At 55.9% G+C, this 52962-nt stretch carries 50 protein-coding genes and 1 pseudogene; 17 read left to right on the top strand and 34 right to left on the bottom strand.

Features of this window, described 5'->3' with window-relative positions; translation table 11 throughout:
* Together RBA40_RS30455 and RBA40_RS30450 are read left to right on the top strand one after the other, a co-directional pair.
* A partial coding sequence (locus RBA40_RS30455) for an RHS repeat-associated core domain-containing protein (RefSeq protein WP_306652379.1) occupies positions 1-2089 on the top strand: 2089 nt, incomplete at its 5' end.
* Positions 2090-2558: 469 nt separating this feature from the next.
* A pseudogene (locus RBA40_RS30450) lies at positions 2559-2711 on the top strand (RHS repeat-associated core domain-containing protein); the annotation flags it as partial.
* A gap of 336 nt (positions 2712-3047) precedes the next feature.
* Here the strand turns inward: RBA40_RS30450 and RBA40_RS30445 are convergent.
* The 8 genes from RBA40_RS30445 to RBA40_RS30410 all read right to left on the bottom strand — a co-directional run bounded on the left by RBA40_RS30445 (position 3048) and on the right by RBA40_RS30410 (position 11981).
* Positions 3048-4280 (bottom strand): hypothetical protein, encoded by a 1233-nt coding sequence (locus RBA40_RS30445; protein ID WP_306652377.1) that lies wholly within the window; start codon positions 4278-4280, stop codon positions 3048-3050.
* A 298-nt stretch (positions 4281-4578) separates the two neighbouring features.
* Positions 4579-5670, bottom strand: coding sequence for a PIN domain-containing protein (locus RBA40_RS30440; RefSeq protein ID WP_306652376.1), 1092 nt, complete (start codon positions 5668-5670; stop codon positions 4579-4581).
* 392 nt (positions 5671-6062) lie between these two features.
* On the bottom strand, positions 6063-6779 hold the full coding sequence (locus tag RBA40_RS30435) for a PEP-CTERM sorting domain-containing protein (protein ID WP_306652375.1): 717 nt from the start codon (positions 6777-6779) through the stop codon (positions 6063-6065).
* Positions 6780-7821: 1042 nt separating this feature from the next.
* Entirely contained in the window at positions 7822-8289 is a 468-nt protein-coding gene (locus tag RBA40_RS33635; RefSeq protein WP_510184490.1) for a hypothetical protein, read from the bottom strand.
* Between the two features lie 231 nt (positions 8290-8520).
* Positions 8521-8967, bottom strand: a complete 447-nt coding sequence (locus RBA40_RS30425) for a hypothetical protein (protein WP_306652372.1) — start codon at positions 8965-8967, stop codon at positions 8521-8523.
* Positions 8968-9048: 81 nt separating this feature from the next.
* A complete protein-coding gene (locus RBA40_RS30420) occupies positions 9049-9501 on the bottom strand; it encodes a hypothetical protein (protein WP_306652371.1) in 453 nt (150 codons plus the stop codon).
* A gap of 50 nt (positions 9502-9551) precedes the next feature.
* Positions 9552-10175: a hypothetical protein gene (locus tag RBA40_RS30415; protein WP_306652370.1), complete on the bottom strand. Its 624-nt coding sequence runs from the start codon at positions 10173-10175 to the stop codon at positions 9552-9554.
* 657 nt (positions 10176-10832) lie between these two features.
* On the bottom strand, positions 10833-11981 hold the full coding sequence (locus RBA40_RS30410) for a sensor histidine kinase (RefSeq protein WP_306652368.1): 1149 nt from the start codon (positions 11979-11981) through the stop codon (positions 10833-10835).
* 186 nt (positions 11982-12167) lie between these two features.
* On the opposite strand from RBA40_RS30410, the gene RBA40_RS30405 reads away from it, so the two are divergent.
* Positions 12168-19466, top strand: a complete 7299-nt coding sequence (locus RBA40_RS30405; RefSeq protein WP_306652367.1) for a PLxRFG domain-containing protein — start codon at positions 12168-12170, stop codon at positions 19464-19466.
* 108 nt (positions 19467-19574) lie between these two features.
* On the opposite strand, the gene RBA40_RS30400 is transcribed toward RBA40_RS30405, so the two are convergent.
* From RBA40_RS30400 to RBA40_RS30350, 11 genes are all read right to left on the bottom strand, one after another.
* Complete coding sequence (locus RBA40_RS30400) at positions 19575-19883, bottom strand: H-NS histone family protein (protein WP_306652366.1); 309 nt, start codon at positions 19881-19883, stop codon at positions 19575-19577.
* Positions 19884-20152: 269 nt separating this feature from the next.
* Positions 20153-20614: a hypothetical protein gene (locus RBA40_RS30395; protein WP_306652365.1), complete on the bottom strand. Its 462-nt coding sequence runs from the start codon at positions 20612-20614 to the stop codon at positions 20153-20155.
* A gap of 9 nt (positions 20615-20623) precedes the next feature.
* A complete protein-coding gene (locus RBA40_RS30390; protein WP_306652363.1) occupies positions 20624-21394 on the bottom strand; it encodes a hypothetical protein in 771 nt (256 codons plus the stop codon).
* 3 nt (positions 21395-21397) lie between these two features.
* A complete protein-coding gene (locus tag RBA40_RS30385; protein ID WP_167093050.1) occupies positions 21398-21787 on the bottom strand; it encodes a DUF4150 domain-containing protein in 390 nt (129 codons plus the stop codon).
* The gene (locus RBA40_RS30380) at positions 21777-22874 is read right to left on the bottom strand and encodes a hypothetical protein (RefSeq protein ID WP_306652362.1); all 1098 of its coding nucleotides are present in this window, start codon (positions 22872-22874) and stop codon (positions 21777-21779) included. Before RBA40_RS30380 ends, RBA40_RS30385 begins: the two co-directional genes overlap by 11 nt.
* The gene (locus RBA40_RS30375) at positions 22871-23950 is read right to left on the bottom strand and encodes a DUF2169 family type VI secretion system accessory protein (RefSeq protein ID WP_306652360.1); all 1080 of its coding nucleotides are present in this window, start codon (positions 23948-23950) and stop codon (positions 22871-22873) included. The genes RBA40_RS30380 and RBA40_RS30375 overlap by 4 nt, the downstream gene beginning before the upstream one ends.
* A 10-nt stretch (positions 23951-23960) precedes the next feature.
* The gene (locus RBA40_RS30370; RefSeq protein WP_054264758.1) at positions 23961-24506 is read right to left on the bottom strand and encodes a DUF6484 domain-containing protein; all 546 of its coding nucleotides are present in this window, start codon (positions 24504-24506) and stop codon (positions 23961-23963) included.
* The gene (locus tag RBA40_RS30365) at positions 24503-25792 is read right to left on the bottom strand and encodes a hypothetical protein (protein WP_306652359.1); all 1290 of its coding nucleotides are present in this window, start codon (positions 25790-25792) and stop codon (positions 24503-24505) included. The genes RBA40_RS30370 and RBA40_RS30365 overlap by 4 nt, the downstream gene beginning before the upstream one ends.
* Positions 25793-25802: 10 nt before the next feature.
* On the bottom strand, positions 25803-28064 hold the full coding sequence (locus RBA40_RS30360) for a type VI secretion system Vgr family protein (RefSeq protein WP_306652357.1): 2262 nt from the start codon (positions 28062-28064) through the stop codon (positions 25803-25805).
* Positions 28065-28275: 211 nt separating this feature from the next.
* Positions 28276-28563, bottom strand: a complete 288-nt coding sequence (locus RBA40_RS30355) for a type II toxin-antitoxin system RelE/ParE family toxin (protein WP_166898595.1) — start codon at positions 28561-28563, stop codon at positions 28276-28278.
* 9 nt (positions 28564-28572) lie between these two features.
* Positions 28573-29001, bottom strand: coding sequence for an antitoxin PaaA2 family protein (locus RBA40_RS30350; RefSeq protein ID WP_054264820.1), 429 nt, complete (start codon positions 28999-29001; stop codon positions 28573-28575).
* Positions 29002-30504: 1503 nt separating this feature from the next.
* On the opposite strand from RBA40_RS30350, the gene RBA40_RS30345 reads away from it, so the two are divergent.
* The 3 genes from RBA40_RS30345 (at position 30505) to RBA40_RS30335 (ending at position 33348) form a co-directional block, all read left to right on the top strand.
* Entirely contained in the window at positions 30505-30972 is a 468-nt protein-coding gene (locus RBA40_RS30345) for a hypothetical protein (protein ID WP_306652355.1), read from the top strand.
* A gap of 219 nt (positions 30973-31191) precedes the next feature.
* A complete protein-coding gene (locus RBA40_RS30340) occupies positions 31192-32163 on the top strand; it encodes a DNA-binding protein (RefSeq protein WP_306652354.1) in 972 nt (323 codons plus the stop codon).
* Between the two features lie 228 nt (positions 32164-32391).
* On the top strand, positions 32392-33348 hold the full coding sequence (locus RBA40_RS30335) for a tyrosine-type recombinase/integrase (RefSeq protein ID WP_306652352.1): 957 nt from the start codon (positions 32392-32394) through the stop codon (positions 33346-33348).
* 51 nt (positions 33349-33399) lie between these two features.
* Here the strand turns inward: RBA40_RS30335 and RBA40_RS30330 are convergent, their stop codons facing one another.
* The 7 genes from RBA40_RS30330 to RBA40_RS30300 all read right to left on the bottom strand — a co-directional run bounded on the left by RBA40_RS30330 (position 33400) and on the right by RBA40_RS30300 (position 38695).
* Positions 33400-34152: a hypothetical protein gene (locus RBA40_RS30330; protein WP_306627771.1), complete on the bottom strand. Its 753-nt coding sequence runs from the start codon at positions 34150-34152 to the stop codon at positions 33400-33402.
* Positions 34153-34599: 447 nt separating this feature from the next.
* Positions 34600-35667, bottom strand: a complete 1068-nt coding sequence (locus tag RBA40_RS30325; RefSeq protein ID WP_167093070.1) for a ParB/RepB/Spo0J family partition protein — start codon at positions 35665-35667, stop codon at positions 34600-34602.
* A gap of 2 nt (positions 35668-35669) precedes the next feature.
* Complete coding sequence (locus RBA40_RS30320) at positions 35670-36878, bottom strand: ParA family protein (protein WP_167093072.1); 1209 nt, start codon at positions 36876-36878, stop codon at positions 35670-35672.
* 135 nt (positions 36879-37013) lie between these two features.
* Positions 37014-37385, bottom strand: coding sequence for a hypothetical protein (locus tag RBA40_RS30315; protein WP_306627770.1), 372 nt, complete (start codon positions 37383-37385; stop codon positions 37014-37016).
* Between the two features lie 85 nt (positions 37386-37470).
* On the bottom strand, positions 37471-37953 hold the full coding sequence (locus RBA40_RS30310; RefSeq protein WP_306652350.1) for a hypothetical protein: 483 nt from the start codon (positions 37951-37953) through the stop codon (positions 37471-37473).
* A complete protein-coding gene (locus RBA40_RS30305; protein ID WP_306652349.1) occupies positions 37916-38230 on the bottom strand; it encodes a hypothetical protein in 315 nt (104 codons plus the stop codon). The genes RBA40_RS30310 and RBA40_RS30305 overlap by 38 nt, the downstream gene beginning before the upstream one ends.
* 279 nt (positions 38231-38509) lie before the next feature.
* Positions 38510-38695: a hypothetical protein gene (locus tag RBA40_RS30300; RefSeq protein WP_099883110.1), complete on the bottom strand. Its 186-nt coding sequence runs from the start codon at positions 38693-38695 to the stop codon at positions 38510-38512.
* A gap of 201 nt (positions 38696-38896) precedes the next feature.
* Here RBA40_RS30300 and RBA40_RS30295 point away from each other — a divergent pair, with 201 nt between their 5' ends.
* On the top strand, positions 38897-39898 hold the full coding sequence (locus RBA40_RS30295; RefSeq protein WP_306652348.1) for a response regulator: 1002 nt from the start codon (positions 38897-38899) through the stop codon (positions 39896-39898).
* On the opposite strand, the gene RBA40_RS30290 is transcribed toward RBA40_RS30295, so the two are convergent.
* The 3 genes from RBA40_RS30290 to RBA40_RS30280 all read right to left on the bottom strand — a co-directional run bounded on the left by RBA40_RS30290 (position 39899) and on the right by RBA40_RS30280 (position 42095).
* On the bottom strand, positions 39899-41035 hold the full coding sequence (locus RBA40_RS30290; RefSeq protein ID WP_306652346.1) for a DUF4902 domain-containing protein: 1137 nt from the start codon (positions 41033-41035) through the stop codon (positions 39899-39901).
* A 415-nt stretch (positions 41036-41450) separates the two neighbouring features.
* The gene (locus RBA40_RS30285; RefSeq protein WP_306627765.1) at positions 41451-41624 is read right to left on the bottom strand and encodes a hypothetical protein; all 174 of its coding nucleotides are present in this window, start codon (positions 41622-41624) and stop codon (positions 41451-41453) included.
* A gap of 24 nt (positions 41625-41648) precedes the next feature.
* Positions 41649-42095: a helix-turn-helix domain-containing protein gene (locus RBA40_RS30280; RefSeq protein ID WP_306627824.1), complete on the bottom strand. Its 447-nt coding sequence runs from the start codon at positions 42093-42095 to the stop codon at positions 41649-41651.
* A 252-nt stretch (positions 42096-42347) separates the two neighbouring features.
* Here RBA40_RS30280 and RBA40_RS30275 point away from each other — a divergent pair, with 252 nt between their 5' ends.
* The 8 genes from RBA40_RS30275 to RBA40_RS30240 all read left to right on the top strand — a co-directional run bounded on the left by RBA40_RS30275 (position 42348) and on the right by RBA40_RS30240 (position 45892).
* Complete coding sequence (locus RBA40_RS30275) at positions 42348-42659, top strand: hypothetical protein (RefSeq protein ID WP_306652344.1); 312 nt, start codon at positions 42348-42350, stop codon at positions 42657-42659.
* Positions 42660-42777: 118 nt separating this feature from the next.
* Positions 42778-43080, top strand: a complete 303-nt coding sequence (locus tag RBA40_RS30270; RefSeq protein WP_306652342.1) for a hypothetical protein — start codon at positions 42778-42780, stop codon at positions 43078-43080.
* A gap of 319 nt (positions 43081-43399) precedes the next feature.
* Positions 43400-43783, top strand: a complete 384-nt coding sequence (locus tag RBA40_RS30265) for a helix-turn-helix domain-containing protein (protein ID WP_306652341.1) — start codon at positions 43400-43402, stop codon at positions 43781-43783.
* A 59-nt stretch (positions 43784-43842) separates the two neighbouring features.
* The gene (locus tag RBA40_RS30260) at positions 43843-44364 is read left to right on the top strand and encodes a hypothetical protein (protein ID WP_306652340.1); all 522 of its coding nucleotides are present in this window, start codon (positions 43843-43845) and stop codon (positions 44362-44364) included.
* Positions 44361-44639: a helix-turn-helix domain-containing protein gene (locus RBA40_RS30255; RefSeq protein WP_306628636.1), complete on the top strand. Its 279-nt coding sequence runs from the start codon at positions 44361-44363 to the stop codon at positions 44637-44639. The genes RBA40_RS30260 and RBA40_RS30255 overlap by 4 nt, the downstream gene beginning before the upstream one ends.
* 89 nt (positions 44640-44728) lie before the next feature.
* On the top strand, positions 44729-44992 hold the full coding sequence (locus tag RBA40_RS30250; RefSeq protein ID WP_306652339.1) for a hypothetical protein: 264 nt from the start codon (positions 44729-44731) through the stop codon (positions 44990-44992).
* Positions 44992-45552 (top strand): hypothetical protein, encoded by a 561-nt coding sequence (locus RBA40_RS30245; protein WP_306652337.1) that lies wholly within the window; start codon positions 44992-44994, stop codon positions 45550-45552. The genes RBA40_RS30250 and RBA40_RS30245 overlap by 1 nt, the downstream gene beginning before the upstream one ends.
* Entirely contained in the window at positions 45539-45892 is a 354-nt protein-coding gene (locus tag RBA40_RS30240) for a hypothetical protein (protein WP_306652335.1), read from the top strand. Before RBA40_RS30245 ends, RBA40_RS30240 begins: the two co-directional genes overlap by 14 nt.
* Before the next feature lie 165 nt (positions 45893-46057).
* Here the strand turns inward: RBA40_RS30240 and RBA40_RS30235 are convergent, their stop codons facing one another.
* From RBA40_RS30235 to RBA40_RS30215, 5 genes are all read right to left on the bottom strand, one after another.
* On the bottom strand, positions 46058-46525 hold the full coding sequence (locus tag RBA40_RS30235) for a hypothetical protein (protein WP_306652334.1): 468 nt from the start codon (positions 46523-46525) through the stop codon (positions 46058-46060).
* A gap of 1242 nt (positions 46526-47767) precedes the next feature.
* On the bottom strand, positions 47768-48274 hold the full coding sequence (locus tag RBA40_RS30230) for an SMI1/KNR4 family protein (RefSeq protein WP_306652332.1): 507 nt from the start codon (positions 48272-48274) through the stop codon (positions 47768-47770).
* Positions 48275-48378: 104 nt separating this feature from the next.
* Positions 48379-48696 carry an H-NS histone family protein gene (locus RBA40_RS30225; protein WP_306652330.1) on the bottom strand — a complete coding sequence of 106 codons (318 nt, stop codon included), beginning with the start codon at positions 48694-48696 and terminating at the stop codon, positions 48379-48381.
* 83 nt (positions 48697-48779) lie between these two features.
* Entirely contained in the window at positions 48780-49205 is a 426-nt protein-coding gene (locus RBA40_RS30220) for a DUF4265 domain-containing protein (RefSeq protein WP_306652328.1), read from the bottom strand.
* Positions 49206-49314: 109 nt separating this feature from the next.
* Positions 49315-49728, bottom strand: coding sequence for a hypothetical protein (locus RBA40_RS30215; RefSeq protein WP_306652327.1), 414 nt, complete (start codon positions 49726-49728; stop codon positions 49315-49317).
* Positions 49729-50203: 475 nt separating this feature from the next.
* Here RBA40_RS30215 and RBA40_RS30210 point away from each other — a divergent pair, with 475 nt between their 5' ends.
* Together RBA40_RS30210 and RBA40_RS30205 are read left to right on the top strand one after the other, a co-directional pair.
* On the top strand, positions 50204-50503 hold the full coding sequence (locus RBA40_RS30210; protein ID WP_233294975.1) for a hypothetical protein: 300 nt from the start codon (positions 50204-50206) through the stop codon (positions 50501-50503).
* A gap of 11 nt (positions 50504-50514) precedes the next feature.
* On the top strand, positions 50515-51579 hold the full coding sequence (locus RBA40_RS30205) for a tyrosine-type recombinase/integrase (RefSeq protein ID WP_306652325.1): 1065 nt from the start codon (positions 50515-50517) through the stop codon (positions 51577-51579).
* The last annotated feature ends 1383 nt before the right edge of the window (positions 51580-52962 follow it).

Raw genomic sequence — 52962 nt, 5'->3', positions numbered from 1 at the left:
GACCATCAAGTATGGTTACGACGGCATCGACCAAGTGGCGACGGTGACGGATCCACGCAACCTGGAGACGCGTTATGGCGTTGACGGACTGGGTAACCGCAACGAGCTGGGAAGCCCCGATACGGGCCTGACCAAGTCGACCTACGATGCCGCCGGCAACCTGAAAACGCGCATCGACGGCCGCGGTAAGACGAATACCTATTTTTATGATGCGCTCAACCGCCTGACCCGGATCGACTATACGGGCACCGTCGGGACCACGTTCGAGTACGACGGTGACGCAAAGCTGACGCCGACTGCGGCTGGCAAAATAACGCGGATGACGGATGAATCGGGTTATACGACGTATACCTATGACGCATTCGGGCGGCTCGCGACCAAAGCCCAGACCACGACCGGCTTGGGGAGCTACACCAACACGCATACGCTTGCCTATGAGTACGATGCGGCCGGCCGGCTGGCGAGCGTGACCTACCCGAGCGGGAACCGTGTTAACTATGGCTACAACCCTGCGGGCCAGGTCGCCAGCATCACGCTGAACCCAGTGGCAGCCAACGGTACCGGCACCAACAGCAACAGCAGTATTGTTTTGCTGAACAATATCACCTACTCACCGTTTGGCGGCACCACCGGCTGGACATGGGGCAATAGCGTTCCAGCAAACCAGTACGCGCATGTGCGCACCTACGACCTTGATGGCCGGATCAGCAGCTATACGATGGGAAGCCCTTCGGCGAACGGCGTTGTACGCACGATCAATTACGATGCCGCCAGCCGCGTCAAGGGATACACCCATACCGGCACAGGAACGGCGCCCGTCCCTGCCAGTCTGAACCAGACGTTTGGCTATGACGAGTTGAATCGCCTGACCAGCTACAACGGCAACGGCACCAGCCAGACCTACGCCTACGATGCCAGCGGTAACCGCATCAAGGCTGGGTTCGGAGCGAACAGCTATACGAACACCATCGACCCGCTCAGCAACAAGCTGAGCGCGTCCACCGGCCCGGGGCCGGCAAAGACAAATCTCTATAACGGCGCGGGTGATCTGATGACGGGTGGCACCCACGTCGTCACTTATAGCGGCCGGGGCCGCCCGTACAGGAACGAGAATGGTGCCGTCACCACCCACCAGCTGTTCAACGGCCTGGATCAGCGTGTATTCCAGACTTACGGTGGTGGTATATTCGTCTATGACGAACAAGGACAGTTGGTAGGTGAGTACAGCTATCTCAACGGCAAGGCGACGCGCGAGACGGTGTACCTGGGCAATCTGCCGGTGGCAGTGCTGACGCAGACAGTGACAGGAACGGCACCTGCCCAAAGCACGGCGATTAACGTGTTCCATATTCATCCGGATCATTTGGGAACGCCACGGACGATCACGCGCCAGCTCGACAACAAGATTGTCTGGCGCTGGGACAACGGTGATCCGTTCGGGCTGACACCGCCGACCGAATATTTCAACGGATCAGGTACCTTTACATTCAACTTGCGCATGCCAGGCCAGTACTACGACCGAAGCACGAATCTGTTTCACAACTACCACAGGGACTACGATCCGCAGACGGGACGGTACCTCCAATCTGACCCGATCGGCCTCAACGGTGGTATCAACACATACGGTTATGTAGGCGGTAATCCTCTATCAAGAATTGATCCGTTGGGCCTCGAAACCATCCTTATTACGACTTATGACAAGGATTTCGGAATCAATTATGGATCACATTCTGCTTTATACATTAGCGGTAAGAATCCATATCTCTACGATCCTGCCGGCTCATACAATCCCAATAACCATCGTGGAACAGGTGGCGTCTTTTGGGGTGAAGATGCGGATTTAAACAAATATATCGCGTATCAGAAGTCGTTGGGAAGTGAAGTTCATCTTGTGAGAATTCCAACGACCAAAGCGCAGGAAGAGGAAATCCAGAATCGTGCCGATAACATCAGCGATCCCCGCGGATTTAGCTGCGCTGCATCAGTGTCGCAGTCTCTTGGAGGGGTTTGCAAGATAGGATCGAGTCGGTTCCCAGGCCGATTACATGACAAAGCGAAGGATGCGAATTGTGAAAAACCAAAGAAATAATCTACTTCAATACATAACCCTATTAGGCCTAATAATAGGAATGATGGGCGTTGCCATTTTTTTTGAATGGAAGCTCATTACGTCGTTGCTAAAACTTCGCGAAATGCGAGTTCCCTATATAACATTCTATCTAACATTAGTGTCCTTCGCGCTCGCAATTCACATCTTGCGAGGCCCGGGGCCGCTATGGAAATTCTTTGTATATGGAGCTCTCATTGGTCAGTTAGCAGCCACTGTCTCGCTTCTACTGGCAAATTTGTTTATTAAAAATGGGGTTGATCGCAATCTTCAAAGTCTTAAGCGAGACGGATTGTTCGAATTGCTTCTAATGGATTCGACTGTAGCTTTCGTGCTGGGCGGCTGGTTGATTGCCGGTGTAGCATTCGTAGCGCACGAGATATTGTCGCGACGCTACGTTCGGGCTGAAGAGTAGTAAAGATAGCGATCCTTTTAGCTCAGTGGAAAGCACCACAACTACCACAGGGATTATGATCCGCAGACTGGGCGGTATGTTCAGAGCGATCCGATTGGAATGAATGCGGGGATCAATACATATGGCTATGTTGGCGGAAATCCACTGACATATATTGATCCGTTTGGATTAAAAGGCACTAATAGATAAGGATTGCACTAGTGATGCAGCGGGTATAGAGGCCGTAAGTGAAATCAATGCTCAATCAATAAAAGTAGGATATGAATATGCAGGCAGAATATACAAAAAAGAGCGGCGGGACGTATGGCTATACAAAAGCAAAAACTGATGGCCTTATAGATGGATCGTTTCCGGGATGATGGCCATAAGGTACCAGCGCGCGATTAGCTTCCTAGCCACGCGCCCTTCGCCTTATCGAGGGTATTTAGCTTCAATAAATGCGCCAACTTCCTGCCGCGTTAGGACTCAGTCAGCTAATCCAGCTGTTGTTAGCTGGAATTTTGCGAATGTGTAAGCGAAAATCCTCTACTTGTCTTCATCATCCTTCTTTTTTTTGAAGATATCAAATTTACTCGCTACCTCAAGCACGCTGGTAACGTCCGACAGGTTAAACGGCGCGACAACAGTGTGTTCCTGAATCCCGTTTCCGAAATATTTTTTTATCAGTTCTTCGCGAATTGCATCTTTTTTGCTTTTTTCCATAAGCTCAATAAATGGTCCCAACGATGCAAGTTCCATTTCTGTTTGACGGGCGCGGTCGGCAGTAGATCTATGCCGTGCCGATTCCCGTGCAAGATACCATCCCGGTAAGGTGATCGTAATAGCAGTGCCTACCCGAACGAGCATGGAAAGCACAGTTTCTGTCGTATGTACCTGGTCAATATATTTGAAAAGAGAAATTATTGCCACAGTCACAGCCAGGGCAAAAACAATAATAGCCCCAGTTCTCAACCAGTTGGCCTGGGTCGTCTCCCTGTCTGCCACAATTTGATAATTTCCAGTCACCCCTGTATGCCCGAGAGCGGAGAAGAGTTTCGCAGCGTCAGCTTCATAATTTTTCAGGACTGCTAAAAAACGCTCTGCGTCGTCTATCGAGGTTTCATGTAATTTCGATGCGTCCACTGACCTGGCCTCCATCGCTGCATCGTGCTCTACTTTGCGCGCACGCTCTTCATCATGGTACTTGTTTTGCAGCTCTGCGACCGCAGCAGTTGCTTCCGTACGGAGCCGCAGTGCATCAGCAGTCATTAATTGAGTCGTGGCCTTCAGTTCGTTTGCCATCCCTGTTTGTGTTTCAATAATCTGCGTCGTCTCGGCATGTAGACGAGATAAGTCTTCCATGTTACGTTTTGCGGCTTGGTGATGCTCCGATAACATCTGGCTATATACCGTACCCGTTGTAGTTTCAGAGGGACGTGTAAATGTCCAAAGCAATGGCTGTATGTGCTGTGAAACAGTTGTGATGGCCGCTTCCAGGTGGTCGAGCCCGCGTGCGTGTCCATAGTTATCGACGTACGTAGCAACTTGTTGTAATTGAGCGCTTAGTTGTGCTAACCCCCATAGACTGATCAGTTCAGGAGGCGTAGACGCTAAGTAACTTTCAATAACGTGCACAACTGAAAAAATCTCATTAATGCTGTGTCGGGCGCTTTCCGGCGAATTAGTTAGCGTTTCTTGAAATAAATTAGTTTCGCGGAAATGATTCATCTGGAGGATAACTTGATGAATCGAATGGCTTCTTAAGTCTTCTGGGGTCATAAGGGTATCAAACAGAGGTGGGCGCCTAGGCGGATGCAAATATTCTATATTGAAAATAGCCTTGAGCCGCAGCAACCGAGGATTTTTCTTGTTTCTTGGCGTGTCCCTTCATGAACGCGTGATTACCGCCCTAATTGCGCGTTGTCGTATCTATTCCTTAGTCCGTTTTGCCCGTGCGGCGCTAGATACCCAGTTTAAGCATTATCCGGTGGCCAAAAATAAAATGGCGCCCATGAACGAAGTCGGAGAGGCGAGAAGTGGCCTGCCTCATAAGCGTCGCTAACTATTCATCAGTGTTTCAATCTTGATATGGATCTTGATCTTCTGGAGCAGGACCAAGCCCAAAGACCTGAACAGCCGTATCCACCAGGGCGTTATCTATCTCGTGCTCATCCTCCTCTAGTAGTGCTTTGAAAAATGAGTAGACATCGGCATCGGAAGCAATCCATAGAATTTGGTTATTAGAAAAGGCTGCTCGGAAAAGACGTTCCACGTCCTCCTTAGTTAGCGCTGTTCGGAATTCTTCCAGCTTGTCGATCGCAATGTGTGTATCAATAAACCTTTCACTATTTACCAATTTTTCGATAGCCTTGTTTTTTTCTTCAGCAAACGCGTGTGCAATTTCCTGATGAACAAGCACCATCTCTTCGTTGGTGGGATGCATGAAATCCGCATCAGGATCGGCATATTCGACGACGTTTGATTCTCCATTCACTGTACTCGCGTGTTTGATCAAAAATGGACGGATTTCACTGTATATATGTAGAGCGCCTTTCTTCTGCTGCAACCATTCCTTTTGCAAGAACGGGCGAGGCATATTGGAGTCCAAAATCGAGGCGAAATCTCCATCTTTAGAGACTATGTGCAAATCGCCGGGAGGGACGTTTTCCAATAAATATTCCCAGTTATATTGATCGCCCATGCTTCCGGGTTTACCGGGTGGATTACCTTTTTCAGCCCGTTCCTTGGCCCGCGCGAAAATATTAGCTCTTTCGGGATAAACATTCGCCTTTTCCTTGAGTTCAATCATCAACTTGTCAGCCAACAACGTATGGTTGGCGGCTTCCGAAGAAGCCTGGTTTATCATTGAGTTGCGTGCCCTAATAGCGATTTGAACGGCGTCAGCATATTCTTTAGCTTGTGCGTAATCGAGCATGTGCCGGGGAATCTGAGTGGGGCAGCTTTCCTTTTTAAAGATGTCAGCCGAGTCCTTCAAAACTCGTTCTCGATTACGCTCAAGCTCATTGAGAACCTGTTGGGGCAAATGCAGCGTCACATTTCCGGCTTTTAAGTTTTCGATGAGCGCCCTTAACTGACTTAGGTCATCTTTCGAATAGTGATAGAACTTTAAGAACACATTAGTGTCTATAAAAAGATGCGTGGATAGCATGAAAGATGTCCGGCTGAGTTAAGGATTTTGATTAGTGTACGCGTAAACGCGGCTCACAACCGTCATGTGACCGTGCATCCTGAAGTTTTGCTGAACGCGTGATTAGATCCCTATCCGCGCGCGTGTTACTCACGCTGCGTGTTTAGCAGGAATATTTTTTTCGATCTCCTGCTAAACAAATTGCCACTTCTAGTGGTGGTGCTGCCCACAGGCGCGCCAAAGGGAAGGTGTAGGTCGTCGCCGACATTGGTAGGTAACGTCGTGTTCAACGTAGGCGGCGAAGCCAAGGACGGAGCGGCGCCGGCTCCAGCCAAGACCGGCGCGAAGCGGGAAACGGCCACGAAGTAGGGCGGACGCCGGGGCGCAGTGGCCGGTCTATCTGAGTTCCAGCCTCAGCCCTTGCGACGGGCTTTGGCCCGTGCGGCGGCCCCCACGGTCAGCAGGCCGACGGCAAGCATCGCGTAGCTGGCAGGCTCCGGTACCGGGGAAGGCGGCCGCACGGCGAGTGAAGTCAGGGTCCCCCAGGTGCTCAGGCTGTCGCCGTTTGCGTCCGGGGAATACCCGTAGAGAATTTGCGACCATTCGGCGGCCGCCAAATTTAGGGACTGCGGTGGTGCATCAGTGGCCAGCAGATCGCCATTGGTGTCGCCCAGGCTGATCCGCATAGACTCGCTGCCGTAATGCCCGCTCGTGGCCTTACGGAACGTGCTGCCCATAAAGCTAAAGGAGTCGCCATACGGCTTATTCGATACGCTGAAACCGGACTCGTAGAAGGAACCTTCGGAGGCGAAGCTGTAGCCGCTCCGGTCCATGCTAACACTGCCGATATTGTTCAGCGATCCGCGGTATTCGACCGTCTGATACTCCGGCCGCCAGTCATAGGTTGGTGTATCGAGGTCGATGGTGAACGAGCCGCGCTGCGTGTCGCCCGCCGCGATTTCGTTGCCATCGATGGAAATCAAAGGCACGTCGATGGTGGCGTACCCGGTGCTGGCCCCGTAGCGGGTGGTTTTATTGACCACGGCGGTGTAGTCGAAGGTAACCAGTTTGGCGTGCGCTTGGCTGGCGACGACGCCGGCCAGGATCATTGTGACGAGATAAGCGCGCATGGGCATTCCTTGAATGGTGATTAAAGTTGTCATTTTAACTACCCACTCTTGGCGGAGTCAAGTGACCTATGTCGTAATATATTACATTGGAAATTTTCTTGAACTGCTGAATGCGTGATTAGTTCCCTAATGTTGAGCAAGGTTCGGGCGCAAGTAACCGGGTTGCCCATATCCTCTGCACGCGAGGTACCTCGTCAGATACGGCGCACGGCCCATGCGGAAAACCCTGCCGCTCCGCACCAGAGCTCAACTTGCTCGGTACTGGGCGCGGAGGAAGAGTGCAGGTAAAAGCTGATTTTATAGGTATCATAAAACCAAGAGCCGCTCGGAACGGGTACGTGTTGGAGGTGGATGTATGACAGGTTGCTGAGATCGACCATTGTTGTGAACGTTTCTAGCGCAGTTCGGTTTCCGACTATAAATATTTCATATGCAGAATACATAAAATATATAACTACAGGCAAAAAGCAATTTTAATACCCGATGAAGATGTTGCGCGCCCCCTATCCTGTGTGCATTTTTTCTCTTAATAAATATTATTGTGAAAGAAACATTTTTGCGTAAAAATAATCAAATCATCGGGGCTGACGCCGGCAACCCACCGGGGTCTGTCTCTGAAGGTGTGTTATTCGCCCGGCGATTAAATAGTGCTGCTTTCGCTGCGGGGATCCACACTTCCGCCACCCAGTTTGCACGAGGATTTAACTTGCGTGCTCATGGCGTAACTGTGACTACGCACGGCGCACGTAAGTGGCTTCGCGGAGATTCGATACCTACCCAAGGTCGTATTCAGATACTTGCGGACTGGACTGGAGTAAGCGCAGCCTGGCTCCGATTTGGTGAAGGTGACCGTTATGCAGGTTCTCCAACCGTGCTGGACTGTAAAGCTCGGGATGCTCAGTCAGTGGTGTTGGTGAGTGATTTTCTTCGCCTTCCAAAGGAAAGTCAGGCGGTTGTGCGAGGATTGATTGACGTTCTTCTTCAGGCGGCGGTCTCCGCTCAAAGGTAGAGCGGAGCGCACCTCATGGCTGCACTATATTTCCTAGTAGTAACATTTTTTTGGTGAACGCGTGATTATTTCTCTAATCACGCGTTGAGGAACACCCGCCATATCTGGGGAGAAAAGGGAAAACGGAGAAAATAGCACGCTAAGCCGTGGACACGACTTTGACAGTCGCCCGGATGACAGGTCGCTTCCGCCCCAAACCCGACCCTCGTAGTCTAGACGACTACGTGAGTGTCTAACCAACTTAAAGTCATCGATGAGGTCTTGAAGATCGGACCAAGCCTCATCTTTGTAGAACTTAATCTCAATGGGGTAAAGCGGATCTCCGGCGACATAGTCAATGAATTCTTCGAGGAATTTGTCAGTATCCACGACGTAGTACACAAATTCTCTTATCCCCGCGCCGATCCGGCGATAGGCTTCAACGCAAAACGCAGGGCGTTCGATCTTTCCAAGCGCCGCTTCAAGCATCAGCATGCCTTGGCTTTCTTCGGTTTGAGGCATGCCATTATTTTCGGACCCATCGTATTCCCATCGCACTACGACAAGCCATGGAATGGCTTGCCGTGAACTCGTCCCTGGCATCTCTGAAACGTATGTCCAGAGAATTGGAAGTCCGGCCTTGTAGGTTTTGACAATACGTCCACGTACTTCTGAATTTACGCTCATCGCTTGAGAACAATAGTTACTTGGATTAGATTTGGGAGTGTCGGCTGTTAGCCGGTCCCTGCCGATTTAGTGGCGTGTACAGATCACTACTTTTGTCGGGCCATCTTGCTTCCATTCACCATCGGCCGTACGCGAAAGAAAAAGGTGCGAGCTTAGGCGACAGTCTCCGGCTTGATAAACCTTGGGATAGACACTCCCTTGTAAAAACTCGATCCGGTCGCCCTGCGGGCGGAACTGAAAAATGCGCATGTAGTCTTTCGACCCTGAGACCGCCACATCAGGCACATCGGCAATAGCCACCACTTTTCGTAAGCTTTCAAGGGCGTTTCGCGCTTCGGAAGATAGACCATCATCGACAACGAAAGTAACCGCTCCACTTTTGCTGCTTAGCTTAAGCGCCGTGTTGGCCGCAGAAAGCCAATCAGCTTCAGTAAGTACCACGGGTGCATTTCCGTTGGCAGATGACATGCAACTAGCGGCCGCGAACAACAAAAACAGTGCTGATTTTCTCATCGTGCTCCCTTTCTGGGCGAAACAACATAAACGTTCGAAACGCCTGCATGGTCACTGGCGGCTCCTGGCCGACTGCTGCAGTCAGGCTTTTTCTTCAAATGCTTCAGTAAGCCTCTGCAGGGACGCTCGTTCGTGGTCTGAGATAGCACTACCTTGGTTCACCAGGATGGCGTTGATGACATAATATTCCGTGTCATTTTTTATGAAGCCACGCTTCACGATGCGCTTGTAACTCATCGAGTAGCGGCGGATTATTTCTGACACAGTGACCACACCAGCTGCTCTAAAACCGTCGTCAGCAACAGCTCTCGCCTCGGAGTTCCAGTTACTCGTTTCTTCGAAAGTATCGTTTGCGGCTTGCCGCAGTCCAACGAGCGCTTTTGACTTGCCGAATTGTTGGACGATTCCTTCAATCACGTTCGCTGGATGAGTCGGAGACGCAGGATCGATGCGCCAAACAATGGTCGCAAAAAATGCTACATAGCCCAGCAGTTCGTTGTACTCGTTTTCGCGCTCCGGTGTCATCGTTACCATATATTTTTAACGTCCGCTGTTGGCCGAAGTCCGCCAATTCCAATCATCATTTAGTGCGCGAGCACGAAAGATGCACTATCGCCAAATGAAAGAATGGTTTCTAAATGATTCGTTCCAGTTCTTCGTGCTAACACGTCGTCGAGGCAATGGGTCGTCAGACGCACGCGTGCCTGCGTCGGGCACGTGAAATCCCAAAGGACACCGAAAGTGAAACTCGTGTTGTGTTCGTTGCTCACTGCCACCGCCCGCTGGCCCTGTGACGTTTCGACCTGCACGGAAAAATCCTCATGCAGCCTTGGCCGGGTACGTATTTCTGTGGCCATTTCGTCGGTGATCGTGAAATCAGTTTGAGCGGATGGCTCGTCATCAGGGAAAAGCTCTTGAATCGTCTTGCCTTGGTACGAGCTGTCGCACGCCTCATTCAACTTCACGCTTAGTACTTCACCGGGTAGTAGAGACTGTTCAGATACCCAGATCAGATGGCCGCACCCGCCTTCTGCGTAGTTGCCACCCATTGCGCTGAGCGCTGCCTTCGGATTCTGATCGAGCGCGCCATGAACTGATACATCCACAACATCCATTCCAGAAAGGTTAATGGTAGCGACGTGGCTGCCACCGAGTTGAATTGATATGCCGGGCATCCTAGCCTTTAAAATATGTGAAAGTACGCGCATTTACGCACGGTGTGCAAGTCGGGCGAACGTTGTCTCGGCCGTGCCCAACGCGTGCGAATGACCGCTCTTGGCCGAAAGCGGCCTGTCGGGAAACAGGTGTTTTCCGACCTCGTGTTCTTGTCTGTCCCTGTGCCAGCTTCGGCTCTAGTGCCGGACAGTACGTTAAACCATGTCGGATTGGTTGAGTAATCGGAAACCGTACTTTAGACCATTTCCGTCACCGTGGCGATTGCTCAGCCGCAACTTCCGAGCTTAGCGTGCTATTTTCTCCGTTTTCCCTGTTCGTCCCTATCTCGGGTAAACCGCGCTACACTTGCTGCTCAAGAAAGGTATAAGGGGCGCTTGTTCTTCGTTGATTCATATCATATCATTCGTATCATATCGTATCATTACAAGCGGAGAACAATCGATGGGTAGAGGGGTTCAAGGTGCAATAGACCGTAAAACCGGGTTAAGGGCTAAGCCTGCCAGGTTGGGGTCATAGGTGCGAACGCGAGGCCGTCAGGAAATGAGTGAAGCGACCCTATATTGACGCCGTTCGAGTCGGCTGCCTGACGTCAGGTTGAAGCGTACTTCAGACTGAAACGATGCAGATGGGTAAGGCCGCACAGTCTAAAATTCCCTCCAAGTGGTTCGGTTTCTAGCAATAATTTCCGTTTATTTCCTTACTCCCGCCAGCGGGACTCTTGGAAGACGCACTGTAAAAATCGTCCCTTCCTCAGTGCTTGATTCAACTTTTATAGTTCCGCCATGGGATGTCGTGATTTCCCTGGCAATAAAGAGGCCAAGTCCCAAGCTTGTTGAGAGAGGCCCTTTCTGGTCGTTTTCAACTGAAAGCTGAACTAAAGGATCGAAAATTGATACTAATGAGGCCCGCGGAATTTCCGGTCCAAAATTTTTAACTTGGATGACCGTGGAGTCTTTATCCCCACAGGCGGAGATCGTAACCGGATGCTTTTCACCCTTGTATTGAGCGGCGTTGTTCAACAGGTTTGAAAAAACTTGCGTGAGGCGAGGAGCATCGTATTCGCCGATGCGTTCACCCTCTGCGTCCAATTGGAACACGCAATCTGGATGAGCTGCTGAGGCGTCGTCTAGGGCTGACTGACAAATCTCTACGATATCGGCAAGAACCGGACGGATAGGAATGGCCCCACCCAGCTGGGTTCTCGCGTACTCCAAAAGATCATTCACCATCGTCGTCATCGTTGCAGCACTTCGGGAAACTCTTGCGCCGATCTGGATAGCATTCGCTTGATCAATAGTTGGTCGAACCAAAAACGCACCGGCCATTGTCATGGTGGCGAGCGGACTTCGTAAATCGTGTCCAAGAATGGCCAGAAAAGTATCGCGAGTACGATTGCTTTGTTCAGAAAATCGGCTTGCGGAGTCTTGTAGAGCTTGGTCAATTGCTTCATTGAAGCGCAGGATTTCATCGGTTTTTTCTTTTGAGGCCCGCGTCGATTTAACCATCCACAGTCGCAAGACACTTGCTCTCATTGCGCGGAACTCGGCTGTGACTTCAGGCATAGTGAACCCGCTGAGCTGACGCAGCGCTCCGTGAGTGGAGGCCGCACTCTTGCTTGCATGGACTTGCGAAACCCCGGCGATTGATTTTGCTTTTTTCTGTTTTTCGCTTTCGACTGTATTCATATCAGCTGCGATGGCTTGTAACATTTGTCGCGCATGATCTTGCAGCTCCGAGACCGGCACCGGATCTCCTGGTTTGGATAGTGAACGTGCAAATGCCTCCCATTCCCCGAGAATTTCGTCCAGATGGCTCAGAATAAATTGCGATAGCTTCATATACCCCCCTTTTATTAGGACCGGAGGTACAAGTCTACGCCTATCGGCGGGTCAGTTGACGCGTACGAAAGCGCGCTTCCCTCGGCTTAACCCGATTTTCCGTTCCACTGCGCCTTAAACCCCGAGATCAAGGACCCGTACGAGCGCAACAAGTCGCGCCTGCGCCTCCTGGACCGCGCCCGCAAAGTGTCGCTGGACGTGCGCGCGGCCGACCCGTATTCCAAGAGCAAGGAAGTAGGCGGCAAGCTCGACCGTATCGCCGACGAGGTCAAACGCATCTATTCAAAATGGAACACCGACCGCGGGACGCAGCTGATTTTCCTGGACCGCTCCGTGCCAAAGAGCAAGGGAGACGATGCGGTGCTGAAAGAGTACGACATGCTGGTGGCCGCGCTGCGCCGGGCGTACGACGAAGGCGACGAGGCTGGCCAGCGCCTGCGTGGCGAGCAGCTTGAGCGCTTCGACGCGAACGACATGGAAGAACTGCGTAACGCCCAGTCGGGCGGCTGGAATGCCTACCAGCAGACCAAGGACAACCTGGTCGCCCGCGGCGTTCCTGCAGCCGAGATCCGCTTCATCCAGGAAGCGAGCACCGACGCGCAGAAGCAGGCCATTTTCGATGCGGTCAACGATGGCACCATCCGGGTGCTGATCGGCTCGACCCCACGCATGGGCGCCGGCACCAACGTGCAAAAACGCCTGGTGGCGATCCACCACGCCGATGTGACATGGAAACCGTCCGACATTGAGCAACGCGAAGGCCGCGGCATCCGCCAGGGCAACGAACTGCTGAAAAAATACGGCATCGACCGCTTCGAGATCGAGATCCTGGCATACGCGACCGAGCGCACCATCGACGCGAAAATGTGGTCGCTCAACGCGTCCAAGCTGAAAACCATCAATGCGATCCGTAAATATGACGGCGCTTTCTCGATGGACTTCGAGGACGAGGACTCGGTCAGCATGGCCGAGCTGGCGGCGCTGGCATCGGGCGATCCGATGTTGCTGGAGCGCGTCAAACTGATGTCCGAGATCGACAAACTCGAACTGCTCAAGCGGCAGCATGCCCGCAAAGAGTGGGGCATTACCGGCCAGATCGAGGACGCCGAAGCGACGATCACGAGAAATCCGGGCCGCAAGCTGGCCGCCGAGGTGGACCTGGCATCCATCCAAGCCGGTATCGCTGATGTGGAACAGGACGCGGCTGCGCGCAGCGTCAATGTCGAAGGCGAGCATTTCAGCGATGGGTCGCTGGCGCGCGGCGCCGTCATGGCGGCCGTCAAAGCCCAGCAGGGCGGCGACGACAAGAAAAAAGTGTCGATCAAGGTCGGTGGGCGCCGCTTGTCCTCGCTCGAAGGCGCCATGGGGGCCGTGGGTTCGGCCATCGGGGACCAGCAGACATTCCTGATGCAGGTCGACGGCAAGAAGTTGATCGCGCGTACCGATGCCGCGCGTGCGATCGCCGAGCTGGCGTCCGACGCGTCCGCCGGCCTGGCCGCCGGCGAAGCGAAGACCATCGATATCGGGCGGTACCTGGGCCTGCAGCTGCAAGCGACGATGGAAAGCACCCGCGAAGGCTTCTGGACGTCGCTGGCGGTGCTGCGCGCCGACGGCTCGACGCTGGCCACCGGCGACACGAAATTGCGTGACAACGCCGAGTACACGACGTCGGCCATGCGCACGGCCGTGGAAGACCTGGAAAAGGCCCTGGCGCCAGCCGGGTTGGAATACGCCATCGCCAACTACCAGCGCCGCTACGACGCTGCCGTGGCCGCGCTGCCGGAGCTGCGCGCGCGCCAGGGCGGCCCGTTCGCCCAACAGGACGAGCTGGACGCAAAGAACGCCCGGCTTGAAGTTGTCATTCGGGAACTGTCAAACGGTGGACCGAGCGCCGCGCGCAATGTCGTGGAGCGCACCAATCCCCTGCAGCGCCCGGACGGCTCGTTCAGGCGCCAGGCGCCCGACAAGCTGATGTTCAGCCGGGCCCGCATCGACACGGATGCGCCGCTGGTGAACATATTTTCGCAGATCGCGACGGACGACGCCGCTTTCCGCATGCCCGACAGCAATGCCAAAACCCTCGCCGGCATCCTGGCCGACATGGCGCCCACGCTTTCGGTTGACGAGTTCGTTGGCGAGGGTGAGCTCGAAGATGTAGCCGCGCCCGTCGACCGCGCCTGGCATATCACGTCGCCGAGCGGCGAACAGGCCAGCGTCTACCGCAACAACCGCAACAAGGAAATCTGGCTCGATATCTCCAACTGGAAGGAAGGCCGCACCGGCTCGGGCGTTTATCAGGCAGTGGCCACGCTCGCCCACAACACCGGCCATGTCTTCATCGGCGACCCGGCCGGGCTGTCCGACAAGGCGCTGTACCGCCGCACGGAGCACATGATTTCCTCCGCGCTGCGCCACGGCACCACCAAGCACCTGGCGCCGCACGCGCGCCAGGTCGAGGCGACGGGGACAGCCGCCGGCGCCGACGTACGCCCGATCGACTGGCAGGTCGGCGACGATGCCCACAACTTGCAGGAAATGCTGGTTTCGTCCTACACTAACATCCTGCACCTTTTCCCTGAGATCGCCGATGTCACCTACAACTTCGCCCGCGCCCGCTTCGAGCGCGCACCCGTTCGGGCATCTGCCGGGGCACTACGAGCTGACCAATCCGGTCTCGGAGAATGGTCTGATGAGCAAGGGCTGGGACCAGCCTACGGTGGAAGCACTTCCGGACGCGGAACTGGCCGCGCTGATGAAGGGGCACGGGACCTCGGGCGAGTGGATGCAGTACCTTTCACGGACGAGGATTTTAGCGCTGCTGCAAAATCGGTACGCAGTGCTTATGACCTATTCTTTCCATCCAGTGGAGGAGCGTATACGCCTCCGGTTGGGGTGTCTGATCTTAAGAGAGCGGTTCTTACCCAGTCAGTTCTACAAGAGGCTGGACGAGACGGAGGGCGAGACGTTCTGGATCACGTTTCAGAGCGGCTCCTACAACGTGTAAGTCCCCAGCTCGCTCGCCTGCTGTACAGCCGTGACGCGGAATACTTCCGTGACGATGGCGTTTCTTCCCTGCCAACTCTTCCCGCCGGCGCCGATGCCGGCACCGCCGCGCCGCTCGAACTGAGCGGCGTCGATTTCCTGCGCGCCATGAAGGCGACGGAACAGCTCAACCGCGAACTGGCCAAGGCCGATATGGCACCGGTGCGCGCGCTGCGCACCGCTCCCAACGCCCAGTTCGCCCTGGCGCGCCAGATTGGCAATGCGCTGGGCATCGAGGTCAATTTCGTGAGCAAGAACGCAGAGTTCGAGGGCGTGGCCTATAAGGGCGCGGCCTACCTGACCGAAGGTATGCGCAACGCCGAACTGGCGATCGCCGGCCACGAAACGCTGCATGCACTTGAACAGTCGAATCCGGAGCTGGGCGCCAAGCTGCGCACGCAGATTCGCGCCTACTTGAAAGAAGGGGTGGTGGAAGACCGCCAGGCGCGCGAATTCGCGGCAAACGGCTTCCAGGATGTCACCGAGGATCAGGCGGAAGCCGAGGTGATTGCCGATATCAATGGCGGCATGTGGATGGACCCGGTGTTCTGGTCCAACCTGGCCAAGGCCGACCGCGCGCTGTTCCGCAGGGTCGCCTACAAATTCATGGAAGTGGCGGCCAAACTCATTAAGAGCCTGCGCGGCTCGCGCTTCGATGTGACCACGCTGGTGCGCGACGTCGACGCCGTGCGCGCGATCATGGTCGCGACCTGGGCGGAAAACAACGCGACGCGCGACGCCGCGGCACCGGCGCCCGTGGTCAGCCGCGCGATGGGCGAATCCTCAGTCGCGCTGCCGCGCGCGAAATGGCTTACGGATGAGGCGATAGCCAAAGAAGTTGAAAACCGCATTGGCAAATTTGAGCACCAGCCCATGATCCGCATCCGCGACAGCGCTTTCGGCGTCCTCCCGGGTGTCGCAAGTGATGAGCACGTGTCCGGGGCGGTGTACGAAGGCGTCATCTACCTGTTCCGGGACGCCCTGCCCACCCTCCGGGAGGTCCAGCGGACCCTTTTCCACGAAATGCTGCACTACGGACTCCAGAGGTTTCTGCCAGGCGACGAGTATATCACCCGCATGAACATGATTTACCAGCGCGATGGGGCATTCCGGGCCGAGGCTGACCGCTGGGTAAAAACCGGACAGGGCCAGCTGGCCTTGAAGCAAGGCGGGCAAAAATACGCCACCGCGCGCGGAATTGACGAAGCGCTTGCGGTGCTGGCCGAACCGAATGCCGGCGCCTTCACCCGGACCGACGTGCGCGCCAAGGTGGAACGCACCGTACAGCGCTGGCTGGCGAACCTGGCGGAATGGCTAGGCATGCCCGAGGCGGCCGCTTACTGGCGCGGCATGAAGAACGAAGAGGCGCGCGCACTGATTCAGCAGATTTTCCGCAAGACGGCGACGAACTTCCCACCGGCGGACCCGTGGGCGGGCACCGGCCGCGCGGCGCTGCGCAAGGGCAAGCCGGCATCGAGCGGTGCCGTGGCGCCCGGCAGCTCGCCAGCGTTCAGCCGTGTCGGCCTTGGCAGCGCACTGGCCAGCGCCGCCAACAGCATCGCCGAAGTGCGCCTGCCGGCGAACTATCTCATTGGCGACCTGTTCAACAGCACGGGGAAACTGAGCTGGTGGCACAAGTCGATCGGGACCATGGACAACCTGGCGAAACGCCAGCCGGCATTCGCCGCGGTCTACGGCGCCGTGCAGCGCTTCCTGGGCGACGTCTCGCGCTACGCCGTGGTGGCGGCCGACCTGGCGCCGACCCTGCTGCCGAAGCTGGAGAACATTGCCGATATCGTGGGCAAAAACCGCAAAAAGGCGCTGACGGCCGCCGATACCAAGGCGATCGGGGCGCCAATCTTCGAGGGCACGCTGACCTGGGCACGCGACGCGCACGGCAAGCCGGTCAAGATCGAGGACCTGGAGGAGCAGGCCGAGGCGATGTCGACCGCCGACAAGGCGCGCATCTTGCTGAAAAAGGGCATCATTGACGACCAGCAGAATCGCGCCTGGCAGCACAACCCGCTCGACCTCTACGACTCGATCATCAACAGCCGCTTCAAGGATACCCAGCTGCGCGCTGGCGTGGTCTGGTCCGATGCCGAGCTGCGGTCGATGTTCGGCCTGTCGGCCGACCAGGTCGCGCTGTACCGCCAGTTCCGCGCGGCGCTCGACAAGAGCCTGACGAACCTGACGATCAGCGAAATGGTCAAGATGGGTGGCAAAGACGCCAAGGGCATGCTGGAGCAGGCCGTGGCAGCGCCGGATCTGCCTGCAGCGGCCGCGCTGCTGCGCGACCATTTTATTGCCCTGGCAAAGCTGGACCCGGAAAAAATGGACATGCACCTCGACACGGCCAGGCAGATCATGAACCTGTCCGACAAGGGCAAGGACCTGATGGACCGCGGCTACGCGCCGCTGTCGCGCTTCGGCAAGCACACCGTGTACGTGCAGGAGGGCGAGGATCAAGTCTACTTCGGCATGTTCGAGACGCAGTACGAGGCGTCGAAGATGGCGCGCGACATGCGCGCCGAGCATCCTGGCGCGCAGGTATCGCACGGGACAGTGTCGGCCGACGCCTATAAACTGTTCGCCGGAGTCTCTCCGGAGACGATCGAGCTGTTCGGCTCGATCGTGGGGCTCGACAGCCAGGCGAGCGCGGCCAGCACCGAGGTCTACCAGACCTACCTGAAACTGGCGAAGAACAACCGCAGCTCGATGAAGCGCATGATCCAGCGCAAGGGCATCGCGGGCTTTTCGGAGGACGCCGGCCGGGTGCTGGCCGGCTTCATTTACAGCAACGCGCGGCTCACCGCCGGCAACGCGCACCTGGGCGAAATTGACGAAGCCGTTACCGAGATCCCGAAGCAGCAGGGCGAACTGACCGATGCGGCCATGCAGCTGCGCGAGTACATCCGTAACCCGGAAGCCGGCGTGCCGCTGGGCGGTCTGATGTTCGCGCAGTTCCTGGGCGGATCGGTGGCATCGGCCATGGTCAACCTTACCCAGCCGTTCACGATGACCTTGCCCTACCTGAGCCAGTTCGGGGGCCTGACGAAGGCAGGCGTGCGCCTGGCAGCCGCCGTGAAGGATGCCGGCAAGGATGCGACTGGAGATGCCCAGCTCGACGCCGCGATGCAGTGGGCGGCAGAGGAAGGGATCGTCGCGCCGCAGGAGGTACATTACCTGCAGGCGCAGGCGTCGGGCAAGGGTGCGCTGCGTGCCGGCGACGGCACCACTGCCGGCAACACGCGAGCCCACTTGAACAATGCCATGGCGAAGGTGACGCTGGGCTGGGGTAAGCTGTTTGCCATGGCTGAGCTGGCCAACCGGCGTATTACCTTCATCGCGGCCTACCGCACGGCGATGGAAGAGGGGATGGGAGACCCTGCCCAGTTCGCACAGGAGGCGGTAGCGCAAACGCAGGGCATTTACAATTCTGGCAACAAACCGAAATGGGCGCGCGGTGCCGTCGGTTCGCTGCTGATGACGTTCAAGCAGTATTCAATCGGCTACCTTGAGCTGCTGTCGCGCATGGCCTTCGCCGGAGCGCCTGGCTCGACGGAGCGTGCAGCCGGGCGCCGCGCGGCGCTGTACATGCTGGCCGTGCTGCTGCTGATGGGTGGCGCCGACGGCCTGCCGTTCGAGCAGGACCTGGAGGACGCGATCGATGGCATCCTGCAGCGCCTTGGCTATAACTTTTCGAGCAAGCGCTCGAAGCAGGCGTTCTTGACCGATACCCTGGGCCAAGGCGGCGCGGACTTCGTCCTCAAGGGCGTATCGAGCATGCCGGGCATGCCGGTCGACGTCGCCGGCCGCTTTGGCATGGGCAACCTGATTCCGGGCACGGGATTGCTGACGAAGAAGGATTCGTACGCGCGCGATCTGGGCGAGCTGGCCGGACCTGCAGGCGATGTCGCAAAGCGCGCGTTCACCGGCACCGGCAAGCTACTGGGAGGCGACGTGGCCGGGGCAGTGCTCGACGTCATGCCGGCGGCCTTGCGCAATGTCGCCAAGGGGGCCGACATGCTGGCCACCGGCACCTACCGGGACGCGCGCGGCTACAATGTGAACGACACCAGCGCCGCCGAAGCGGTGATGAAGATGGTCGGCTTCCAGCCGAACAGCACCGCCGACATCCAGGATGCCAAGGGCCAGGCCCTGAACATGGTCGGCCAGAACCGCATGCGCTCAATAGAAATCGCTGAGCACTGGGCGCAGGGCCTGGCCAACGGCGACATGGCGAAGGTGGACGAGGCGCGCGCGTGGCGCGACGACTGGAATGCCAAGAACCCGGCCACGCCGATCAAGGTCAGCATGCCGGGCGTCATCAAGCGTGTACAGGCGATGAGACAGGATGCGCTGAACCGGACGCAGAAGACCGCGCCGGCCGCCCTGAAACAAACCGTGCGACGCGAGCTTGCGGAAACAAGGGCCGCATAGCGGCCAATAAAAAAGCCCCGGTTTGAAAGTCGGGGCCTCTTTATTTAATGCATCCGTTCCCACAAGTCGGGCTGGAACATGCGAACGGTCCTTCCATCGGACATGGCGTTACACCCTGGCGCTATCGAGCTTGCCGGCCACCTCCAAATCTTTTACCCACTCCGGGGAACGACCGCGGCCCGTCCATTCCTTGCTCGGGTCTGCAGGGTTACGGTATTTTACCGGTGCCTTATTTTTCACTGGCATCTTGCCAGATTTGCCCATCAATTCACCGATAGGAATGCCTACGCTGGCCGCGATAGCGGTGATTTCTGCGCGCGCTTTCTCGATCGCATCGTGTTCGCGAGTTTTTATTTCGACGCCAATCTGATCGCGCAGTGCTGTTAAATCGGCAATAGACAGCTGTGATAAGTTCATACGGGTCCGTCCAGGTGAGTTGATTGCAATAATTTGTTACAACAATACCCGCTGGCCATCCGCCGTGTCAAAAGAATTTGGAATATTTTGGCATAGTTGATGAACTGCACAAATTTTCGCCATCGTCAACCATGCCTTCGCACGCTGATAGAACGGAGACGATTTTTGGAAACTCAATTTCCCCAGGCGTCAATCCAGATTTAGCGTTGCCTGCATCTGAGTATGGCAATAATTCAAAAATGTAATATCGCGCATACTGCATCTTGCCCCTATTTTTTTCGTAAGCGAAAGGGCTTCATTTCTTGGAGGCTTTCATCGTGGAAACCCCGTTCAAATAAGGTCACAGCTTTTTGGGACTCATCGTTGTCATGAAAACCCGTTAGCGTCAGCCCGAGGTTAAGAAAAATGACAAAGCCGAGGAGCAGTTGGGGGTTCCCATCGGCTGCGATCAGCTTTCGCAATACAATATTTGGATCTTCAGTAAAAAGAGAAATTTCGTTATATTTCGTGCCTTTCATTTGCCGTCCAAATCCAAAATGGATTGCCCTTTCTGGCTCGGCAGAATATGCAACATTCATAAATAATCTAAATTCCTCCCGTTGTTGGAAGTAATCCATATCGACAATATCGGGCAATCCAAAAATAGCCTCGATTTCTTTTGGAGTCATCCCAAATCTGGCGTTATTAACCCCTGAATAGGACGTCAAATCAAATATATCATTCTCAGTCATGATTAATTCTCACTTTAAAAGTTTATGCTTTTTCAGGCACTCGTAATATTCTCGCATTTCTTTGACGGCTTCGTCGTATTTTCCAGGTTGACCTATTTTTCCACATACTTTGCCAATATCGCAAATTTCCATATCCATCGCATCATCCCATTTTCCTTTCGCGATCAGATCGCGAATGATAGCTCGGTATTTTATGGAGCCGGCCCTTTTGCCGTTGCTTGATGTTAGATGATGATCCGCTGGATCCATTTGAATCGCAGGGCCATCCGCTGGTTTAAGCGGACTTGAATCCTTCGCCGGCGCGTGATGCGAATCTTTACCATCGTTAAGCGGCCTACTTGTTTTATTATGCGATCCGCCGCGATAGTCACCCTTACCGCTCCCTAGCCGCAAATGGTCGCACGGCCCAGGTTTTTTCTTCTTACCTTTATGCGATTGCGGACGTGTGTTGGCCTTCGACGTACCCTTTGGGGCTGCCTTTGTGCCTGCTTTCGGCGCTGCTTTCTTTGCTGCTTTCTTTGCTGCCTCAGCCGCAGCTTTCTTAGCAGCCTCCACCGCAGCTTTCTTGGCACCCTCAGCCGCAGCTTTCTTGGCAACCTCCGCTGCAGCTTTCTTGGCAACCTCCGCCGCAGCTTTCTTAGCGGCCTCTGCAGCAAGTTTTTTAGCGGCTTCTGTAGCGGCTTTTTTCGCTGCCTCTTTCAACACTTGCCGCAGTGCCGCTCGTGCTGCAACCATCGCGCCAATTTCAATTACTCCCAGAACGATAAGAGGAATAGGCATATACTATCCGTGATTGTTCGTCGTTAAATCGTTGTCGCGACAAACGTTATAGCCTTCGATGAATACATTCATGGACCAGGACCGGAAGTAGCATTTTCCTTTGATCACCCCTGTAATCGCCCCTTTTTTGAACTGCTGAGTTGCTGGCTCGTTTCCGGTACTTACCCTTAAAAAGGATTTATTTCTTTGCATGACTTCCTTGCCGCCGATAAAAACAGTCCGTGACCCATTGCTCGTGTCTTTCGCTTGGGCACTGTTAGGGTAGGGAATTGGAACGCCTACCTTTGCTGGGTAAGGCGGGCTAAAGCAGACATCAGGAAAGTTGGCGGCGGTGATGCTATCGCCCGCCTTTGCCACTACTTCGTGCCCATTCGCGTAGACTTCATGTGACATTGGCCACTCCTTCATTAATAAGATCGTTTATGGGGTCTTGAGCGAGCGATGCCGCTGTATAAGCCTTGCTGTATTGGAACGCCAAGATGGATGCAGTCCTTCGGCCATCGTCGTCGCTAGTGAGTAACAATGCAGTATTGCCCGGCAGATAAAATTGGCGTTTGGCGTCAAGCAGCCAAGCGATTTGGATGCATCCAATCACGCTGCCGGTTTCACCCACCGATTCGGCGGGCAACCACAGTAGCGCTTCAATTCGGGCTCGTGCCTGAGCCAATGCAAGTTCTTCAAAGTAGTAGTCTTCCCCGCTAACATCGGATAAGCAGATAGCAAGATCGTCAGGGTGCGCATCCGCTTTCTTCGCTGCGGATTTGATGGCTGCAGCGAGGCCGTTGGCGCGCAGGGGAAGATCGGCGGCGAACGTGGCCTCCTCTGTCGTACTGGCAAGTGCGAAAACCACTAACTCAACATCGGCTTGGATGTCCGAACGCGTCACCAGCAGAGCGCCGGCGGCCTCCCCAGGGATGAAGCCGGCACGCACCTCCGTCGCCATCATCCTGTCGCTTGCCAGATTGGCAGCGACGGTGCCGTAATTGAGAAAGGTGTCGGCGGCGACGATCATTACTGCGGGGTATGGGCTGCCTGACAGCATCCTGCTAGCGCGTGTCAGCGCAAGTGCCACCGCGCTTTTGCCTGCGGCGATAATCGCCGATTCGGCATGAAATCCGTGAGAAAAATGGTTCGCCAAGGCGCCGAACAGTGCGCTGTCGAGGTCGACCAAGCGCCCCGCGCGGCCCGGTTCGGCAACGCAGAGCAGCAGCGGAATGTCGATGAGATTGCGTCCCGGCTGCGCCCCCAAGGTTTGGGCAATGGCCGAAGCGGCCATTGCGGCCAGCTTAGCAATGCCGGATTGGTCGAAGTCCGCCATTAGCACTGGCGCGCCGACCAGTGGCTCGGCGTCATAATCGATGTCGTCAAGCTCAACAAAATTATTCAGTCTGCAACGCAATGCCGCACACGTGGAATTTGTATCCAACCCAACACTAGTCACTAAGCCAGCGCAGCTGATCGCGATTTGTAGAGTTTTCATAGTCCGTGCGCCGCGCTATGACTGGCTGTGTGCTGGCTGGTTTCGATGAGGGGTGCGATGATTTCTACAAGGTCAATCTCTTCGGATGATCGTCGTAGCCGTAAGGAGATGCGCCAAGTCACACTAAAGCGCTGCTGGTCAGGTTCGATGAGCAATGTATCGGCCCGCGCGGTCGCGCTTGTGACGTCACCTTGCTTGGGGTGAAATCGCACCCTCACCATCAGGTTGGGCAAGGTGAAGTCCAGACGGCCAGATGGCGTCAAGGCTGGGTGAGTCAGATTGAACAAGGTAACTCGTTCACCCGCAGTCAAAACTGGCAATTGCTGATCTTCTGGCGCGGCCTGAAAATATCGCTCGTCGAAATCAGCGGGAAGGAAAGGAAAGGTATCTTCCTCCCATGCAGCGTCGTAAGTGCCCGCGTACTGCGCACGCTGCGGCCAACTGCGTCCCACCGGCCCAAAACTCATCGGTGTGTAGTGTCGTCTGGGGGATCTGATCGGTGCGCCTGCTGCCTCTGTCTGCGGCATCGGCATACCATCGAATGAGCCCCGTTCCGGGTTTTTTTGAAAGCCTATGCCAACCGGGTTTTGTAAAAAAACGGCAGGGTTATCGGTGTGAACCGGACTGTATTTATAACCGCCGAATGCCACGTCATAAGATATTGCCTGGCTGGTAAACGGCGCGGGATCACCGGGACTGACGCCGAATAGGCCACCGACCCAGGTGCGTTTTCCAGTGACGTAAAATGCTTTATTCAATTTCCCTACTTTGAATCCAACAGCAACGCGATCTGTCGGGATTCCCTGCGGCGCGTAGGCCGTTCCCAACAGAAGAACATCGCACTGCGGCTTGTTCAGCACGTAATCACACTCGTACTCAGGAGCGGACCAGCCTAGCTCGCCAGTCGCGCTGTCGGCCACCCACAAGGGCAACTGGGTCTCCATTAACTGTGCTTTTTCATCACGCAGTGGCAGGACGTAGGTCCCTTTAATGATGACTACCAAATGCTTGCGCCCACTCTTATCCGTGGCGGTCGTATAGTCGGCCACATACGCCGTGCGATTGATGATATGCATTGGACGTTTGTCAGTTCAGCGAGACTGAACTGCCTTTAATCCGATTCTGGCCGGCAGCGCGTGAAAGCAAATTGTCACCGCGAATTTCCACATTGCCATCAACATCCAGTGTGATACTGGCGCGACCACACTTTAACGTCAGTTTCCGGCTAGCCATCAATGTCACCTCGTTATCATTGGTGATTACCTGAAGCGCGCCACTGGACAGTATCGAAACGTTCTCGGATGCGGTCACATCGGCTTGTAGTGCACTTCCAAACAGGCGTCCCATGATGACCGGCTTGGTGAGGTCGCTACCCTCAAATAAGATCGCCACGCTCGTTCCGATATCAGCTATCGTCAGTGGGACTAAAGCGCGCGCCATGAGAGGCTCACGGCACGGGTTGCCACCGAAGTCAACCATGCAAGCCAGTTCCTCCGTGAGGCCGGTGAGAGTACCAATCACCAGGCCAGCGACTGTGGGCGCCGCGCTGGCAATGCATGGGTGTTTGGTTGATGTCGACGGAATGTCAGGGGCGACGATATTCTTTACGCGGGTTGATTTCGTGGCAGTCATATTGTCTTTCCCTTAAGTTGTTGCAAACGCAGCCATTGTATGGAACTGTGGGCATGGAGGGGTACGAGCATGTCCCCTGGCCGTGACAGCGTACGGTGAATAAGCGCTAATTCACGCTGTGCCTGCTCACCGCCAAGCAGAATGTCATCTAGCCGTTGAGCGTTAATTTTTTCACCCAGGAGCAGGCGATGCTCTTTGCTGAAATCGTCCTGGCAAGCAGCCCACCAGTTCGCCGCTTGATCTGCATCAGGATAGGGGTACATCTGCTGGGTCAAGGTCAGCTCGCCATCGTCGAAAAAGGGCGGTGGATCGATGACCGCCTGTGCCATTTCGAAGTCAAGCCCTGTAATTAAACGAAAGGCTTCCCCTGCGTAACTAGCCAATGCAGGAATCCGCATCTTTTCGATCAGGTACGGCGCGTAGCCACAGTGTCCGCTCCAGCCGGTTGCCTGCACCAACAAAGAGGGTTTGATCGACGATGAAATTGACTGTAGATAATCGATCAATTCGTCCTGTGGCAACGCCACGCATAACAGCTGCAGCGCCGTGCCGTTGTTGGTGGCCCCGCTCTCGGCAACGGATCTTAATGTAGCAATCGAGCTCGGGTTAGCGCCACCGAGCAAGACCGTAGACCACGATGCCCAGTAGCGAACAGCGCCGTTCGTGTCCTGATCTTGGCTTGCCCAGTCCCTAATCGCGGGAAGCAGGTCAACTCTGCCGCATTCTCCTGCCGTTCTTAACGCTCGCGCCAGCAACGGCGTTGCTGGCCCGTTGACGAGGTTCGCGAGGTGCGAGGCACCACTCTTTCCGTGCGTATGGCACTGGGAGAATGCAGCATCCTGAATGCGTGGATCGGAGTGGCCCAGACAGGAAAGCAGGGTCGCGCTGACGAGCGGTTCGCGGCTCCACGAAAACAATCCTTCCAGCGCGTGCGGCATGCCTGGCAAAGCTTGGGTATGCTCAAGTGCACGGTCGAGGATTGACTCTTCGCCACTGCGGGCGGCGAGGGCCAATGCTACGAAAATATCCGCTGACACATCCGGCGCGTCCCCCAAAACGGTTTGCTCCACAAACTTGCGGCCAGATAGCCCCGACTGCTCCAAGCCATCGAGAAAAGCATCAATCGACTCGTCGAAATCGATCACCTCTTCAAGGCGAGTGCGCGGGTTTTCGATATATGCGGAGTGACGCCGCCACCAACGGGTCGCTATTTCTTCGGCATAGCGACGTACAACCAAGGGAATCGCGTTTCCTGACTCCGTCTCCGGTTCATACTGACTAATCATAAAAGTGCTTCTAGTTATTGTATATTTTCTTGCCTTTGATCGTGACGTCGCCGGTCGCCGTCACGTTGATCTTGCTACCGTTTATTACGATGCTACCATCTGCTTTCATCACTAGACTTGCCTTGCCGACAGTGATCGACAACTCCTCACCGGCAGTGACATCGATCTTCGTCCCCGCACCAATCGAAATGCTTTTACCGACCTGGGTAGTCTGATTCACTCCCACAATAGTCGCCATGATCATGCCAACATTCAGGTTGTAACCAAGTCCAACGTTTTCCATGCGCCCCATGCCCACGTTCTGCATGTAGGCCATGCCGATGGTCTCGGTCTTGAACTTGGTCACGTTGATCGACCAGTTTTTTCCGATAGTGTCCTTCTCGTTCTTCACGACCGACTTGGTGCGGTTGCCACCGATATCGATGGTTTCGTTTTTGCCCACGTCCTCAGAGCGGTTGTCGCCGATGCTGATTTTCTCATTGTGATCCACGCGCTCGACGCGATTGTTATGGATCGTGATAGTCTCGTTGTTGTCGACAGTTTCGGTGCGATCATGATGCACCGTAATTGTCTCGTCACGATTGACCGTCTCGGTCCTGTCCCGCTTGACGAGCGTGGTCTCGTCCCTGTCGATCGTTTTTCGCCGGTCGTTGCCGACCCACTTGTCCTCGTCGTGCTCAACTTCGGTCAGTTGATCTTTTTCCGCATGCAGCCAGAGCTGCTCACTACCTTTTTTGTCCTCAAAGCGCAGCGCATTGGCGTTGTCGTAGCTACCGCCCGGCGTAGAACGCGAGAGGATGCCACTTTGCGTCTTGTTGGCCGGCAGTGTCCACGGCGGCATCGTGTCCGCATTCGGCACCATGCCGGTGATGATCGGACGGTTTGGATTCCCGTCTATGAATTGCACAAGAACTTCTCCGTTGATTCGCGGAATCGCGGTCATACCAAAGTTAGCGCCGGCCCACGGGGTGGCCACCCGAAGCCACGCCGAACTCTTTTCGTCGTTGGTGCCGGCCCGGTCCCAATGGAACTGCACGCGCACGCGCCCAAACTCATCGGTGTGAATCTCTTCTCCAGCCGGCCCGACCACGGTCGCGGTCTGGATGCCGTGGATTTTCGTCTCCACGCTGTTATGGTCGCGCCCGGAACGATAAGGAATGATCTTGCGGATCGCGCGCAGTCGATTTTGGTAGTGGGATTCGGCAGTGTTTTTGACGTGATAGTTGTTCGAGGCATTGTGAACTACTTCAAGAATCAAAAACTCACGCGCTTGGGCGTCGTTACCGGTCGCGCTGGCGTCAAAGTGGTCGGCGAGTCTGAACCACCGCCCCGGAAGGACGCTGCGGTTATTCCCGGAACCTTCAAACTGCTTGCCAGCGGCCTCGAATTCTTCCATCCGCAACTGTGCCAGGGAGCGCCCGCCACCCGTGAAGCCGTATGCCCCGGTGTATTCGTACGATTCGATGCTCGGTACGTTGCCCTGCTGACTCACTGTCGGCAGCGAAGTGTGAACAGGAGTAGGTGATTTGAAGTCAAAAGATGCGAGCGCTACCGCGCCCTGCATGATTTGCCGCGAAGGTGACCACTCGCCCAAGCCGTCCTCTTCTGCCTCGCCGCCATGACGCTGGAAACGGATGTCAGGGCTGCCATCGATTGCCTCGACGCTGGTGGTGTCATCCGATAGCACAAGCTTGTGGCCGTTTTCCGAGTGCTCGAACCAATACACGATTCCATTGCTCACCCAGCGCCGCTCAAGAAAATTGCGGTCACTCTCGTCAAACTGGCAGCAGTCCGTAAGCACCTCGGTCGCGCCGGCCACACGCCATTCCCACTCGGCCAGACTGCCATAGTCGCCGAAGATGCTCGCGGTCTGCTGGTACATTGTCGTGTAGTGGAAGAGGTAATTATCCTTCCGCATCGTCAGGTACTTGTACCAAGGACCAAGTAGGGCTTCGTAATACGACACTCCGCCATCGGCCGTTTTGAGGGCGAAGCTGAAGACGATCCCGGTGAAGTAGCGCAGCGTGCCATCCCGCCGAACCATCTGTACACAAAGCATCTTCCCCTGCATATCTTTCAGTGGGATGTCGGGGTTGTCGGAAAGCAGCTCGACGCGGAACTCAAAGGGCTTTGACAAGCCCTCGAATGCCTCCAGCTTGTTGACGAGCAACTGACCAGAAGGGGCGTCCTGGTTTGGAAATGACAAGCGCAATAGGCGATTGTGCTGACGGTCTCCAACGAGATCACGTAAGACGGTCAAAGCTCTACTCATGCTTTATTCCAATATCACAAGTTAACGGGGGAAGGGCTTTAACCGGCCATTTGTTCTATTGGCGGTGGCTTCAGCAGAAGCCTTATTTTACCATAGTTGGCAGTAATACAATATAAAAATGCAATATTTGTTGCTTTTCAGAGTTGAAATTGAATGGATTTTTACTCCTGAGGGAGAATAGGGAAAACGGAAAAACGGTCAAAATATTCCGCTAAGCGGATGCCGGTGGCCACTGCTGCGCCGTGTGTTTTACGCGCAGGATCTCGACCTTCTTGGCCAGCACGCGGTAGATCACGATATAGCTTTCATGGGCCACCAGCTCGTGGGTGCCGCGCTTGCGGCCGGCGCGGCCGAGGTTCGGATGCGCAGCGAGGGGCGTCACCTTGCCCTCGATGAGGTCAATCATTTTCTCCGCACTGGCGGGGCTGTCCCTGGCGATATGAAGGCCGATTTTGATGAGGTCATTGATCGCTTGTTTTTTCCAGTGGATGAGGTGCACGCGCTCTCCTTACGCCAGTTTGATTGCTGCGCGCACCTGGCGCATCGCTTCGTCGTGCGGGGTAGTTGGGCTGGTGTCGTCGAGCGCTTCCTGGACCTCGGCCTTAAGCCACTTCGTATAGGCGGCCGCAGCGTGCGCATCTTTCATCGCGGCGGCGCGGTCCGGGCGCCTGGTGGCGGTGATGCTGCGCGGGTCGTAGTTCACGGCATCGACGTCGAAACGTGCGATGCCGACGCCTTTCAGGTATTCCACGAGCGTTTCCAGCTTGCGGAAGATCCGGACCTGCTGGCTGCGCTGGGCTGCCAGGGCACGCTCGGTCATGCCGTATTTGACCAGAATGCCCCAGCCGCCGGCCTGGCCGACCGCGTGGGCGCTGCGCACAACGCCGGCCTCGGCCAGCTTGATGAGGGTGGTGTGGTCGATGGTGTCGGTGGTCATGCATTTCTCCCAGGTTTCGCGGAACATCCAATCATTGAATTATCCGCAAATTATAGAAGATTGCAAGCTGAGATATGGATGGCCGCGCCGTTAACTGGACATAACGCTGCTTGCGCGAACCTGGCGCGCACAAGCGGGGGGAAGCGGTCTTAGCGGATAATTATTTCTGAGTCCTATGTATTTCCTAATTGCGTTGTCGAAGCCACAATATGAATATACAAATGGTCTTCTGGTCAACAAGCACATATATTACTGCGTATAAACACAGTATCTGGGCGCGTTGACCGTAATTCCCTCTTCCTCCATCGCGAAGAGTTGCATCCAGATCTTTAGCGTGCCTCCCAGGGCGCGCGGCAACACGATACGCCCATACAGGGTACGACGCACTGTCCAAGGTTCTGCCGCATTGCGAAAGTTGGCGAGCAATCAGGCAACTGCGCCCAAACCTATGACGAATTGACATACTCAACTTCAACTCGTTCCGCTCTGCTGCCTCGGTGCTCGCCGGCATTGAGTGGATGGATATGATTCGCAAGCGTCGATTTCGGGGCCAGGGCGCCGATGCCATGTCGCTCCCCGACCAATTTTTTACGTTGGCAGGGATGATCCGTGCCGTTTGAGAGGCACAGTCCCCTTCCAGGAAAATTCCATCGTTCGTTTAACAACGCGACAGAATCCCTCATCGCTCAGCGACACGACCACGGCGTGGCCGATGCGTTTTTGAATCCTAACTGGACGTTGCTAGCGCCAAGTCGATTTGCCGTTGCGCTTCGTCAATCACGGCAGAGTTTGCCTCTTCGGAAGTGAGGAAAGTCTTGCCGGCGAAGTGCACGACTGCTGGGGGATGGTTAATTAATCGTAGAGTCAAACCGGACTGGCAAAGCAAAGTGAGAATACCGAGTGCAGTGTAGCGAGTCGGTCGCCCGTCGATTTTAAGCGGCTCGCAGTGTACTGAAATTGACCAATTTTTATAGGTTTCCAAGCGTTCTGATTGCATCGCTGCGTCCTGGCAGGTGGTATCAATTTATGATCGCCGTAAGAAAAAGATAGGTCTTGATCGATATCAAACTTTTGGTGGGAAATGATAGTAAGCGTCCACGGTTCTGTCGCGTTGTTGGGGAGACCGGCCCATGTTCTCGGCACGCAAGGTACATCGTCAGATACGGCGCACGGCCCATGCGGAAAACCCTGCCGCTCTGCACCAGAGCTCGACTTGCTCGGTACTGGGCGCGGAGGAAGAGTGCAGGTAAAAGCTGATTTTATAGGTATCATAAAACCAACTGCCGCTCGGAACGGGTACGTGTTGAAGGTGGATGTATGACAGGTTGCTGAGATCGACCATTGTTGTGAACGTTTCTAGCGCAGTTCGGTTTCCGACTATAAATATTTGATATGCAGAATACATAAAAAAATAACCACAAGCAAAAAAGCAATTTTAATACCCGATGAAGATGTTGTGCGCACCCTATCCTATGTGCATTTTTTCTCTTAATAAATATTATTATGAAAGAAATATTTTTGCGTAAAAATAATCAAATCGTCGGGGCTGACGCCGGCAACCCACCGGGGTCTGTCTCTGAAGGTATGTTATTCGCCCGGCGATTAAATAGTGCTGCTTTCGCTGCGGGGATCCACACTTCCGCCACCCAATTTGCGCGAGGATTTAACCTGCGTTCTGATGGCCTAACTGTGACCACACACGGCGCACGTAAGTGGCTTCGCGGAGATTCGATACCTACCCAAGGTCGTATCCAGATACTTGCGGACTGGACTGGAGTAAGCGCAGCCTGGCTCCGATTTGGTGAAGGTGACCGTTATGCAGGTGCTCCAACCGTGCTGGACTGTAAAGCCCGGGATGCTCAGTCAGTGGTGTTGGTGAGGGATTTTCTTCGCCTTCCAAAGGAAAGTCAGGCGGTTGTGCGAGGATTGATTGACGTTCTTCTTCAGGCGGCGATCTCCGCTCAAAAGTAGAGCGGAGCGCGCTTCATGGCTGCACTATATTGTCTAGTCGGAACATTTTTTTGACGAACGCGTGATTACGGCCCTAATCACGGGTTGGTCAACCACCCCATATTTCGAGCAAACCGCGCTACACTTGCTGCTCAAGAAAGGTATAAGGGGCGCTTGTTCTTCGTTGATTCATATCATATCATTCGTATCATATCGTATCATTACAATGGAGAACAATCGATGGGTAGAGAAGCGAGCATCACACTGGCCCAGGTAGCCGCCATCGCGGACGCAATGGTTGCGGTCGGAAGCACCCCGGCCTTGCGCACTGTGCGCGAGCGACTGGGAAACATGGGGAGCCTGGGCACCATCAGCAAGCTGTTGCAGCAATGGCGCGCTGATCGGGAAAAAAAGATCGCCAGCGCATTGACCTTGCCGGCGGGCGTGCAGCGCGCCATCCTGGAATTTATGGCACAGGAACTGTCCAGCGCGAAAGCGGCGCTGGAAACGGAACTGGCCGAACAACAGCAAGAAGCGGCCGATCTCGCCACCGAGAATGAGCGCCAGGCTGCCGAGATCGAGAACCAGGTCGACGCGCTGACAGCGCTCCAGGTAGAACTGGCTACCGTGCAGGGCAAAGCCGGTCAATTGGAACTCGACTGGCAGGCCGGCCAGGTCGAAATGGATCGCGAGCGCAAGGCGGCCGAGTCGGCGCGAACCGAACTGGCCAAGGCCCAGTTGCGCCTTGAGGCGATGCCGCGGCTGGAAGCGGATCTCGGCGCGGCGCGCGAGGAACTGGCCGTCGAACGCACGGCCCGCGTGGCGGCCGAGCAAGCGGCAGCCGTCACAGTGGCCAAGTTCGATGCAAGCGAGCGTCGCGCCGGCGAGATCGCGGCGCGCGAGCTGGCAGCCGTTGCCCACATTGCTGAACTGGAGCGGATGGCGCAGCAAGCGGCGCGCGAGCTGGCATCGGCCAACATGGCTGTACAGGCCAGCCAGGCGCGGTTGGAAAGCGCAGCACGCGAGCTGGAGCAGGCGCGCGCGCTGGTGACCACCGCCCGCAATGAGTCCAAGCGCGCCAGCGAGGAAGCGGCCGAGCTGCGCGGCCAGATGCGTGCCGATACGCTCGCCGCTCAGGATGGCGCCAAGCGCACCAGCGAGAACCGCGAACCTGGCGAGCCTCCCGCCAAAACCCCGCCGTCCAAAAAGTAAGCACCTATGTCGATCCCCCTGCCCAACCCCGCGCAGGGGGGTAACATTGAATCTGTTTTACCGGTGCCAGCGCCCCATCGGCCGCTCGCCGCCGGCGGCGCACCTCCCCTCCCCTCCGGGTCCCTGACCCGCGCCATCAATGACGAAGAGCTGATTGCGCTTTGGCTACGCCGGCCGAATCTGTCGCCGCGTACCGTACGCAACTGCCGCAAGGAGGCCGATCGGTTTTTGTTCTGGATACGCGTTCACGGCAAGCAGCTTGCCGACGTGCGCTACGAAGACCTGCTGGCCTTCGCCGCGTTCATCACCGATCCGCAGCCGGCCGACCAGTGGATCGCCACGACGCGCTTCGCACGCGCCGACCCGCGCTGGCGACCCTTTTGCGGCCCACTCGCCGACGTCTCCCAGCTGCAGGCGCTGACCGTCATCAAGAGCCTGTTCCGCTGGGCTTGCACCGCCGAGTATTTGCAGGCGAACCCGGCCCAGCTGCTTACCGGCATGCGCGCGGTCGGCAGCGAAGCCATCGAGCGCCACCTGCCCCCGACCGCAATCTCTCTGCTGCTCGAAGCGGCCGACGTCCTGCAGGACGCTACGCCAGGCGCCGCCTTGCGGCGCGCCCGCGCGCGCTTCCTGGTGCAGGCCTACTACCTCACGGCCGTGCGCCTGAATGAACTGATCGGCGCGGACATGCGCAGTATCCGGCGCGACGACAGCGGGGCATGGTGGCTGCATGTCCTGGGTAAGGGTAGTAGGCGCGGAAAAGTCCCTGTCCCCCCATCCTTGCTCGCCGAATTCCGCCAGTACCGGCAAGCGTTCGGCCTGGCCGCGCTGCCGGCGCCAGGCGAGACGATATCGCTCGTGCTGGCGAGCCGCGGCCCCCAGCGCGGTGTCAGCCATTACGCCGTCGCCGCCGCCCTCAAGGCCGTGATCAGCCGCGCGCACGCCCTTGCCCTGGACGCCGGCATGCCCGAGATCGCCGTTCGCCTGGCGCGCGCGTCGACGCACTGGCTGCGGCATTCCTCGCTGACACACCAGGCCAACGGTGGCGTGCCGCTCAAGACCGTTCAGCATAATGCCCGCCACGCCTCGATCAAGACCACCGGGCGGTATCTCCACAAGGACGATGTCGAGCGCCATGCCGAAACGGTTGCTGCGATGACGATCCATCCTTCGTCCCGGAATTAATCGGAGATCATGGTCGCGAGCTGGGCTGTGACGTCTGGGCTGCGACATGAATCATTCGATCACCTCCACCAAATTGCCATTCGCAATTCCCTTGTATAGCCCCTGCATCTGCGTCCCAGCATACAGCTCGCAATTTCCATTACGGCTAACTTCGGCAGTGCCATCGAAGAAGCGCACGCGGATACCATTGCTGACGTGGTAGTAGCGCTTGAAGCGGCAATGCGCGGCGATTGCTGCGAGTGCCTTGGCAGGATCAGTGTCGCCATTGCGGCGCTCCTGGGCGGCCTTGCCTGCGTAATCGACCTTCTTCGGGTTCACCAGCATGGCATGCAAGTAGCGATAGCACCTGGCTGCATTGGTGCCGATTTTTTCGAGGTATGGCTTGGCGAGGAGGTACACGTCTTCGAGCTTGTAGTCGGCACGCCGGGCGACGCCCAGCAGCTTGCAAACGCCTGTTGCGCTGATACCAGTTTCTTCCGGAATTTTGGTGACGGTCGGTGGTAAGGTTGGGGGTTGCCCTTCTCGATTTTTGATCGAGATCTCCTGTAGATCTTTTTTTAAACTAAGATCAACGTATATAGCACCGTCGGACATTTCTGTCTCCTGGGCTAAAGCTGGGGCCGGTTTGCTCTTGGTCGGCAAATCGATCAGCTCGCACAAGCCCGGCGTGAAGACATAGCGCTTCGACTCGAACACCCCGTATTCCGACCGGCCTTCCGTCGCCGGAAGGACCCACTCGAATTCACGGAACGTGCGCATGGCACGCTGAACCGTTTTGTAGCTGACGCCAGCCTCATCGGCCATCTTGTCTACTCGCGCGCGAATGATCGCGGTTCCGTTAGTCGCCGAGGATCGCGTAACAAGTGTTTTGAGTACCGCCAGGGTTGCTCTCGTCAACGCTCTGAACACTGGATGGGTTTCGACCCTGACCAGAGCGCACTGGACTGTAGTAGGAAGGTGAAGGTAGGGCCTGACAATGTCATCTAGGGTTTTTGGGTGCACGATCTCTCCTAAGCTGCCTAAAAGGGAAGCAAAAGTGTTTGACGAGTCACACCAAGGGGACTAAGATGGAGTTCTTGACGCATCACCCGTACCCTTTAGCATGATTCAATGGTCTAAAAGTAAAAAACCCCGGCTGGCAGGCTGGGGTTTTTTCATTAGAGCTTACGTTTTCATACGCTCAGCTCCGGTGAGGCTGGAATTATAAGAATCTTATAATTACTAAGTGATTGATTTATAAGGATTTTCAATTTATGCGCCTGTCATAAGTTCATCAACTGATTTCGCCTGCTCTTGAAGCCATAGACGCAGGCGCTCCTCGAAGATCTCAATATCCATTCCTGGAATTTTGCATGAAACGGTCACGGAGCGCGGGTCGCGTTTGGTCGTGAACACTGGGCGGCCATTGCTCGTGATAGTGCGCCGGTCATCTTCCTTATGCTCTGCGCTCTGTTTGATGGATTGACGTACCCAACCCTTAAGGGCGTTTTGCTGCATTCCCTCGCCCAGTCGGGCAACGCCACGAATAATCGTATCAATGTGCGTAGGATGTTCTTTGATAAGAGCTTTGACGACTTTTGCACACTCGTATCCCATCAGCCGAGGTTTTGAATCCAATAATGAAATAATTTCGGGAGGCAGGTCAAGCATGCCCAGGCAAGCAGAAACAACAGGTTGCTTTGCTGCAAAAAAAGCTGCACAGGCGGTCTGATTAGCAACTATTCCTTTGGAGATAGCCCGGTCATACATTTTTGCCAACTCATAGGCGGAAAGATGCACATTACCGACAACCAAAAGCATTGCCTCAACTTCTGCTTCAATATCGTTGCGTACCTCAATAATTGCATCAATTTCTTCCCAGCCCAATGTCCGTGCAGCTCGAACTCGCCGATGACCGCTAATGAGTTCAAAGCGATCTCCCACCCGACGAACCTTGATAGGATCTGCCTGATGGGCGGCTGCCATAGTCTTTGCCAGTTCGTCAATTTCCTCTGGATCAATTTCGAGTCGAGGTTGGTACGGACTGTCGTCGATTAGGGGTAGTGGAATACGTGTAATCGTATAGGAGCCTTGATTAGCTGCTGCTAGCTTTGCTTGTAAATCTGCAATTACAAGCTCGTACTTTTGCGCTTCCAAGCGAAAAGCGCCTAATTGACCAGGCATAGACATAGAGCGTCGTGAGCCAGATGTAGCATCGCTATCCACGGTTGACAGCGAACTGTTTGCGGTGCCGAGAACCTCATGGGCCTCACTAGGAGAGGCGACCCGCTGGATGGCAGCTGTCTTTCCAGCAAGCCGTTGTTGTAACTTACTTGCCATTTTCAATCTCCATTTTCCATTGAGCGCCGATGCCAAGCGTTCTGAATATCGCTCTCGACCTCGTCCACAACAGCGTCAAAGGATTCCAAGGCGCGATTGAAAGTTTTCACGCTGCCTTCGTAGCTCGACAGGTCATACACGGTTTTGAACTCTGCCGATGCATTCATAACAATATCAGTTTCGATAATTTCTGCCGTTGCAAGAAGTTCATGATAGGTCTGTTTGATCCAAGCCTTAACAACAGGCGTTGTCGCGGCCGACTGCTTGACTTTAGACAATACAATCTTGATAAACTCAAACTCTTTTTCAATCGACTTGCTATCGTTCAATTGTTCAAACAAGTCAGCGAATTGGCGGAAAAACTGCGTGGAAGATGCGTAATCAAGTGTCTCTGGAGGGAGCGGAACAATTAATCCATCAGTTGCCATGAACGACCCGATGGCCAGGTAAGACAGTGTTGGCGGGGTGTCGATCATGATAAAGTCATACTTGTGCCGCAGCGGCTCAAGTGCGTTGTCAAGGACTTTCCAGAACTCGAATTTCGGGTCCGCAGCCTGTTTATTAGGCAGGAAATAATCGGCGCCGAATAGAGCAGGGCACGAGGGGATGAGATCTAGGCCTGGCCAGTAGCTTGCGATCGGAGCATATTCAAGGCTAAGTTCATCGCCATACACTACGGGCATTACGGTCATATCCTCCGTAATTTCTGCGTCCGGCACGTATCCCATAAGCGTAGTAGCGCTCGCTTGCGGATCGAGGTCGATCAGTAAGCCTCTATAGCCGCGCAACGTTAATCCTTGCGCAATAGCGACTGTTTGAGTAGTCTTGCCTACGCCGCCTTTGAAATTTCCAACAGCGCATGCAATAGCCTTCATCCCAGGAGGCTTTCCCTTGAACGCGCCATTAGCCCGTACGAAGTCTTGCGCTTCGGCGACGGTAAACATCCGGCTACGCTTCGTGCCGCTTAGAGTCCCGGTCGGGTAGGTACCTTTATCGCCCCGCGTACAGAGGTAATTAAGTTGGGTGCGGTCAATTTGGCAGAGTTTGGCTAACCGACTGCTCGAAATTTCAGGCGCCATTTTTCTCGGCCACGGCTCGAGCAGGTCATCGCGAAGGTTTGTCAAAGTCACTTGCGCGCGGTCAGCGATCTCCACCAAGCCCCGAATGTTGATCCGCGACTTAACGGGCGGCAGCGGCTTCAGAGCAGTCATTCAGGTATCCTAAGTTGATTTTTCTAAGGATTCGCCAGATTTCTAAGAAACGTCGAAAATCTGGCGAATCGCGTACTGATCGAATACTAGCGCAACTTAGGGTGATTTGGAAGTTAACTGATGAATTTTGCTAAGTTAATGATCTCGTAAGACGTGATATGCCGCCTGGAGATCGTGTCGGGCACGGGCAAAGGCGGAGCGCCGTGTGGCAGGGTGTTGGTCAATCGCGGTCCGTAGATCTGTGTACCATTCATCGGTACCCAACATTCGGTAGGCTGGTTCGCCGGCGTCGCGGCCGGTGACGAACCCGGAACTGCCGCTCAGCGCAGCGAGTCGTGCAGTATCTTCGCCGGTCTGCGTCGTCACTGCAGCCACCGCCTCCGCAAAAGCGATCACGTCCCGTTTTGAAAAGCTGTAGATCGCCTTGGCCTTCGACGTCGCGTGCGCGTTGGCCAGATCGAGGATTGCCACCGGCGTCAACGGGCACCGCGTCGACTTGGCCGTCATGCCGGCAGCTCGGCCGATGCCACGCCAACTGCATCTCGCTTCGCCACCCCTTCGTTCAAGAGCTGGTCGACGGCATCGAGCCAGGTTAGGCCCCGCCAAATTCGCGGATGATCGCCCGCGTCCCCTTGGTGCGCACCACCAGGTGCGGCTTGTTCGCGCTGTCGGCCGGCGTCCATAGCACCGACATTGCCCACTCAAGGCGTTCCGCGGTCCGCCGCTGCGCATGGAGGACGATCCGGATTTGATCGAGCGCGGTAAGCGGGTTGAATTCCATCTGCGGTCCGATGCCAGCTGTGGCGGCGATGCGATCGCAAATCAGCTCCAGATAATGTTCGGCGGTCGTTTTCCCGATGTCGGCCAGCTTGCCGCGTATGCTGGCGATGCACGCCTCGGCCTGCGCTTCATCGATCCCGTTCGAAGATGCGATGGCTTCGACCAGAATGCTGGCCGCGCTGTCCATTATGGTCTGTTGGATCGCGACGCGTTCACTTAGCGTGGCGATGTGGTCGGCGGCTACGTCAGCGGTCGGGTCATTGGCGAGGCGCAGTCGCGTGATCAAGTCGTTCATGTCGTGGTGTGTAAAGGTCGAGATAGTTGGCGATGGTGGTGGCGAGATCCTTGCGGTAGCCGCCCAGGATGAGGGCGGTTATTGCATAGCCGTCGTTGCCGACAATGGCAAGCAGCTCGCGCAGGATCTGTGTGCCATCAGGAAAATTCGCGCACGCCACACAATGGGCGGCGTGGCGGCATGCGGGTGTAGTTTTCAGATGCGCGGTCTGGTAGAGCGGGCCACGGTTGGAGGCCAGGTTCAGCGCCGTGACGCGTGTGGTGATTCGTGCGGACAAAGCCTTTACGCTGGCGTGTCGTCAGAGGGCAATGGCGTAATAATGGCTGTTGGATCGATGGCTTTGTAGGCCGCCATCAGCGATGCGGGCACGGTGCCGTCCTTGTTCGGCGTCGCGTACAGGAAAACAGTGCCCCGTTCGGCGTAAGCGGGATGACGAACGCGGCGATAGCGCAGATGTCGTGTTCCTTCAATAACTGTTCAATGCGTCCCCACAGTGAATCGATTTCATTCTGGAATACTTTTTGGACACCCCGATAGTTGGTTGACATGTGGGGCCTTACTGGGACAGCTCGGCGCGGCAGCCGAGAGGGGCGGGCGAGGAGTGCGCGACGTTGAGATAGACGACTGCGCAGACGAGCACGACCAGGGCCGCGATGTAATGACGTTTCACGGATGGTTCCATTGGCTGGGCGCACGGCAGCAGGAAGAAATCCGGTGTGCGATTGTTGTTGAGTTCTTTCATAGGGCTCCGGGGTGCGCTTTGAGGGAAATGGCGCCGGCACGTCGCCAGCAGTTGCAACATAATATTGCAGTTTAGCGAATTTGTTGTAATTTTTTATTTCATCAAAAATGTGAGAATTGGTGATAAATGCTTTTATCCAACATTGGCCTTTTTTGTAACTTCATTCCGCTATATACTGAAAAGCCGCCCGAGGAGACATGCATGCCAGTCCAGTTGCCGCTTTACCGTCACCCGACAATGACGGTTGTGATTGACGATGATCGTTCTTCAGTGGCCGTACTGGATTTCCAACTCGAACAAAGCCTGGCGAAGACCGCCTTCAATCGGGCTCGCGCGGCGCTCCATTGGGTGTCGGATATTTTCAGCAGGGTGGACCCAGGTGGACTCCAACTGTTGGGCTTTGAAGATGAGTGCGGTGAAGGGGGCACGACCGCCGAAAGCGACCTGGAGCGGATCTATCACTTTGTCGGCGATCCCCAGCGTTTTTCGCTGCCCACCGTCGTGGTAATCGATTACGCGATGCCGGACATGGATGGGCTGGAGTTTTGCGAGGCGGCCGCCGATCTGCCCTGTAAGAAAATCATGTTCACTGCGCGCGCCGACGCGAGCTTTGCCGTGGCGGCCTTTAATCGTGGCCTCATCCATCGGTTTATCCGCAAGCAGGAGTCCGACGCGCTCGATCAGCTGGAGGCGGCCATCGACGCCCTGCAGAACACCTACTTCCTCGATCAGTCACGCAGCCAGGCCGGCCAGCTGGACGCCCACGAGTTTGGATTTTTGCGCGACCCGGCTGCGGCCGCCATGGTCAAGGGCCTGTGCGACCGCTACGGATTCGTTGAATACTATCTTTTTACTAATCCCCACGGCTTTCTGTTCTTTGACGCAGAGGGAGCGCCCACGCTGGTGCCGATGATGAACGCCAAAAGCCTTGAATGGCACGCCGATATCGCTGCAGAGGAGGGTGCGCCAGCGGAGCTGTTGGCCGCGCTGCGTGAGCGCCGCGTAGTGCCGTTTTTCCATACTGGCGACGGATGCTGGTCCTCCGATCTGCCAGGCGACCCGCTGAAATACTGCAAGCCACCGCAGGTCACGCGGGGCAGGGAAGCCTACTACTGGGCAATGTTCGATCTGCCCGACCACTATCGCAAGCGCGAACCGTATTCGCACGCCAGGTTCCTGCGCGAGCACGTCGACCGCGCCTGATTACCGTGTAACGGGAAGCATGCCGTGCAGCTTGGCCTTGTTGATCGCATCGATGCTGGACTTGGCTTTCAATTCGACCTTGAACGACTTGATATGCCGGTCCAATGCAGACAGGCTCATCCTCATGCGGTCGGCGATCTCCTTGCGCTGCAGGCCATCGTGCATGTGAAGCAAAATCGTCCTCTCGATATCCGATAGGACCGCTCCCGCGGCTGCTTGGACGGCTGCGGGCGTCCGCAGCTGGTGCCGCATCATGCTGTGCGCGAACCGGGCGATTTCAACCAGACTGGGCTCGATCAAGCGTAGCTCCCTTTCCGTGACAGCTTCTCCCTTGCGTGACAGGACCAGCGTGGCCAGGCCGTCGTCGGACGTCATCAGCCAGCCGTGCTCGATGCCTTGTTCGATAGCTGCGGTCCAGAACGCCGGATCTTCGGCGTGCCATTGCGCGGCGTGCCAGGTATGGGCGCCGCGCTGCATGTGCAGGCGTGGATCGCGCATCGCTAGTTCTTCCGTTGCATACACCTGGCGCCAGGCCGGCCGGTGATTTTCTTCAAGCACGTAGATGTTGACATCTTCCTTGCAGCGGGCGTAGGCGAGGGCCTGGTCGAAGGAAAACTTCTGCCTGGCAAGCTTGGCGATCTGCGCGAACTGGTCCGCCGGCGGGAGGCAGGCCAGCTCGCGTGCGGTCTTTCTGCCCCAAGTCGCGGTTCCATCCCGGTGAAGGGGCCGCATGGCGATGGGTACGGGACGCAACGCGGCACGCATGGACGGCAACTGCGGATCGTTGCGCACGTCCTGCGCCTCCAGGTTGAGCTTCACATAGGGTTGCCAGTCAAGCCGGCGTCGAAGGCGGCGCATCAGCATGCGGTAGAACGTGGGCCGGGACAGATCTTGTTTGAAGGGAGTGACAAGAATGATGTTTGTGCTTACGCCCTGCGCCGGCACGACAAAATCGTCGCGTACCTCATCGAAATACCAGTGAAAACGGACCCACACTTCGGAATCAAGTTGGCCGCGCCATTCGCTGAAGCCGGCGACCTTGGCGGGAACGATGCGCCGGATCTCGCGTAGCAAGGTGTCGTCAGCCTGTATGAGCGTGGCAAGGTGCGCGACCGCGCGCAGCTGGGCCGTGGTCATTCTCACTTCGGGAAACGGGGTGCTACAAGCCATTTAATTCCGCATTGCAATAAGCGGTGGCAAGTGTAGCGCAGATTGTTAATCTTAGCTATTGGGCAAAGTTGAGGGCCGCGTCTGAGGGCCTGGCAGCTTCGGCAGGCGCTACTTCACCCAGGCCGCCCCTTCTCCGCAGTGAGCGATACCAGTTTTTCGGCAATAAAAATTGCACAAATGCAACATTGAACAGCCACATAATTTGATGTATTGCTCAACTTGCAGCTGATAGTTTACTGTCAAACGTAAATTATTGCTTCGGCGAAAGGTGATAGTAAACTTCGGTTGCCATGAGCCCTACGCTCTGGCAAAGTGTCACTACAGTTTCCATGTTGTAACATTATTGTTAACAGATCAATACCATGTCCACTCAAAGCGCCGCTCAATTGAATCTACCAGTACCAGAAGTGCCCATCGAAAATACCTCGTCGAACCAGGCGCGCAACGTCTTGATAGGTTTGTTCGACTCCACCTCGACCGCGTCAAAAGCGTATCTGTTGAATGTCGCGCGTTCGCTCGCCATCGCAGATACCATCGCCGCCTTGTCGGCGACCATGCCACTCCGGAACGGCAATTGCGGCTAGTCCGAAGCCGCACCTTTCGGGGGTAACTTTTCTGAGGACAGTTTCTCGGCATGCGTCGATGAGATCATCATCTGGTGTTGGCCTTGCTCCGTCGACTCGCGAAAGTTTGTCAGCAGCTTGGCTTCGAGCGGCTTGACGTACATCAGAATAAGGGAATCTTCGGTCGGTGGTGGGCGTACCGTAGGCGTGCCGAATTTCAGGTATTCCGGGGTCACATTAAGGAATTCTGCCGCCAAGTCTAAGGCCCTGTCTCGCGGGAACTGGGTGCCTGTGAGCCACTTGCTGACTGCTTGCGGGACCACCTGCGCGTATCGCGCAAGCTCCGACGCGTTGCCGCCATTTTTTCGCTGCAACGCCTCCCGAAGGCGCTGGGTGCGATCAGGGGCGTCTTTTTGCACATCTGTCATTTTTATATTTTTACCAAAATAATTTTTTAAAATCACTAAATGCAATAATTCATTGTAAAAACCTGCGAAAAACTGTAATATTTTGTTAAATATTTATTGGTGGCAATAATGTTTGAGGTACAGAAAACTGAAACTGACATCGCGGCGCAGTTGTATAGCACGCGGTCCGCACGCGCCAGGCTTATTGCACGTGGCGGCCCAGCTTGACACGGATCTTTTCGACCCTCTCATTCTTGCCTACGGCCGGTACTTTATCAATTTTTTACCCATGCAGCATAGGATTTCTCCATGCCTAACAGCCCCGCCATGGATACGGCCCCGTCCGATGCCGAGTTTAGCAAGAGCGAACTGGCCGACTTGGCCCAAGTATCCCCGGAAATTGCCGACCAGTCACGCAAGAATTTTACGACAATCTTGAATTTTATCAATAAAGCAACGGCTACCGCTATTGCAGACCGACTGGGTATGCACGAATCGTCCATTTCTCGTGCGAAATCGGGCGGGCAGCTCAATTACTGCGCGCGTTTGCTCGCAGCGGCCGGGCTCAAGGTCGTGCCCGTTGACGCCATTGTCTACCTGCAGCCGGACGAGTACCGATGAAAACCTAGTCCCCCGCAGTTGACCTCCTAATCGAGTCCGCTGGCATGAAGTGCGCAAGTCTGCATTTTTAGCGGACGGCGTTGTGCCGCCCCTACTGTTTGTCCGCGTGACTGGAAACATGATCTCCAATAAAGAAGACCGAATGAATGCATTTCAACACTTTGCGGCGCAGCACGCCGCGTTGCACGCCAGGCATGTGATTGATGAACCTGCGCGGCGCGCAGGACGGCGCCCGCCCAGCGACATCGAGCGCAAGACATTTGAGCACGTACGCGCGCATGGCGGCCGTACTGTGGCCCAGATCGCCAACGCACTCGGCGTCAAAACGCCCGAGCTGTATGCGCCCCTGCAGCGCTTGAAAATACTTGGCCATATCAAGCCAAACGGCACGAGCGGTGCCATTACCTGGAAAGCGGCGTGATGTGGGCGGTCGGAAGTCGGATCGGCTCCGACATGTTTAGCGAACGGACGCGGGCTTCCAAGCCTGGGCCGGTGCTCAGGCCAAAGAAATGCGCTTGCGGGAAGAACGTGTTCGCCAAGCAGCTGGCCCAGTACGGCAAATGCGTCCACTGCGTCCGTGCAACCCAGGCGGGCCGTAGCGCCGAATGACATCCGATGAGTGAACCCAGCCTTCCTTGCGGCACTCGCCGCCAGCGTCGCCCAGCAGAGACTGCGTGGCCAACACCGTATCGAACATATGACGGGCGGCGCGCCGTTCTGATGCAGCACATAGGATTCAAATGAGTATTAGTTTAATGACAGCAGCATGGAAGTCGCCGTTGCCGTCGGGGCAAAAGTTCGTGTTGATCGCGTTGTGCGACAACGCCAATGACCAGGGCGAGTGTTATCCGTCGATCACGACGATAGCGTACAAATGCAGCATGGGCGAGCGTACCGTTCAGGGCCACATCACGGGCTTGGAAGCGCTCGGCATCGTACGACGCGAAATGCGGCGTGGCCGCAGCACGATTTATCACATCTATTCGGCCCATTTCGGCACCCCCGCAGAATCCGCACCCCCGCAGAATCCGCACCCCCGCAGAATCCGCACCCCACCCCCGCAAAATCTGCACCCCCACCCCCGCAGATTCTGCCAAAAACCCCCGCAGATCTCGCACCCATAACCATCAGTAAACCATCAATTGAATCATCAGTTAACCGGAACACGGCAACCGGTACCCGTTTGCCCAAAGATTTTGCACTTCCGAAATCATGGGGTGACTGGGCGCTGGCGAAGTTTCCGGATTGGACCCAAGACCATGTCCGCGAGGTGGCTGCGACGTTCCGGGACCACTGGGTGCCGATGGCAGGTTCCCGTGGCGTCAAGCTCGAATGGGAAGGCCCGTGGCGCAACTGGTGCCGCAATGCCCGAGGCCCGGAACGTGCGACTGGCGCTCGGGCCAGCCAGGCTTGGTGGGCGTCGGACGCCAGCGTCGCGGCCGAAGCTGAGCGGCTGGGACTGCAGCCGGCGCAAGCTGGCGAGTCCGCCCTGGCGTTCAAGGGCCGGGTGCAAGCTGCGATCGACAACGGCGGAGTCCCGCCGGCACAACCGCGCCAGAGCCGCGTGGGAATCGTCGATCCGACCGAGGTGTCTCCCCGCGCCAAAAAAGGAATGCCGGCCGGTGCCGTGGCCGGCATGAAAGCAATTTTGAAAGCATCACGAGCACGAAAAAACCAACCTATCACCGATGAGGACGACGTATGAGCACCACTACCACCACCACCGAGAGAAAATTCGTGACGATCGACGTCAACAACCCGGCCTACAACGTCGGCATGCTGCTCGACGCTGTCATGGCGAAGCTCGGCGTCAAGAACGACGCCGCCCTGTCGCGCGAACTGGGCGTCTCCCCGACGAACGTGAGCAATATCCGGAACGTCAAGGTCGCGCTGAGCGCGGCGATGATGATCCGCATCCACGACGTAGCGGACATGTCGATCACCACGATCCGCAGCTTCCTCGTCGGCCCGACCAGGTGAGTTGCGATTTTTGCGTGGCGCTGTGGGGGCGCTTTAATGCCCACCGGGAATGCTGTCAAATCCGCCTTTTGGCGGGAGCCCCACAGCACGTGCGCCAAGTCGCTTACGACCAGGTCAGGAGGGAGGACGGCGAACCAGCGTTGGCCGGAGTCAAGGCGAAACTGCGTGCGGAAGTGCAGCGTCAGCGTGAGCTGGCCTACACGCAAATAGAAAACCATCTCAACCAGGAGGCCGCCATAGGGCGGGCGGCCGCAACAGCACTGCTTACGAAAATGAAAGCCGAGAAGATGAACGTAGCACCGCGAGAGCGCGCGAATGTGCGCCGGCAGGGTTCTTTGCTGGAGCACGCATAATGGCCGGCAAACACGGATCGCCGAAGCGTCGCGTCAAGGCATATCGCGAGAAGAAGTGTGCCGTCGGCGGCGGCCTGCAGGTGATCGCTGCCGGCGTATCCCGGCATGACGTGCGCATGATGAATGCGCTGCCGATCGAGGGGGAAGAGGCGACCCTCATCTGCGTAAAATATTGGCGTGCGTTCGAGGATATCAAGCTGGGCGATGCAACCGCGACGTCGTATGTCTATCTCTGCACGGCCATGAACATTACGCTCTGTCTTGCCGAAACGGGCATTGGCGAAGAGTACGTTCCGGAAATGATACCGGCCCTGGAGGCGATGGCCCGGGCGGCGGAACGGGGCGCGAGGACCGGCCAGTACCGGCTCGACGGGCCGGGCATGGACGCGGTGAGCAATGCGCTGGCGATTCACGAGGCGCAGTGCGCCGTTGCGACCCGCGAAGACCTGTTCGCCGCCGAAACGATGATCGCCGCGCGGATCGCCGCCGGCCAGGTCCACCAGACACCGGCCAAAACCCACCGGCGAGCGCCTGCAGGAGCTAGGTATGAAATTTCCTGAGAAAAATTCACGCAGCGAGCAGATCCTGACAGCGTTCCTCAAGGGGCCAATGACGATCTATCGGGGCGCCGAGGTGCATGGGGATTTCGTCACGCGCAAGCTCCCGGCCGGCATCGACCACTGCAAGATGGTCGAGCTTTACTGCGATCTGGTCGAACGCGGCTGTCTGATTCGCGAGGGGATCAAATACAAACTAACGACACGCGCCCGGCACCAGCTCGAAAAGGAGAGCGCACCGGAAGCGCCGCGCTCTATCGTCCCGCCGCGCGTGCGCAACTTCTTCGCTAAGCCTTTGTTCCTTGGCTATTCGCCGGCGTTTCCATGGCGCCGCGCGCTTTAAGGGCCGAGCACAGAATTCGAAAAATAGTACGTTAAGGTGACAGCAGCGCCGTCCGACCGTCCGCTTACGCCCCAAAGCGGACGGTCATAATTCTGCAAATCAGCCGTTTAACGCCCAAATTAAGCTGAGCCGCGAAAACGCTTCGGCTTGAATGAATTGTTAGCCTCAGCGAACGCGCCGGAAGTACTCGCGCGTGTGCATGTCGGGCGTTTCAGGAACAGTGCTGCCGGTATAAACCCAGGCCAGATCCGGCGCTTCGAAATTGAATGTGGTGGCCACATCGTCCTCGCCAAAGGACCGCTTTGCTGACCAAACGATCATTGCAGAGCTGCAGAAAAGAACCTTATAGAGCTTCTTCTCTTCAAAGCCGGCAAAGGGACGCATCTCGCCTGAGACTGGAACTCGTGTTTCCGGCATGATCACGTACAAATTGCCGTTCGTAAACGTGAGTGTCATTTTGCCTAGCAGTGCATTCAGGAAGGCGTCAGTCTTTGGTTCGATCTTTGATTTGTCCCGTATAAAATCCATCGACATGCTTTTGTCGGACTTCCAGGTGCCGGTCAGATCTCTGTCGCAAGCGCGAGCTTGGCAGAGTTGGAAGATGCTCAGAACTAACGCGAGAAGGTATTTCATGAGGGATAACGTGTTCCAAAGAAGTGGGAAAAATAGTACGCCAATGTGACAATAGTATCTGTAGTGGCTCGCGTTTCAAAATGGCCGTGCTCGCATTCAATGAATTTTCCGGATCGAATTAACTGCAAATGACGGTATGGCCGGGCTCACGGTATCTCCAAACGTGCTTGCAATCGACCGCGCCAGCTCGCATTCGACTGCCGCGTGCTCGTGCTAACTGCAAATGAAACGCACGCGTTGACAGGCTGCTTCCGCCCCAAAGCGGACATGGACCAGAAGGAGAAACGTCCTCAACGTTAACGCTCAGCCGCGCCGTCAGGCGTTCAGCGCCGAACTCAAACGCACCAGCGGCAGCGGCTTCTACGATCCGATCTGGCCCATGCACGTGAGCGGAGTGCCGCCCGAAAATTACACAACGAACTGTGACGCATTCGACAGTCCGACTCAACGGAAATGCTAGCTCGCCACTTCAGACTTACAAACACTAAGGTAGCGATGGATGTAGGCGTTGCGAGGCAGACATGCGATTTTAGTAAGCGCTACAAGAGATAGGACAACAACCGGGAATCGATATGGAAATCGTGGAGCGAAAAAAAAGAAGATCGCGTACAGAACAACCATTCCGGCAAAGGGAGACCATACCTGCCAATGCTTTGCCAGAAGGGGAATAATTGGTCGGAGCAGTTCTGCCTGTTGCTCTTTCGACAAACCATGCAGTGCAGGGATTTGGTTTTGAGTCCAGAAAATATTCATGTGAGCTAACGAATAGGGTATATCGGCGGCTCCGGTACAGCCCGAACAGTCCGGCGGCAAGGCAGCCGCCCATAAACCTTTGTTGAACTGAACCGCCACGGACGGTCGAGATCGAGATTGTAAGCCGAAAAGCGAGTTTCTTTGAGGAAATCTGCAAGGAGCATCTTCGCATGATGCGCGAGTGCATGCAATTGCGAGGCGTGGCTGGCCCAATCCGCATCCTATTATGCATTTCACTGCGGCTAAAATCCCGCGCATCGCGGGGAAATCTGTTGAGTACGAGCGGCCGCTTCTGGCCGACAACTGCCGATTGTACTCGACGGCTGCGGTACGGTCCGATCTCGGCAGCTGTCGCCCCATTGCTGTCCTTGAGCTTTCGCCAGAACGGCCGCTCCACGAGCTACATTTGCACCGCGCATGCCCTTTACATGACTTTAGGAAAACGCATGGTCCAGCTTCCGTTGAATCGAAAATCTTCCGCCGCAGGTTTCACAGGAAGTCTTCGATGTTGGTGAGGTCGGAAAGCAATTGCTGCAATGAATGCGCGATGGTTGGGGAGCTATCATATTCGAGGTTGCCCGAAGCAGCTGCCAAGATTGGAAACTCGCCATCGACAGGTGCTTCCCGCATGTCAAAAACATAGAAAACACCGCCTCCGTTGAGCCCGAACGGCAATGCGCCGGGCATATATACTGGGAACTGGTAGTCAACCAAGTAATCACGCAGCGTCAGAGCGTCGAAAAATGCGATCTCGCGGTTTCCGATCACGATTCCGCCTCCATTTGACTTCGTCAGAAGTGCAACATAGGAGGACGGAAGGTCGCGAATAGCTGGTCTTGATCCACGCAATGAGCCTATATCAGTCGCGCTGAGGAACTGCGACATCCTTGAGATTTCGGCATCGCTAAATTTTGCCTGGAGGGACTCGTTCATTTCAGCGACGAGCCGGAGGTCCAGCCCTGGATTGCGCTCGAAGAACGCCTGGTCATTAATCATAAAAGTAGCCGCATACCGCAGCTGTTGAGTTGCAGGTTTGAATGGCCGCTCCTGGCCGAAACCGCTCCGTGGAACTGGCGCGTATGGTGGCTGCGCCCCTTCGCTTAAATTTGTACTTCATCTAGCGACTTGCCCGTTTCGATCCACTCCTTGACCCAAGCAGGCTGGCGCCCGCGGCCGCTCCACTGTTGAGCGGCATCATTCGGGTTCTGATATTTCATCACAGAAGGGCTCGCTTTGGGGGCTTTGGGAGATTTGATGGCGACAAGTTGCGCGGCAGATATGCCGGCATTGCGGGCGATATGTAGGATCTGCTCCCTCGCCTGACTGACACTAAGGAAATGACGCTTTTTCAGTTCTTCAATTAATTGAACTTCCAGCGCCTGAAGCTGGGAAATCGAGTATTTAGAAAAATCTTGCATGTTGGTCCTTGCGAGAATAGTTGAGCTCAGCAGCATTGTATATTGGTACTTCCGCTACCACCCAAAGCGGCGGACGCGAGGGATCAATGCCTCCACACAGGGAAGGCCATCGCAAAACCAAGGTCCTGGAGCATGTCCATCATCACATTGACTGCATCACTGTCAATCGATTCAGGGACATCAATTGCGTAATGTTTAAACTGAGCGAAAATTTCGATACCGAGGCCAAGATTTATCAGCTCAACTTTGTATGGCTCAAGTTCCAGACCTTCTTGCTCCATAATCCATACCAGCGAATGCCCTGATACTTCTATGGTGGCAAACTCAAAGATGCATCCGTTAACTTCATCGGGTTCGGCAGAGAATCTATCGCCGAGAGCGAGGCCTTTGATAAAAAAGGGAGCGTTTTGGAGTTCGTAAATCGAGCCTGACTTTTCACACCAAACGTGTTCAGTTGCCACTGGTGGCCATCCATCCTGAATGTCTAACGCAAAAGATATTTTTTCCATTTGCCCTCCTGAGTGACTTGCTACCCGATGATGAACGACTGTTTTTGGCCTACTCCTGCCGGTCGACAACGGCCGAGATCCAACTAGAGCGACGAATTGGTGTGCGGCGCTATGTACCACAGCCGCCGGTAATGGAAATTCGTGTGCGTGAACCATGTTGCTTTAGTTCGATATATCCTTTGTATGCGGCTGAGTCCTCGCCACGCCCTAGTTCCAAAAGGCGAAGTTCAATCGTCAAACCGGGGCTGCTGAGGACCACGTCCCAACGCTTTCCAGCAAGCTGCCGCCCCACTAGATCATCACTTTGGTAGCTCACCAACTCGAGCATTTTGCCGTCGACCTTCATCCAGAATTTTCCGGCCCAGTCGCTCGCCAGGACTATCTCGCGGGGCTTACGCTCGAACGAGCAATAGCTGCCGCTCAGGTGAAGGTGAGTGGGGTCGAAGCTAGCAATCTTGACGTCCTGTGCCAAAGCAGGCACCGTAAAGCCGATTCCTACTGCGAAAATCCACATTTTTTTCATTCATTGGCTCTTGTGGGAATGGCTGCTCGTGGCCGAAAGCGAACCGTCAGAAAAAAGTGTTGTCGACACCCTGTTCGTCCGATACGAACCGTATTTGTTGCTAAAAAGAAATGTGTGCGTAAAACCTTGCGGAACGATTGGCAATCGGAAATGGTACTTTAGACGATTTCCGTCCCCGTCCCAGGGTATTCGGCTGTAATTTTTGAGCTTATCGTACTATTTTTCCCGAATTCTGTGTCCGCCTCTTTAAGGTGAAAATCTAAGTTATTCATTAACCGGCTTTAGACTGCCCTGCAAGTTAACCACGGAGGCAGAGCGAATGAAGAATCGGGATGTAGTAGCAGAATATTGTGATGAGTGGGTGCGCTGGTGCCAGACACGCAGCTTTTACATGCGGCCGGCCAGCAGCGGGACCCTTGGGCGCCTGCAGCCGTCCAAGGTAGGAAGGGAGCCAAACGCCCGCAACCACCCTGACATGCAATATTTCAACATGGCCGTGCATACGCTGGCCGACATGAAGAAATGGAAGGGCAAGTTCCTGGCCTTCAAGGCGTATTACGTCGGCGACGCCGCGCTGGCCAAGCAGGCGGCCGCCGCGCTCGGCATCAGCGAGCGCACCTATTATTATCATGTGAAAAGCTTTGGGCAGGCCGCCTACAGCATGAGCCACAGCATCAAGAAGGCCCACGAAGCGATGGCCGCGCCGGCGCTGCCACCGGAACCGCCGCCGGCGCCGGTGCTGCACCAGCTCGGTTCGTTCATCCCCCCAGCCTGACCGGGGGCGGCATGTCCAGCACCCTGTTCAAGGTTGGCAAGTATTACCACTACCGTTTCCGGCTCGCCGGTGGCGCGCGGCGCCAGCGCACCACCCACGAGGTGAACCACAAGCGCGCACACGCGATCATGTCCAAGGCGTACGCCGATGCCGTCCTGCTCGCGAGCGGCATGCAGCTGGTCCCGACGCTGGAGGAATTGATCGAGCAATGGGAGGAACTGCGCGCGCCGATCGCCAGCAAATCGCATCGCCGCGGGATCGACGTTTTCAAGCGCCGGCACCTTCACGGGCTGGGCCAGCTGCCCATTAGCGACCTGGGCACCGAGATCATCGAGAAGGCGCGAAACGCGCACCTGGCCACGCGCAAGCCGGCCACCGCGAACCACTGGCTGCGCAAGCTCAAGCTGCTGGTGAACTGGGCCGTCAAGCGCAAGATCATCCCCAAGCTGCCGTGGGACGTGCCCATGCTGCCGGTCCAGAAAATCCCGCGCGCCACGCTGCCCACCAAGACCACCGACGACTGGCTCGCCGAGATCGACAAGGCAACCACGCGCTCGCCGTCCGTCGCCATCGCTGTGCGTCTAATGTACGGCCTGGGCCTGCGCGAGTCGGAAGCGGCCAGCGCCTGTTGGGAGTGGATCGACTGGGAGCGGCGAACCTTCACGCCCGGCATTACCAAGGGGAAGGAGGCGGTCCCAGTGCCGATGCCGCGCTGGCTGGTTGTGTACCTGGCGCCCCAACGACGACCGCCGGGCCTCATCGCGCCAGGTAAGCAGGGCAGGGCGCTGCCGGATGGATTCGCCCGATACGCGATGCGCCGCGCCAACGCCGCCACCTCCCTGACTGGGATCACGCCCCACCGCCTGCGCGGCACCTGCGCCACCCTCATGTCGGAAGAAGGCACGCCCATTCAGACCATTCAGGCCATCATGCGCCACAAGGACCCGAAGACCACGATGGGCTATCTGGAAGTGAACATGGACGTGGCCAGCCGTGCGCAGGACCGGATCGAGGACAAGATTTACGGTGGGCGGAAAATGGGCGATGCGCGTCCAACCGGCCCTAGCGGTGCTTGACTCTCGTGACAACACCTAATCCTCAGTGACAATTCCGGTGGCTTGATTGCTTCTGGGATATATCGACCGTTCGGCGTCCGGTTGCGCAGGCTGAACAGTGCCGAAATGCAACCAAGTTGGCGCCATCGGCCGGAATGTTCCACGGGTGCGGGATTCGTCAATCCGCTGGGCGAGAAGGGCTAAAATTCTTAAAAAAATCAAGGGGTTACCCGCGCATCCCCGGGCCGTGTCGAGCAGCTGCCGGACCGGCTCGGGAGCAGGCGATTTTGTTAAAATTGGGACCTATTGAGGGGGCCCAAAAGTTACACAAAATCAGGTTACAAGAAAAGTTACACAGCAAAAAATTGTGTAACCTAGGTACGTTATCGTGGCGGCTGGGTTCGAAGCGCTACGCCAGACATGGGAAACCACCGACAGGTCGAGCGAGCGTTCTACTCGCCCCCGAGCGCGTGCCTGGGTTAATGCTCGCCGCAAAGTTCGCTCGACATCAGCAACCCCACGCGATGGCATATCTGGTGACCGGTAGCGATGCAGTAGTTCGACGGCGCGCACCAGATCGTCTTATGCTGCTCGTCCTAACATAGCGGCATACAAGGCCCATAATGTCCTCCGCGGTTAATTTACGGTGTTAGACACCCGTGGGCGGAAAACGTTGTCCAGGCAGTTCTCCGAAGACTGAGGCTAAGCCTTGTGCGCCAGTGGGTTTGAGCGTATTCTCTAATTGAGTGACTCTGAATACAATGCAAACCAACTGCGGATAAGATGGCAAAAGCTCCCTATATCGACGATCATCGATTGGAGCACATGCTCAAGGTTGCAGCTGTTAGCGGCGAACTCCCAGTACGCACGCAATGTAGCGTTGCTTACGTGTGTTTACGGCACCGCCATGATGCTGAGGACGAGCTTGCTGGCCGAGCTCGACGGCGCCCAGCTGCTACAAGCACAACAAAACGCTAGCAAATAATAACAAGAAAAATCGTGAGCATATTTAAACAACATGGGGTTGATGGACAGATCACTACCACTAGCCTCCCAAGTGGTGACATGGCCGTCAACGCGCCGTTCTCCGGTCCGCTGGAGAACTTGATGTTTACGGTATGCCGTGAGCGTGGGTACCGCAACCGTCAGGGTGGCTGGATCGTCAAGAGTTCCCATGTAGCGGCAGCGAAAGCAATTTTTTCGTCGGCTTGCCTCATAGTTGCTGCATGAAGGAAAAATTATGTTTAACATTTCAGAGCAAAACCAAAAAATCTTTGACTCTTTCGGTCGTCAAGCCACCGAGGTCATCGGAATATATAGTGCTGTCCACATACAGGGGCGAATTTGAAGCAACGCTCAATGAATCTCAAGAAGTGGACGCACGGCTCGTATCCTTCGGAAATA

Source organism: Massilia pseudoviolaceinigra (assembly GCF_030846505.1).
Classification (GTDB): domain Bacteria; phylum Pseudomonadota; class Gammaproteobacteria; order Burkholderiales; family Burkholderiaceae_D; genus Telluria_A; species Telluria_A violaceinigra.
Note: the sequence above shows the minus strand (reverse complement) of the source record. Positions and strands in the feature narration are given on the sequence as shown.

Coding starts and splice junctions, on each gene's coding strand:
- RBA40_RS30445 (WP_306652377.1), bottom strand. CDS start 4,280: ATGACCCCAGAAGACTTAAGAAGCCATTCGATTCATCAAGTTATCCTC.
- RBA40_RS30440 (WP_306652376.1), bottom strand. CDS start 5,670: ATGCTATCCACGCATCTTTTTATAGACACTAATGTGTTCTTAAAGTTC.
- RBA40_RS30435 (WP_306652375.1), bottom strand. CDS start 6,779: ATGCGCGCTTATCTCGTCACAATGATCCTGGCCGGCGTCGTCGCCAGC.
- RBA40_RS33635 (WP_510184490.1), bottom strand. CDS start 8,289: ATGCCTCAAACCGAAGAAAGCCAAGGCATGCTGATGCTTGAAGCGGCG.
- RBA40_RS30425 (WP_306652372.1), bottom strand. CDS start 8,967: ATGAGAAAATCAGCACTGTTTTTGTTGTTCGCGGCCGCTAGTTGCATG.
- RBA40_RS30420 (WP_306652371.1), bottom strand. CDS start 9,501: ATGGTAACGATGACACCGGAGCGCGAAAACGAGTACAACGAACTGCTG.
- RBA40_RS30415 (WP_306652370.1), bottom strand. CDS start 10,175: ATGCGCGTACTTTCACATATTTTAAAGGCTAGGATGCCCGGCATATCA.
- RBA40_RS30410 (WP_306652368.1), bottom strand. CDS start 11,981: ATGAAGCTATCGCAATTTATTCTGAGCCATCTGGACGAAATTCTCGGG.
- RBA40_RS30400 (WP_306652366.1), bottom strand. CDS start 19,883: ATGAACTTATCACAGCTGTCTATTGCCGATTTAACAGCACTGCGCGAT.
- RBA40_RS30395 (WP_306652365.1), bottom strand. CDS start 20,614: ATGACTGAGAATGATATATTTGATTTGACGTCCTATTCAGGGGTTAAT.
- RBA40_RS30390 (WP_306652363.1), bottom strand. CDS start 21,394: ATGCCTATTCCTCTTATCGTTCTGGGAGTAATTGAAATTGGCGCGATG.
- RBA40_RS30385 (WP_167093050.1), bottom strand. CDS start 21,787: ATGTCACATGAAGTCTACGCGAATGGGCACGAAGTAGTGGCAAAGGCG.
- RBA40_RS30380 (WP_306652362.1), bottom strand. CDS start 22,874: ATGAAAACTCTACAAATCGCGATCAGCTGCGCTGGCTTAGTGACTAGT.
- RBA40_RS30375 (WP_306652360.1), bottom strand. CDS start 23,950: ATGCATATCATCAATCGCACGGCGTATGTGGCCGACTATACGACCGCC.
- RBA40_RS30370 (WP_054264758.1), bottom strand. CDS start 24,506: ATGACTGCCACGAAATCAACCCGCGTAAAGAATATCGTCGCCCCTGAC.
- RBA40_RS30365 (WP_306652359.1), bottom strand. CDS start 25,792: ATGATTAGTCAGTATGAACCGGAGACGGAGTCAGGAAACGCGATTCCC.
- RBA40_RS30360 (WP_306652357.1), bottom strand. CDS start 28,064: ATGAGTAGAGCTTTGACCGTCTTACGTGATCTCGTTGGAGACCGTCAG.
- RBA40_RS30350 (WP_054264820.1), bottom strand. CDS start 29,001: ATGACCACCGACACCATCGACCACACCACCCTCATCAAGCTGGCCGAG.
- RBA40_RS30345 (WP_306652355.1), top strand. CDS start 30,505: ATGAAAGAAATATTTTTGCGTAAAAATAATCAAATCGTCGGGGCTGAC.
- RBA40_RS30340 (WP_306652354.1), top strand. CDS start 31,192: ATGGGTAGAGAAGCGAGCATCACACTGGCCCAGGTAGCCGCCATCGCG.
- RBA40_RS30330 (WP_306627771.1), bottom strand. CDS start 34,152: ATGGCCGATGAGGCTGGCGTCAGCTACAAAACGGTTCAGCGTGCCATG.
- RBA40_RS30325 (WP_167093070.1), bottom strand. CDS start 35,667: ATGGCAAGTAAGTTACAACAACGGCTTGCTGGAAAGACAGCTGCCATC.
- RBA40_RS30320 (WP_167093072.1), bottom strand. CDS start 36,878: ATGACTGCTCTGAAGCCGCTGCCGCCCGTTAAGTCGCGGATCAACATT.
- RBA40_RS30315 (WP_306627770.1), bottom strand. CDS start 37,385: ATGACGGCCAAGTCGACGCGGTGCCCGTTGACGCCGGTGGCAATCCTC.
- RBA40_RS30310 (WP_306652350.1), bottom strand. CDS start 37,953: ATGAACGACTTGATCACGCGACTGCGCCTCGCCAATGACCCGACCGCT.
- RBA40_RS30300 (WP_099883110.1), bottom strand. CDS start 38,695: ATGAAAGAACTCAACAACAATCGCACACCGGATTTCTTCCTGCTGCCG.
- RBA40_RS30295 (WP_306652348.1), top strand. CDS start 38,897: ATGCCAGTCCAGTTGCCGCTTTACCGTCACCCGACAATGACGGTTGTG.
- RBA40_RS30290 (WP_306652346.1), bottom strand. CDS start 41,035: ATGACCACGGCCCAGCTGCGCGCGGTCGCGCACCTTGCCACGCTCATA.
- RBA40_RS30285 (WP_306627765.1), bottom strand. CDS start 41,624: ATGGTCGCCGACAAGGCGGCGATGGTATCTGCGATGGCGAGCGAACGC.
- RBA40_RS30275 (WP_306652344.1), top strand. CDS start 42,348: ATGCCTAACAGCCCCGCCATGGATACGGCCCCGTCCGATGCCGAGTTT.
- RBA40_RS30270 (WP_306652342.1), top strand. CDS start 42,778: ATGATCTCCAATAAAGAAGACCGAATGAATGCATTTCAACACTTTGCG.
- RBA40_RS30265 (WP_306652341.1), top strand. CDS start 43,400: ATGAGTATTAGTTTAATGACAGCAGCATGGAAGTCGCCGTTGCCGTCG.
- RBA40_RS30255 (WP_306628636.1), top strand. CDS start 44,361: ATGAGCACCACTACCACCACCACCGAGAGAAAATTCGTGACGATCGAC.
- RBA40_RS30245 (WP_306652337.1), top strand. CDS start 44,992: ATGGCCGGCAAACACGGATCGCCGAAGCGTCGCGTCAAGGCATATCGC.
- RBA40_RS30240 (WP_306652335.1), top strand. CDS start 45,539: ATGAAATTTCCTGAGAAAAATTCACGCAGCGAGCAGATCCTGACAGCG.
- RBA40_RS30235 (WP_306652334.1), bottom strand. CDS start 46,525: ATGAAATACCTTCTCGCGTTAGTTCTGAGCATCTTCCAACTCTGCCAA.
- RBA40_RS30230 (WP_306652332.1), bottom strand. CDS start 48,274: ATGATTAATGACCAGGCGTTCTTCGAGCGCAATCCAGGGCTGGACCTC.
- RBA40_RS30225 (WP_306652330.1), bottom strand. CDS start 48,696: ATGCAAGATTTTTCTAAATACTCGATTTCCCAGCTTCAGGCGCTGGAA.
- RBA40_RS30220 (WP_306652328.1), bottom strand. CDS start 49,205: ATGGAAAAAATATCTTTTGCGTTAGACATTCAGGATGGATGGCCACCA.
- RBA40_RS30215 (WP_306652327.1), bottom strand. CDS start 49,728: ATGAAAAAAATGTGGATTTTCGCAGTAGGAATCGGCTTTACGGTGCCT.
- RBA40_RS30210 (WP_233294975.1), top strand. CDS start 50,204: ATGCAATATTTCAACATGGCCGTGCATACGCTGGCCGACATGAAGAAA.
- RBA40_RS30205 (WP_306652325.1), top strand. CDS start 50,515: ATGTCCAGCACCCTGTTCAAGGTTGGCAAGTATTACCACTACCGTTTC.